At 64.6% G+C, this 57,383-nt stretch carries 50 protein-coding genes and 2 pseudogenes (1 of these 52 cut by a window edge); 26 read left to right on the forward strand and 26 right to left on the reverse strand.

Annotated elements, in window-relative coordinates:
• Nucleotides 1-65: 65 nt before the first annotated feature.
• The 8 genes and pseudogenes from soxA to AS156_RS39820 all read right to left on the reverse strand — a co-directional run bounded on the left by soxA (nt 66) and on the right by AS156_RS39820 (nt 7,610).
• Nucleotides 66-839, reverse strand: a complete 774-nt coding sequence (gene soxA / locus AS156_RS39785) for a sulfur oxidation c-type cytochrome SoxA (protein WP_066516157.1) — start codon at nt 837-839, stop codon at nt 66-68.
• Nucleotides 836-1,156 (reverse strand): thiosulfate oxidation carrier complex protein SoxZ, encoded by a 321-nt coding sequence (gene soxZ / locus AS156_RS39790; RefSeq protein WP_066516166.1) that lies wholly within the window; start codon nt 1,154-1,156, stop codon nt 836-838. The genes soxA and soxZ overlap by 4 nt, the downstream gene beginning before the upstream one ends.
• Nucleotides 1,156-1,635, reverse strand: a complete 480-nt coding sequence (locus AS156_RS39795) for a SoxY-related AACIE arm protein (protein ID WP_066516277.1) — start codon at nt 1,633-1,635, stop codon at nt 1,156-1,158. The genes soxZ and AS156_RS39795 overlap by 1 nt, the downstream gene beginning before the upstream one ends.
• A 9-nt stretch (nt 1,636-1,644) precedes the next feature.
• Nucleotides 1,645-2,058: a sulfur oxidation c-type cytochrome SoxX gene (gene soxX, locus AS156_RS39800; protein WP_066516280.1), complete on the reverse strand. Its 414-nt coding sequence runs from the start codon at nt 2,056-2,058 to the stop codon at nt 1,645-1,647.
• 28 nt (nt 2,059-2,086) lie between these two features.
• The gene (locus AS156_RS39805; RefSeq protein WP_066516168.1) at nt 2,087-3,358 is read right to left on the reverse strand and encodes an FCSD flavin-binding domain-containing protein; all 1,272 of its coding nucleotides are present in this window, start codon (nt 3,356-3,358) and stop codon (nt 2,087-2,089) included.
• Between the two features lie 56 nt (nt 3,359-3,414).
• Nucleotides 3,415-5,600: pseudogene (locus tag AS156_RS39810) on the reverse strand (xanthine dehydrogenase family protein molybdopterin-binding subunit).
• 7 nt (nt 5,601-5,607) lie between these two features.
• Nucleotides 5,608-6,057, reverse strand: a complete 450-nt coding sequence (locus AS156_RS39815; RefSeq protein ID WP_066516170.1) for a (2Fe-2S)-binding protein — start codon at nt 6,055-6,057, stop codon at nt 5,608-5,610.
• A gap of 152 nt (nt 6,058-6,209) precedes the next feature.
• Complete coding sequence (locus tag AS156_RS39820) at nt 6,210-7,610, reverse strand: MFS transporter (protein WP_066516172.1); 1,401 nt, start codon at nt 7,608-7,610, stop codon at nt 6,210-6,212.
• A 280-nt stretch (nt 7,611-7,890) separates the two neighbouring features.
• Between AS156_RS39820 and AS156_RS43660 the strand changes: the two are divergent.
• The 4 genes and pseudogenes from AS156_RS43660 to AS156_RS39840 form a co-directional block, all read left to right on the forward strand.
• Nucleotides 7,891-8,049 (forward strand): annotated as a pseudogene (locus tag AS156_RS43660) (darcynin family protein); the annotation flags it as partial.
• A 200-nt stretch (nt 8,050-8,249) separates the two neighbouring features.
• Entirely contained in the window at nt 8,250-10,022 is a 1,773-nt protein-coding gene (locus tag AS156_RS39830) for an ABC transporter permease (RefSeq protein WP_245313272.1), read from the forward strand.
• Nucleotides 10,023-10,049: 27 nt separating this feature from the next.
• A complete protein-coding gene (locus tag AS156_RS39835; protein WP_245313273.1) occupies nt 10,050-11,075 on the forward strand; it encodes an ABC transporter substrate-binding protein in 1,026 nt (341 codons plus the stop codon).
• A gap of 15 nt (nt 11,076-11,090) precedes the next feature.
• On the forward strand, nt 11,091-12,194 hold the full coding sequence (locus AS156_RS39840) for an ABC transporter ATP-binding protein (protein WP_066516178.1): 1,104 nt from the start codon (nt 11,091-11,093) through the stop codon (nt 12,192-12,194).
• 33 nt (nt 12,195-12,227) lie between these two features.
• On the opposite strand, the gene AS156_RS39845 is transcribed toward AS156_RS39840, so the two are convergent.
• From AS156_RS39845 to AS156_RS39870, 6 genes are all read right to left on the reverse strand, one after another.
• Entirely contained in the window at nt 12,228-13,013 is a 786-nt protein-coding gene (locus AS156_RS39845; RefSeq protein ID WP_066516180.1) for an ABC transporter ATP-binding protein, read from the reverse strand.
• Nucleotides 13,001-14,056 carry a dihydrodipicolinate synthase family protein gene (locus tag AS156_RS39850; protein WP_066516181.1) on the reverse strand — a complete coding sequence of 352 codons (1,056 nt, stop codon included), beginning with the start codon at nt 14,054-14,056 and terminating at the stop codon, nt 13,001-13,003. Before AS156_RS39850 ends, AS156_RS39845 begins: the two co-directional genes overlap by 13 nt.
• 8 nt (nt 14,057-14,064) lie before the next feature.
• Nucleotides 14,065-14,892 (reverse strand): GNAT family N-acetyltransferase, encoded by an 828-nt coding sequence (locus AS156_RS39855; protein WP_066516182.1) that lies wholly within the window; start codon nt 14,890-14,892, stop codon nt 14,065-14,067.
• Entirely contained in the window at nt 14,879-15,916 is a 1,038-nt protein-coding gene (locus tag AS156_RS39860) for an NAD-dependent epimerase/dehydratase family protein (RefSeq protein ID WP_066516183.1), read from the reverse strand. The genes AS156_RS39855 and AS156_RS39860 overlap by 14 nt, the downstream gene beginning before the upstream one ends.
• Nucleotides 15,917-15,931: 15 nt before the next feature.
• Entirely contained in the window at nt 15,932-16,702 is a 771-nt protein-coding gene (locus AS156_RS39865) for an ABC transporter permease (RefSeq protein ID WP_066516185.1), read from the reverse strand.
• Between the two features lie 336 nt (nt 16,703-17,038).
• The gene (locus AS156_RS39870; protein ID WP_066516186.1) at nt 17,039-17,686 is read right to left on the reverse strand and encodes a TetR/AcrR family transcriptional regulator; all 648 of its coding nucleotides are present in this window, start codon (nt 17,684-17,686) and stop codon (nt 17,039-17,041) included.
• Between the two features lie 100 nt (nt 17,687-17,786).
• Here AS156_RS39870 and AS156_RS39875 point away from each other — a divergent pair, with 100 nt between their 5' ends.
• On the forward strand, nt 17,787-18,791 hold the full coding sequence (locus AS156_RS39875; RefSeq protein ID WP_066516285.1) for an ABC transporter substrate-binding protein: 1,005 nt from the start codon (nt 17,787-17,789) through the stop codon (nt 18,789-18,791).
• Between the two features lie 6 nt (nt 18,792-18,797).
• On the opposite strand, the gene oxlT is transcribed toward AS156_RS39875, so the two are convergent.
• Both oxlT and AS156_RS39885 read right to left on the reverse strand, forming a co-directional pair.
• The gene (gene oxlT, locus AS156_RS39880; protein WP_066516191.1) at nt 18,798-20,108 is read right to left on the reverse strand and encodes an oxalate/formate MFS antiporter; all 1,311 of its coding nucleotides are present in this window, start codon (nt 20,106-20,108) and stop codon (nt 18,798-18,800) included.
• 65 nt (nt 20,109-20,173) lie between these two features.
• Nucleotides 20,174-20,962 carry an IclR family transcriptional regulator gene (locus tag AS156_RS39885; RefSeq protein WP_066516194.1) on the reverse strand — a complete coding sequence of 263 codons (789 nt, stop codon included), beginning with the start codon at nt 20,960-20,962 and terminating at the stop codon, nt 20,174-20,176.
• Nucleotides 20,963-21,093: 131 nt separating this feature from the next.
• Here AS156_RS39885 and AS156_RS39890 point away from each other — a divergent pair, with 131 nt between their 5' ends.
• Nucleotides 21,094-22,914 carry a flavin-containing monooxygenase gene (locus AS156_RS39890; protein WP_082747991.1) on the forward strand — a complete coding sequence of 607 codons (1,821 nt, stop codon included), beginning with the start codon at nt 21,094-21,096 and terminating at the stop codon, nt 22,912-22,914.
• A gap of 43 nt (nt 22,915-22,957) precedes the next feature.
• Nucleotides 22,958-24,901 (forward strand): alkyl/aryl-sulfatase, encoded by a 1,944-nt coding sequence (locus AS156_RS39895; RefSeq protein ID WP_201456192.1) that lies wholly within the window; start codon nt 22,958-22,960, stop codon nt 24,899-24,901.
• 75 nt (nt 24,902-24,976) lie between these two features.
• Here AS156_RS39895 and AS156_RS39900 read toward each other — a convergent pair whose 3' ends face one another.
• Nucleotides 24,977-26,044, reverse strand: coding sequence for a glycosyltransferase family 4 protein (locus AS156_RS39900; RefSeq protein ID WP_066516199.1), 1,068 nt, complete (start codon nt 26,042-26,044; stop codon nt 24,977-24,979).
• A gap of 317 nt (nt 26,045-26,361) precedes the next feature.
• Here AS156_RS39900 and AS156_RS39905 point away from each other — a divergent pair, with 317 nt between their 5' ends.
• The 4 genes from AS156_RS39905 to AS156_RS39920 all read left to right on the forward strand — a co-directional run bounded on the left by AS156_RS39905 (nt 26,362) and on the right by AS156_RS39920 (nt 32,384).
• Nucleotides 26,362-28,125 carry an ABC transporter ATP-binding protein gene (locus AS156_RS39905; protein ID WP_066516201.1) on the forward strand — a complete coding sequence of 588 codons (1,764 nt, stop codon included), beginning with the start codon at nt 26,362-26,364 and terminating at the stop codon, nt 28,123-28,125.
• 69 nt (nt 28,126-28,194) lie between these two features.
• Nucleotides 28,195-30,396: an amylo-alpha-1,6-glucosidase gene (locus tag AS156_RS39910; RefSeq protein WP_066516203.1), complete on the forward strand. Its 2,202-nt coding sequence runs from the start codon at nt 28,195-28,197 to the stop codon at nt 30,394-30,396.
• Nucleotides 30,397-30,550: 154 nt separating this feature from the next.
• The gene (locus tag AS156_RS39915; protein WP_066516206.1) at nt 30,551-31,057 is read left to right on the forward strand and encodes a PRC-barrel domain-containing protein; all 507 of its coding nucleotides are present in this window, start codon (nt 30,551-30,553) and stop codon (nt 31,055-31,057) included.
• Between the two features lie 88 nt (nt 31,058-31,145).
• Nucleotides 31,146-32,384: an MFS transporter gene (locus AS156_RS39920; RefSeq protein ID WP_066516209.1), complete on the forward strand. Its 1,239-nt coding sequence runs from the start codon at nt 31,146-31,148 to the stop codon at nt 32,382-32,384.
• 74 nt (nt 32,385-32,458) lie between these two features.
• Here the strand turns inward: AS156_RS39920 and AS156_RS39925 are convergent, their stop codons facing one another.
• Both AS156_RS39925 and glgA read right to left on the reverse strand, forming a co-directional pair.
• Nucleotides 32,459-33,208, reverse strand: a complete 750-nt coding sequence (locus AS156_RS39925; RefSeq protein ID WP_066516210.1) for a hypothetical protein — start codon at nt 33,206-33,208, stop codon at nt 32,459-32,461.
• Nucleotides 33,209-33,486: 278 nt separating this feature from the next.
• Nucleotides 33,487-34,914, reverse strand: a complete 1,428-nt coding sequence (glgA, locus tag AS156_RS39930) for a glycogen synthase GlgA (protein WP_066516290.1) — start codon at nt 34,912-34,914, stop codon at nt 33,487-33,489.
• Between the two features lie 273 nt (nt 34,915-35,187).
• Here glgA and AS156_RS39935 point away from each other — a divergent pair, with 273 nt between their 5' ends.
• From AS156_RS39935 to AS156_RS39970, 8 genes are all read left to right on the forward strand, one after another.
• Entirely contained in the window at nt 35,188-36,399 is a 1,212-nt protein-coding gene (locus AS156_RS39935; protein WP_245313275.1) for a CaiB/BaiF CoA transferase family protein, read from the forward strand.
• A gap of 117 nt (nt 36,400-36,516) precedes the next feature.
• Entirely contained in the window at nt 36,517-38,058 is a 1,542-nt protein-coding gene (locus tag AS156_RS39940) for an ABC transporter substrate-binding protein (RefSeq protein WP_066516212.1), read from the forward strand.
• 6 nt (nt 38,059-38,064) lie between these two features.
• Nucleotides 38,065-39,015 carry an ABC transporter permease gene (locus tag AS156_RS39945; protein ID WP_066516213.1) on the forward strand — a complete coding sequence of 317 codons (951 nt, stop codon included), beginning with the start codon at nt 38,065-38,067 and terminating at the stop codon, nt 39,013-39,015.
• Complete coding sequence (locus AS156_RS39950; protein WP_066516216.1) at nt 39,002-39,874, forward strand: ABC transporter permease; 873 nt, start codon at nt 39,002-39,004, stop codon at nt 39,872-39,874. The genes AS156_RS39945 and AS156_RS39950 overlap by 14 nt, the downstream gene beginning before the upstream one ends.
• On the forward strand, nt 39,871-40,854 hold the full coding sequence (locus tag AS156_RS39955) for an ABC transporter ATP-binding protein (RefSeq protein ID WP_066516217.1): 984 nt from the start codon (nt 39,871-39,873) through the stop codon (nt 40,852-40,854). Before AS156_RS39950 ends, AS156_RS39955 begins: the two co-directional genes overlap by 4 nt.
• On the forward strand, nt 40,851-41,819 hold the full coding sequence (locus tag AS156_RS39960) for an ABC transporter ATP-binding protein (protein ID WP_066516219.1): 969 nt from the start codon (nt 40,851-40,853) through the stop codon (nt 41,817-41,819). The genes AS156_RS39955 and AS156_RS39960 overlap by 4 nt, the downstream gene beginning before the upstream one ends.
• 120 nt (nt 41,820-41,939) lie before the next feature.
• The gene (locus tag AS156_RS39965) at nt 41,940-43,010 is read left to right on the forward strand and encodes an alcohol dehydrogenase (protein WP_066516220.1); all 1,071 of its coding nucleotides are present in this window, start codon (nt 41,940-41,942) and stop codon (nt 43,008-43,010) included.
• 127 nt (nt 43,011-43,137) lie between these two features.
• Complete coding sequence (locus AS156_RS39970) at nt 43,138-44,220, forward strand: isocitrate/isopropylmalate dehydrogenase family protein (protein ID WP_066516222.1); 1,083 nt, start codon at nt 43,138-43,140, stop codon at nt 44,218-44,220.
• Nucleotides 44,221-44,254: 34 nt separating this feature from the next.
• Here AS156_RS39970 and AS156_RS41625 read toward each other — a convergent pair whose 3' ends face one another.
• The 3 genes from AS156_RS41625 to AS156_RS39985 all read right to left on the reverse strand — a co-directional run bounded on the left by AS156_RS41625 (nt 44,255) and on the right by AS156_RS39985 (nt 47,018).
• Nucleotides 44,255-44,629: a hypothetical protein gene (locus tag AS156_RS41625; protein ID WP_347336664.1), complete on the reverse strand. Its 375-nt coding sequence runs from the start codon at nt 44,627-44,629 to the stop codon at nt 44,255-44,257.
• A 226-nt stretch (nt 44,630-44,855) separates the two neighbouring features.
• Complete coding sequence (locus tag AS156_RS39980) at nt 44,856-46,187, reverse strand: L,D-transpeptidase family protein (protein ID WP_066516230.1); 1,332 nt, start codon at nt 46,185-46,187, stop codon at nt 44,856-44,858.
• Nucleotides 46,188-46,622: 435 nt separating this feature from the next.
• Nucleotides 46,623-47,018 (reverse strand): helix-turn-helix domain-containing protein, encoded by a 396-nt coding sequence (locus AS156_RS39985; RefSeq protein ID WP_094194089.1) that lies wholly within the window; start codon nt 47,016-47,018, stop codon nt 46,623-46,625.
• A 556-nt stretch (nt 47,019-47,574) separates the two neighbouring features.
• On the opposite strand from AS156_RS39985, the gene AS156_RS39990 reads away from it, so the two are divergent.
• Nucleotides 47,575-47,901 (forward strand): hypothetical protein, encoded by a 327-nt coding sequence (locus tag AS156_RS39990; protein WP_136626658.1) that lies wholly within the window; start codon nt 47,575-47,577, stop codon nt 47,899-47,901.
• A gap of 98 nt (nt 47,902-47,999) precedes the next feature.
• On the opposite strand, the gene AS156_RS39995 is transcribed toward AS156_RS39990, so the two are convergent.
• Both AS156_RS39995 and AS156_RS40000 read right to left on the reverse strand, forming a co-directional pair.
• A complete protein-coding gene (locus AS156_RS39995) occupies nt 48,000-49,319 on the reverse strand; it encodes a dicarboxylate/amino acid:cation symporter (RefSeq protein ID WP_066516232.1) in 1,320 nt (439 codons plus the stop codon).
• 215 nt (nt 49,320-49,534) lie between these two features.
• A complete protein-coding gene (locus tag AS156_RS40000) occupies nt 49,535-50,809 on the reverse strand; it encodes a serine hydrolase domain-containing protein (protein ID WP_066516235.1) in 1,275 nt (424 codons plus the stop codon).
• Between the two features lie 145 nt (nt 50,810-50,954).
• Here AS156_RS40000 and AS156_RS40005 point away from each other — a divergent pair, with 145 nt between their 5' ends.
• The 4 genes from AS156_RS40005 to AS156_RS40020 all read left to right on the forward strand — a co-directional run bounded on the left by AS156_RS40005 (nt 50,955) and on the right by AS156_RS40020 (nt 53,977).
• Nucleotides 50,955-51,869, forward strand: a complete 915-nt coding sequence (locus AS156_RS40005; protein WP_066516237.1) for an intradiol ring-cleavage dioxygenase — start codon at nt 50,955-50,957, stop codon at nt 51,867-51,869.
• Nucleotides 51,870-52,187: 318 nt separating this feature from the next.
• Nucleotides 52,188-52,385 carry a hypothetical protein gene (locus AS156_RS40010; RefSeq protein WP_066516241.1) on the forward strand — a complete coding sequence of 66 codons (198 nt, stop codon included), beginning with the start codon at nt 52,188-52,190 and terminating at the stop codon, nt 52,383-52,385.
• A gap of 56 nt (nt 52,386-52,441) precedes the next feature.
• Nucleotides 52,442-52,855, forward strand: coding sequence for a globin family protein (locus tag AS156_RS40015; RefSeq protein WP_066516294.1), 414 nt, complete (start codon nt 52,442-52,444; stop codon nt 52,853-52,855).
• Between the two features lie 222 nt (nt 52,856-53,077).
• Nucleotides 53,078-53,977, forward strand: coding sequence for an SMP-30/gluconolactonase/LRE family protein (locus AS156_RS40020; protein ID WP_201456193.1), 900 nt, complete (start codon nt 53,078-53,080; stop codon nt 53,975-53,977).
• Here the strand turns inward: AS156_RS40020 and AS156_RS45855 are convergent.
• Complete coding sequence (locus tag AS156_RS45855; protein WP_347336665.1) at nt 53,917-54,477, reverse strand: glutamine amidotransferase-related protein; 561 nt, start codon at nt 54,475-54,477, stop codon at nt 53,917-53,919. The two genes, AS156_RS40020 and AS156_RS45855, sit on opposite strands and share 61 nt — an antisense overlap.
• Between AS156_RS45855 and AS156_RS45545 the strand changes: the two genes are divergently transcribed.
• Nucleotides 54,400-54,633, forward strand: coding sequence for a hypothetical protein (locus AS156_RS45545; RefSeq protein WP_245313279.1), 234 nt, complete (start codon nt 54,400-54,402; stop codon nt 54,631-54,633). The genes AS156_RS45855 and AS156_RS45545 overlap by 78 nt on opposite strands.
• Nucleotides 54,634-54,721: 88 nt before the next feature.
• Here the strand turns inward: AS156_RS45545 and AS156_RS40030 are convergent, their stop codons facing one another.
• On the reverse strand, nt 54,722-55,807 hold the full coding sequence (locus AS156_RS40030; RefSeq protein WP_066516295.1) for a substrate-binding domain-containing protein: 1,086 nt from the start codon (nt 55,805-55,807) through the stop codon (nt 54,722-54,724).
• A 117-nt stretch (nt 55,808-55,924) separates the two neighbouring features.
• Between AS156_RS40030 and AS156_RS40035 the strand changes: the two genes are divergently transcribed.
• Nucleotides 55,925-57,383 carry the 5' portion of an aldehyde dehydrogenase family protein gene (locus tag AS156_RS40035; RefSeq protein ID WP_066516296.1) on the forward strand. Its footprint extends 26 nt past the window's final position, so only the first 1,459 of its 1,485 coding nucleotides appear in the window; the start codon lies at nt 55,925-55,927; its stop codon lies beyond the right edge, outside the window.

Genomic DNA, 57,383 nt, shown 5'->3' on the forward strand with positions numbered 1-57,383 from the left:
CCCTCACCCGATTTGCTTCGCAAATCGACCTCTCCCCATTGGGGAGAGGTGAAGCGAGTGCGTGGCTAAGGCCTGACCGCCGGCGTCTCCATCGTCATCCCCCGCGCCCGCGTCATCAGATAGAGCTCGAGCTCCACCAGCTCGGGCGATCCGTAGTCGTAGGCCTGCGCGCGGATGCCGGTGATGCAGGCGCGCAGCCGCCGCTGCAATGACCCGAGCGACTGCCATTCCAGCCGGTAGAGCGGATAGCCGGTCGGCTGCCCTTGCGTGATCGGGGAGCCGGCAAGCTTCCTGTCCCAGTTATCGTTGTGGCAATTGGCGCAGCCGAGATTGAGTTGGCCTTGCCGCTGCATGAACAGCGCGTGTCCCCGTTCGATGAACGGCGCGAGCTCCGGGTCATCGCCGGTTGCGATCGGCATGCCGCGTGATTGCTCCGCGACAAATGCCGTGAGCGCGAGCAGCTCGTGGCTTTCATAGGCGAACGGCGTCGCCTGCTGATGATTGCTGCGGCAGAGATTGATCCGTTGTTCCAGGTCGATCGGTTTGCCGAGCGCCCTCGCGAAGGCCGGATAGCGGGCCGCAACGCCTTTCATGCTGGTGCGCGCATCGTCGTGGCAGTCGGCGCAGGCCTTGTCCGCGGTGCCCGCCTTGCGCTTCCACAACGCTTCACCATCCAGCACCCAGAGCATGCCGGGATTGGCGGTGTCGTCGTCCTGCATCGCCTTGCTGTCCGGGCCCATGAAGCTGGTGCCGGAGCGGCGGTCGGACTGCGGGATGTCGGCAGCAAGCGCCGCGCCGGTGATCACGACCAGGATCGCAATGCAGCCCGCAATCCTCATTCGACCGTGATCGAAGCCGATGCGGTCTCCGAAAATCCCTTGTCGCCGATCCACTCGAAGTCAAGCTTTCCGCTCTCGGTCGCCGTCGTGAAGAAGGTGATGAACGGATTGGCGGCAATCGCCGGAAAGAAGTCGGCGCGGAAGATCTCCGCGCCGTTGTAGCGGCAGGCGAAGCTCGTGATGATGTCGCGCGGCACCACGCTGCCGGAGGCGGTGTGGCGATAGCCGGTCTCCATGATATGCGACATCAGCGTCTTGATCTCGATGACGTCGCCGCGCTTGGCCCTCTTCGGCACATTGATCAGCGCTGACGGCATCAGATCGCCTCCTCGGTGCAGGCGGCGAGCGTCACCACGACATCTGATGTCGCCGACCAGAAGGTGTCGTCGGAAAGTCGTGCGATCGCCGTGACCTTCTGGCTGTCGGCGAGGCGAATGCGCGTCGACACCTGGGCGCGTCCGGCGCGTGGCCCGAGATAGAAATTGCCGATATTCGGCTGCGGGTTCTTCTCGTTGAAGACGTGGATGCTTTTCACGTATTCGTTCGCGGTCATCGGGCTCGTCACGCTGACCGTCATCGGCACCGTGTTGCCGTTCTCGACCAGCGGTGGAATGTCGAGCTTGACCTTGCCGATCCGCACGTTGGCTTCGCCGACCACGTTGCGGATCGCCGTCGCCAGCATCGCGGGCGTCGCGTCGGCTGGCCGCACGGTCACGATCGGGATCAAGCCCGCGGCGGCGGCGCTGCCGGCGAGGCCCAGAAATGTGCGGCGTGTGGCGTGGTCGGAATTCGGCATCATCCTTCCCTAGTTCCGCAGCGTCGCCAGATAGGCGACGATATCCTCGATCTGTTCCGCCGACAGGATCGGCTTGCCGCGCCACGAGGCGCCAACGCGCGCGAGGCCGTCGACGCGATAATACGACGGCATGATCGTCGACGCATTGAGGCGCGAGGCGTCCACCAGCCGGAGCCGCAACTGTCCCTCGGACCAGCGGCTGCCGCTGCCGGAGAGGTTCGGCGCGAGGTCGCCCTGGAACGCCTGCTCCGGAAATGGGCCGCTATGACAGAGGATACAAGTGCTCGTGCGTTCAACAATCAAGGCGCGGCCGCGCGTTGCATCACCCCTGGTTCCCGTCAATGACTGCGGCAAGGCATCGCCGGCAACCGTGTAGGGACGCAGGGCCTGCGCCGCGGCCGGACCCAGCACCGTGAGCAGCACCGGCGCGCACAACGCTATGAACGCTGCCCTAGCCAAAGGTGTCCACCGTGAGGGTCTTGAACCAGTCCGCCGCCTGCTCGGCCTCGAGCTGGCGCACGTCAGGCGGCGCGTCAAGCGGGCTCGTCGTCACGTCCGTCTCGGCATATTGGTCGTCCTTCGGTTGATAAATGCCCTTCAACGAAAACCCGTAGCCCGGCGCAACGATGTTGTAGCAAGCGCCATCGAGACGCGGCGGGTCGAGGGGCCTGCCGGCCAACGTGTTTACGATCGCCGCCGCACAGGCTTTACCCTGCGCGCTCGCGGCCGAGGCCGATTTCGGAATCCCGCCCGCGATGCAGGCATCGCCGATGACATGGACATTGGGCACGAGTTTCGAGGCAAAGGTGACGGGATCGATCGGGCACCAGCCGGTGCGGTCAGCGGCACCCGCGATCTCGGCGATGCGGCCGGCCCGCTGCGGCGGGATCACGTTGGCGACGGCAGCCGTGTAGTTGCCGAAGTCGGTGACGATCTCATTCGTTGCCGGATTGACCGATGTCACCCGCCCGCCTTGCGACAGCCCGATCCGTTCGATCATGCCGGGATAGAGCTCTTTCCAGGCATTCTCAAACAGCTTCTGCTGCGAGTAATTGTCCTTGGCATCGAGGACCAGGATTTTCGAACGCGGCTTCTTCGTCTTCAGGTAATGTGCGATGAGGCTGGCGCGCTCGTAAGGCGCCGGCGGGCAGCGCAGCGGTGCCGCTGGAACGGCAATCACAATGAGGCCGCCGTCGTCCACCGCCTCGATCTGCCGGCGCAGCAGCAGCGTCTGTTCACCGGCCTTCCAGGCATGCGGCATCCTCTCCGCCGCCGCTTCGTCATAGCCGGGCAGGGCGTCGAAGCGCATGTCAATGCCGGGGGCCAGCACAAGCCGATCATAGGACAGCGTCGTGCCGTCCGCGAAGCCGATGGTGCGGGCCAGTACGTCGATCTTCGCGGCGGCCTGTGCGGCAATCGTAATGCCTTCGGCCGCAATCTTGTCGTAGGTGAATTGCTGCAGGGAGAGTTCGCGCAAGCCAGCAATCACCTCGTTGCTGAACGGGCAGGCGGTGAAGGTCTTGCTCGGCTCGATCAGCGTGACCTGAAGCCCGACGTCGAGCCGCCGCAGCGCCCGTGCGCAGGCCGCGCCGCCAAAGCCGCCGCCGATCACCGCGACGCGCGGCGCGGCTTGCGCGAATGCCGGGCACGCCAGCGCTGCCGCCGCTGCGACAGCGGCGGCGCGGACGAGATCCCTGCGCGTCTGATGACGCGTGACGGCCATACACGATAATCCGGAAAGGGAGCGGCGGCCGCTTCAAGCCGCCGCTCGTCGTTTCATCAGGCGAAGGTGATGTTCTGGCCGCGCAGCGGGAAGGTACGAACCCGTTTTCCCGTCGCCGCGAAATAGGCGTTCAGCACCGCCGGCGCCGCAACGCCGATGGTCGGCTCGCCGACGCCACCCCAGAACCCGCCGCTCGGCACCATCACCGCCTCCACCTTGGGCATTTCGTTGATGCGCATCGAGTTGTAGTTGTCGAAATTGGACTGTTCGATGCGGCCATCCTTCACGGTGCAGCCGCCATAGAACAGCGCGCTCAGGCCGTAGACGAAGGAGCCCGCGATCTGCCGTTCGACTTGCGCGGGGTTGACGATGTAGCCGGGATCGGTGGAGGCGACGATGCGATGCACCTTGATCTTGCTGCTGTCGGTCACCGAAATCTCGGCAGCGCCGGCGACGTAGCTGCCATAGCCCATCACCTGCGCGATGCCGCGATAGACACCCTGCGGCGCCGGCGTGCCCCAGCCGATCTTCTCGGCCACGGCGTTGAGCACAGCAAGGTGCTTGGGGTGCTTGCCCATCAGCTTGCGGCGGAATTCGAGCGGGTCCTGGCCTGCGGCCTGGGCCAGCTCGTCCATGAAGCATTCCAGGTAGATCGCGTTGTGATTGACGTTGACGCCGCGCCAGAAGCCCGGCGGGACGTGCGGATTGCGCATCGCATGCTCGATCAGCAGGTTCGGTACCGAATAGCCGATCGCGGCCTCGCCCGATTGCGCGACGCCCTGGAATGCAGCCGGGTCCATGCCGTTCTGCAGCGCTTCGGGGCGCACCGAGAACAGGATCGATTGACCCGACAGCCGGTAGTGCAGCGCGACCAGGTTGTTGTCGGCATCGAACGCGCCGGTCAGCTTGCACTGCGTGATCGGGTGGTACTTGCCGTGCTGCATGTCCTCTTCGCGCGACCACAGCAGCTTGACCGGCGTGCCGGGCATCTGCTTGGCGATCGCGACCGCCTGGCGGACATAGTCGGTCATGCCGCGCCGGCCGAAGCCGCCGCCGAGCATCAGCTTGTGCACGTCGCATTTCTCGGCCGGCAGGCCGGAGACCTCCAGCACCGCCGCGAAGGCGGCCTCGCCGTTCTGCGTCCCGCACCACACCTCGCACTTGTCTGATGTGTAGAGCGCGGTGGCGTTCATCGGCTCCATCGTGGCGTGGTTTTGATATGGATAGCTGTAAACGGCCTCGATCTTCTTGGCGGCGCCTGCGATTGCCGCTTTGGCGTCGCCGTTCTTGTTGCCGACATAGGCGGGCTGGGCATCATCCAGCCCTTCGGCAAGCCACTTGGCGATCGATTCGCTGGAGACTTTCGCGTTGTCGCCCTCGTCCCAGACGATCGGCAGCGCGTCGAGCGCGGTCTTGGCGTGCCACCACGTGTCGGCAACGACGGCGATCGCGCTATCGCCGACCTGCACCACCTTCTTGACGCCCTTCATACTGGCGATCTTGGCTTGGTCGAAGCTCTTCACCTTGCCGCCGAACACCGGGCAATCCTTGATCGCGGCGTTCAGCATGCCCGGCAGCTTGACATCAATGCCGTAGACCATCGCGCCGGTGGTCTTGTCGACGGTGTCGAGCCGCTTCAGGCCCTTACCCGCGATGGTCCAATCCTTCGGGTCCTTCAGCTTGACGTCGGTGGGCGGCTCGAGCTTGGCGGCCGCTTCCGCGACCTTGCCGTAGGTGGTGGTCTTGCCCGACGCCGTGTGCGTGATGATGCTGTTGGACGCCTTGCATTCCGAGGCCGGCACTTCCACTCGTTGGCCGCGGCCTGGATCAGCATCATGCGCGCCGTGGCGCCGCCTTTGCGGACATAGTCCTGAGAGGAGCGGATGCCGCGGCTGCCGCCGGTGGAGAAATCGCCCCAGGCGCGCTTGCGGGCGACGCTCTGGCCGGGGGTCGGATATTCGGTCGTGACCTTCGACCAGTCGCAGTCGAGTTCTTCGGCAACGAGCTGGGCGAGGCCGGTGAGCGTGCCCTGGCCCATCTCGGAGCGGGCAATGCGGATCACCACCGTGTCGTCGGGCCGGATCACGACCCAGGCGTTCACTTCAGGCGCGCCGTCGGCTGCGCGCACCACGGACGGTCCACCGAACTGAAGATCGAGGCCGAGCGCGAGGCCGGCGCCAGCGGTTGCGGTGCCGATGACGAAGGCGCGTCGATTGAGCTTTGGCATGACATGCTGGTTCATGGCTGCCTCACGCGCTCGCGGCAGCATGGATCGCCTCGCGCACCTGCTGGAAGGTGCCGCACCGGCAGATATTCGTGATGGCCCCGTCGATGTCTTCATCGGTCGGCTTCGGGTTCTCCTTCAACAAAGCTGCTACAGCCATGATCATGCCGCTCTGGCAATAGCCGCATTGCGGGACGTCGTTGGCGACCCAGGCCTGCTGCACCTTGTGCAGCGCGCCGTTGGCGCCGAGGCCTTCGATGGTGATGATGTCCTTGCCCGCGGCTTCACTGACCGTCACGCCGCAGGAGCGCATCGCGACGCCGTCGATATGCACGGTGCAGGCACCGCATTGTGCAATGCCGCAGCCGTATTTGGTCCCCGTCAGTCCGACATTCTCCCTGATCGCCCAGAGCAGCGGTGTGTCGTCCTCGACGTCCACATTGATCGTCTTGCCGTTGATTTTGAGGTTTGCCATCGCGTTCCCCTGATTGGTCCAATCCACCGATTGAACTTCGCGGCGATGGTGGCTGTGATCCTGGAACGGTTCAAATCAAGAAAATGCGTTTTCAGCACGGGAAGATAGTTGATGGCGCGGTGTTGAGCCGCACCCTCCGATTCACATGGCTGTCATGCCTTTTTCGGTGAAGCGACGGCCAGCCGCAGGAAGCTCATGACGCTGCCGACCGCCGCAAATGCGGCGCCGAGCGCAAGCGCGAGCGTTGCGCCTTCGCGATCGGCTATCGCGAAGCACAGGGCTGCCAACGCGGCGCCCGTGGTCTGCCCGATCAGCCGAGCAGTTGCGACGATGCCGCTGGCGCTGCCGCTGCGGTGCGTCGGGGCGCTGGACATGATCGCCTTCATGTTCGGCGTCTGGAAGAAACCGAAGCCGAGGCCGCAGACCATCGTGCGCCAGACGATGTTGGCGATGCTGGGCTCGGCCGGCAGCGTCGCCAGCAGCACCATGCCAATGCCGAGCAACACCATGCCGATGCCGCCGAGAATGCCGGCCGGATAGCGGTCCGACAGCCGTCCACCGATCGGTGCCATGAAGGCGACCACCAGCGGCCAAGGCGTCATGAAGAAGCCGGTCTCGACCTGGGATCGGTGCAGTATGTCCTCGAAGTAGAACGGCAAGGATACGAAGGCGAGGCCCTGCACAGCAAATGAGCAGATCGCGGTGGCGGCGGAGAGGGCAAAGACCGGTCGCCGGAACAGGTCGATCGGCAGCATCGGCGCGGGGTGATCGACGTGGCGCCGGGTGAGGATCCAGCCGAACGCCAATGCGCCGACAAGCTCGACGATGACAAGCGCGGGCGTCGCCTTGTGCGCAGCGCTGCCGATGCCGATGATGAAGAGGCCAAGGCAGGCGCTGGCGAGCGCCGCACCGAGAAAATCAAAAGCATGGGTGGCGCGCGGCGTCGACGGCAGCGTCTTCAGGCCGATCAACAGGGCGATCACGCCGAACGGAATGTTGACGGCGAACAGCCAGGGCCATTGTCCGAATGCGAGGATACCCGATGCGATCGTCGGTCCGAGCGTAAAGGCGGTGGCGACGACGAGCGCGTTGTGGCCGAAGCCCCGGCCGTGCATCCGGCTCGGATAGACGAAGCGCACCAGCGCGGTGTTCACGCTCATCAAGCCGCTGGCGCCGAGGCCCTGCAGCGTTCGCGCGACGAGAAGGCTCGGCAGCGACCAGGCCAAGGCGCAGCCGAGTGACGCCACGGTGAACAGCAGCAGGCCGCAGAGATAGATGCGCTGGTGGCCGACGATTTCGCCGAGTGCGCCGAGCGGCAGCAGCGTTGCCACCAATGCAATCTGGTAAACGTTGACGACCCAGACCACCTCGGCGGGGCTGACATGCAGATCAGTGGCGATCGCCGGCAGCGCGATGTTGGCGATCGCCGTATCGAGCGAGGCCATCGCCAGTGCCGTGAAGATCGCGGCCACCGCCCAGCGCCGGCGTTCCCAGGGCAATCCATCGGTCGTGGGCGCCGAGGGGGCGCCGGCGGTCGGGGTCTTTTCAAGCATGTCCTGGATGTCTCCGAGGTTGCCATGTACTACGCCGGCATCCCGTTCCCCAGCCGTACCGCTGCATGATGCGTATGCGATGCAGCCTTGCCGGCAGTGCTCATGCGTCCCGCCGCGGCCCGTGCAGATATCCCTCGATCGTACGCAGGACCCGGCAGCTGGCCGCGGGACGCGACAGGTCCTTCTGGAGCGCATGATCCATCGTCGCGCGAGCGATCGCGATCAGGTCTTCGATCGTGTCGTTCTGGACGGGCGCGCTGTTCGCTGATTCGAGCCGGAAGCCTTCTCGACGAAGGCCGCCGACGTGATGATCTGCGAAACCCGTGACCTCTCGGCCTGGGCATGGTTTTGCGATCACCTTCGCGACACCCGGTTCTGGGACCACTACTTCGAAGTGCTCGACATCCTGCCGGCACTCGAAGGCAACTATCTGGCCTAGCATGACGCAAGCCGGCCCGGACGGTTCCGGGCCGGTGCGTCGCTGGGTCTGCCGCGATCGCGCTTCATCCTGTTTCCGCCGGTGCGTCATTGAATCGCGCGGAGGCGACTTTCGGATAGCTTGCGTCATCTGAGCGATCGACTACCCTTGGCATACAAGCTCGCCGCGCCAACCAAATGCGGCTGCAGAGGGGAAGCGCATTGCACGGACAGGCGGACCGGCGCAGCGAAATCACGCGTGGCGCCGGCGAGGGAGCCGGTCGCCGTGTGTTCCCCCGGCTCTGGGTCGCGGCGTTGCTCGCGCTGCTGACCTTCCTGGTCATCTATCCCGTCTTCATGCTGCTGCTTGGCGCGCTCACCGACACCAATCCGGTGGTGGACGGCATCCGTCTCAGCCTCAGCCATCTGTCGATCGCCAACTTCCTCACCGTGCTCGCCAATCCGAATGTCGGCGAAGCGCTGCTCAATACGCTGATCGCCTGCGGCGGCGGCACGGCGGTCGCCGTCGCGATCGGGTTGCTGTTTTCCTGGATCGTCGTTCGCACCAATACGCCGTTCAAGGGCTTCATCGCCGCGGCCAGCATTCTACCGCTGTTCGCCCCACCTCTGGTGGCGGGTGTCGCCTGGGCCATTCTCGGCTCGCCGAAGACCGGGCTGATCAACACGATGTTCAAGTGGATCGGATGGGATCTCCACGTCGACCTCTATTCGATGTGGGGCCTCGTCTTCGTGTTCGGCATCTACTACGCGCCCTACGTCTACATGTTCACATCGTCTGCGCTGCGCAACATGGACCCCAGTCTGGAGGAGGCCGCGGAGATTTCCGGCGCCAGTGCGTTCGCAACCCTGTTCACCGTGACGTTCCCGCTGATCATGCCGGCGATCGTGTCGGGCATGCTGCTGTCCTTCATCGTGATGCTCGGCATCTACGGCATCCCCGCGGTGCTGGGCGCGCCGAGCAATCTCAACGTGCTCACGACCTACATCTTCAAGCTGACCAACTGGTCGCCGCCGCTCTACAACACCGCGGCGGCGGTTGCGATCCTGCTGATGGTGGTGACGGGGCTGCTGGTCTATCTGCAGCAGAAGGTGCTGAGCGGTCGCAGCTATACGACCGTGGCGGGGAAGGCGTTCCGGCCGCGCAGCCTCAACCTCGGTCCGTGGCGCTGGCTCACTTTCGCGCTCGGGGTCATCTATCTCCTCGTCGTCGTGGTGCTGCCGCTGCTGGCGCTGATCGTCGCGGCCTTCCGCAAGTTCATGTTCATCCGCGACGTCGCCAGCCTGTTCGATATGCGGCAGTACTCGCTGATGCACTTCCGGAGCATCTTCGACAATCCGCTCACGCTGAAGTCGATCTACAATGCCATAGAGGTTGGCATCATCACGGCGGTCGTCGGCGGCGCGCTGGCGTTTGCGATCGGCTACACCATCCATCGCACGCAGGTGACTGGGCGCCGCGCGATCGACCTGATCTCGACGCTGCCGGTCGCGATCCCGGGCCTCGTCGTCGGCGTCGCCTACCTCTGGGCCTGGATCGGGGTTCCCGGCGGGCTCTACGGCACGATCTGGATTCTCGCGCTCGCCTTCATCGCGCGCTTCATGCCCGACACCGTGAAGGCGCTTTCGACATCGTTCATGCAGATCCATCGCGAGCTCGAGGAGGCCGCCTGGGTCTGCGGCAGGGGCATGCTCAGCACGATCGGGACGATCGTGCTGCCGCTGGCGCGGCCGGGCGTGCTGGCGGCGATGACGCTGCTGTTCGTGCTGGCGATCCGCGAACTCGGCTCGTCGCTGTTCCTTTACACCAGCAACACCATGGTGATGTCGGTGCTGCTGCTCGACTATTACGAGGGCGGCAATGTCGGCAAGACCGCGGCCTTCAGCCTGGTGCAGATGGTGCTGCTCGGCGTCCTGATCGGCGGCGCCAACTGGCTGTCGCGGGGAGCTGCGCAGCGCAACGTGACGCGGACCTGATAGTAACGAACGAGGGGAGGACTGGCGATGGATAGACGAACCTTCACCACTATGGCCTTGGCGAGTGCGGCAGCGCTCGCGCTGCCACCGGTGGCGCGAGCCGAGGAGTTCGGCTCGCCCGACCTGATCAAGGCCGCCAAGGCCGAGGGCAAGCTCGTCTATTACACCGCGAACTTCGCCGAGATCGAGCAGCAGGTGATCAACGTGTTCAACAAGCGCTTCCCCGAGATCCAGATCGAGATGGTCCGCGCGCCGGGCGGCCAGCTCATCACCCGCGTGAAGACGGAGGCTGCCGCGGGCAAGCTGATCGCCGACGTGGTCGATCATTCCGACCGCGCGCTGATGCAGCCGCTGGAGGATCTGTTCCAGGATTACGCGCCGCCGAACGCGGCCGACTACAGCAAGGACGCACTGATCTCGCCGAAATTCTGGCCGCGCGCGACCATCGCCTGGTCGATCGCCTACAACACCGAGCTGGTGAAGGATCCGCCGAAATCCTGGATGGACCTGACCAAGCCGCAATATGACAAGATGATCGGACAGGTGTTCGCGCAGTCCGGCGGCACCACCTGGACGCGGATCATGTTCGAGCGCCAGGTGCTCGGCGAGGACTACTGGGCGAAGCAGGCCGCCACGCATCCGGTGCTGTATCCCTCCGGCGCGCCGACGGCGGATGCACTGGTGCGCGGCGAGATCGCGATAGCGCCGCTGCTCTACAATGTGATCTACCAGAAGAAGAAGGACGGCGCGCCGATCGAGATCTTCTTCCCGCCCGAGGGCGCGCCGGTCAATCCCTATGCGACCGGCATTCCGAAGACGGCGGCGCATCCGAATGCGGCGAAGCTGTTTCTGAACTGGTGCCTGTCGAAGGAAGGACAGACCTTCATGATCAAGGAGCTCGGCAACCTCACCTCGCTGAAGGAGCCGCCGGCGTTCCCTGAAGGGTTCGATCCCAAGGTGGTCAAGCTCTGGTATCCGAACTTCGAGCAGTATGTGAAGCTGCATGCGGCGTGGGTGGCGGACTGGGACAAGACGTTCGGCTATCGGCAATAGGCGACAGGTGCAGCGATGACGGCGACGCTCGAGGTCACCGAACTCAGGAAGCAGTTCGCGATCGGCCGCCCGGCCATCGACGGCGTGAGCTTCATGGTGCCGGCCGGCGAGATCGTGGTGCTGCTCGGCCCGTCCGGCTGCGGCAAAACCACGACCTTGCGCTGCGTCGCCGGGCTCGAGCATCCGACCGGCGGCGAGATCAGCATCTCCGGTCGTGTGGTGTCGTCGCCGGGGCGTGGCATCCTGGTGCCGCCGCGATCGCGCGACCTCGGCATGGTGTTCCAGTCTTATGCGGTGTGGCCGCATATGACCGTGCGGCAGAACGTGGTCTATCCGTTGAAGCATCGGCCCATCGGCCGTGCCGAGGCGAACCGCATGGTCGAGGAGGCGCTCGCGCTGGTCGGCCTGTCCGAATATGCCGATCGCCCGGTGGTCGCGCTCTCGGGCGGGCAGATGCAGCGGGTGGCGCTGGCGCGCAGCATCGTCTACCGGCCGCAACTGCTGCTGCTCGACGAGCCTTTGTCGAATCTCGACGCCAAGCTGCGCCTGCGGCTGCGTGATGATCTGCGCGTCATCCTCAAGCAGACCGGCATGACCGCGCTCTACGTCACCCACGATCAGGCCGAGGCGGTCGTGCTCGGCGACCGCATCGGTGTGATGCGCGACGGCAGGCTGCTGCAGATGGATAAGCCGGACACCATCTACAATCGTCCGGCCGATCTGTTCGTCGCCAACTTCACCGGCGCCACCAACGAGCTCGCGGGCACGCTGGTCGCATGCAACGGCGGCTACGGCGTGGTCGATTTCGGCGACGGCCGGCAGGGCGAGGTGGCGCTGCTTCATGCGCTTGGACCGGACGACAAGGTGCGTGTGGCACTGCGGCCGGAGAACATCGCCATCGGCCGCCCGGACGGCGCCAACACGTTCGCGGCCAAGGTGCTCGACCGCCGCTATCAGGGCACCCAGACCGCCTACAGCATCGAGCTGTTCGGCAAGCGGCTGGAGGCGATCGAGCTCGGAACCGCCGCGCGGCATCAGGTCGGCGTCGAGGCGCCGGTCTCGCTGCCGCGCGAATGCCTGTGGGCCTATCGCGACCGCGGGCCGTTGTCGCATGATTAGCGCTGGCCTGGCGATTTCCGACAGTCGACCATCCTAGTTGTGCGCACCTAACCCCAGGCTCGCATAGATCCGCCGCGCATAGGCGCCGAAGGCATCCGTCGTCTTGATCGGCAAGTCGCGCGGCAGCGGCAGCTCGATCGGAAAATACTCGGACATGCGGGCCGGACCCGCCGTCAGCACGGCGCAGTGCGAGGCCAGGAACACGGCTTCCTGGATGCTGTGGGTGACGAAGATGATGGTCTTGCCGCTCTCGCGCCAGATCCGGAGCATCTCCAGATTCATCTGCTCGCGGGTCAGCGCGTCCAGCGCGCCGAACGGTTCATCCATCAGGATCAGCTTCGGATCGTGGACGAAGGCGCGTGCGATCGCGGTGCGTTGCTGCATGCCGCCGGAAAGTTGCTGTGGATATTTGCTCTCATAGCCGGCGAGGCCGACCATGTTGAGCAGGTCGCGGGCGCGCTCGCGCGCCGCCTTCATCGGGAGACCTACGATCTCCGCCGGCAGCAGCACATTGTCGAGGATGGTGCGCCACTTCAGCAGCAGCGCCTGCTGGAACACCATGCCGATATCGCGCGCCGGATCGAACGGTGTCTTGGCATTGCCGATTCTGATGGTGCCGCCGTCGGCGGCGTGCAGGCCGGCCAGGATCTTCAGCACGGTGGTCTTGCCGCAGCCGGACGGCCCGACCAGCGACACCAGCTCGCCTTCCTGCACGTCCATGGTGACGTCGGACACCGCGAGGAATTCGGTGCCCTTCGACCGGTAGACCTTCCGGACGTTGCGCAGGCTGATGAAGGGCTCCGCCGTCATGCCAGCCATTTCTGCAGGTTCTCGGCGACGAAAGCGTCGTCGGAGAGGTCGGCATGCTCGCGGCAGACGCGGTCGATCTCGGCCATCTGGCCGGGGCTCAGGCCTTCGTTCGGATCGAGACACCAGATGTCCTGCATCAGCCCCTGGCGCCGCAGGATTTCGTGGCAGCCGGCGATGCAGCCGTGGAAATTGTTGGCGACGTCGAAGAAGGCGCTGTTGCAATCGGTGACGCGGGCGTCGAGCGCCAGCAGGTCCGCCGGAACGGTCTCTTTGTGGCGCGCCGCCTTGCAGGCGTCGAACTGCCTGATCGCGCTCGCGGTCCACACCGACCAATGGCCGAGCAGCCCGCCCTTGAAATAAGTCCGCGTGGTGACGCCCCCGTCGCGCAGGTCGAACGGCAGCGTGAGGTCGAGCAGGATGTGGTCGTCATTGCCGGTGTAGAGCGCGACGCGATCGAACGCGCCGGCGGCCGCGACGCCGCGCAGCACGTCGAGGGTGCGATAGCGGTTGAACGGCGCGATCTTGATCGCGATCACGTTGTCGATCGTCGCGAAGCGCCGCCAGAAATCCGCACTGAGGATGACGCCGCCGACCGCCGGCTGCAAATAGAAGCCGACCAGCGGGATCTCCTGCGCGACCGTCTCGCAATGGGCGATGATCTCGTCCTCGGAAGCCGACTTCATCGCGGCGAGGCTGAGCAGGCCGGCGTGATACCCGATGCCGCGCGCGACCTTCGCTTCCGCAACCGCCTGGCTGGCCGGGCCGGCGAGGCCGGCGACCATCGCGAGCGGCCGCTTGCTCCAGGCCGCGGCGGTCTGGGCGGCGAGCTCCAGCACCGGCTTGTAGAGGCCGACATCGCGGATCGCGAATTGAGTGGTGTGAACGCCGACCGCGAGCCCGCCCGCGCCGGCGTCGATATAGTAACGCGTCAATGCGCGCTGATGCCTGACGTCGAGCTTCCGGTTCGCATCGAGCGCGAGCGGATGTGCGGGGATCACCGTGCCGTCGGCGATCAGCTTGCGGATCTCTGGCTTGATGTCGCTATGGTGCATGGCGCGTCCTATCCAAATTCCGGCCCGGCGACGGCAAAGGGCAGCTCCGTGCCCGCGTTGGTCCGAGGGCCGAACCGCATCCGCTGGAACGGCCGTTCGATGCTCCAGCCCGAGGCGGTCAGGCCCCGAATGAAGTCAAGCTGCGAGTGCACGGCGTCGATGATCAGCGGCCGTGTCTCGGATTGCGCGATGGCTGCGACCAGTGCCACGGCGCCCGCGGCGTCATCGGCAAACAGCGGTCCGATGTGGCGCGCGACGCGGCCATCGCGGACGAGTGCGCTTGCGTTGCTATCGGACACGAGGCGCGATCCGGCGCGCTCGGCGAACGTGCGTAAGAGCGCTTCGCGTTTGAAGCCGTATGCGCTGCGGTCGCGCCGCATCAGATCGTCAGCCCGTCCGGTCGGCGAAGCCTGTGTGGCGTCGCCTGTTTCGGTTGCGCTGGTCAGGCGCAACCGGCGCAGTTCGAGCGTCGGCGTGAAGCCGAGCGGGCCGTAGACCGCCGCACCCGCCGGCGTCGCATCGAGCCATGTCGTCAGGTTCCGCTTTCGCGCCGCCTCGAGGCAGGCATCCACCAGCCGTGTCGCGATGCCGCGGCGCTGCCGGCTTGCGGTGACCAGCACCATGCTGATCCAGGCGTTGCCGTCTGTGTAGGGCAACAGCGCCGCGGTCGCGATCAGACGACTTCCGTCGCGCACGCCGAACACGATGCCGTGCTCCAGGAAAAACCGCCAATCGGCCTCGTTCTGGTTCCAGTGCGCTTCCGTCGACAGCGCAAGGCCGGCCGCGGCGTCATCGACGCCGAGCTCGACGATGGCGAGGTCGTCAGTACCGGCCATCGCGCACCTCATATTTGGTTGGCTTGCCGAGGCTCGGCATCGACCGCGCCACCCAGTCGGCAGTCCACGCCACGAGCTGGTCTGTATCGACGATCGGTTCGCCGAATAGTTTCACGGCGAGCGAGGTATTGGTGAGCCAGGCGGTCGGCTCCTCCTTGCCCACGATCACGGGGGCGCGGTCGAAATGCCGGCCGAACTTGGCGGCGAGGTCGCGTACGGCAAGGATCTCGTGGCCGCTGACATTGATCGGCGATGTCGGCGTGTCGCAATGCGCGAGGCAGCGCAGCGCCTGCGACGCCGCATCGCCCTGCCAGATGAAATTGACGTGGCCGAGGCTGACGTCGATCGGTTTGCCCAGATAGACCTTGCTCGCGATGTCGTGCAATACGCCGTAGCGCATGTCGATCGCGTAATTGAGGCGGAACAGCCGGCCCGGCGTCGAGAGCTTGCGGGAGAAATATTCGAACATGCGCTCGCGCCCGACGCAGGATTGCGCATACTCGCCGGGCGGGTTCGGCGCCATGTCCTCAGGCGAACCCTTGCTGTCGACCGGAACGAAGGGATAGACGCAGCCGGTCGAGAACGCCACGATGCGCGAGCCCGCGAAGGCCTGCGCGATCAGCGCCGGCACATGCGTGTTCATCGCCCAGGTCAGCGACAGATCGCCCTCGGCGCCGAACTTGCGGCCGGCCATGAAGATGACGTTCGGGCTCTTCGGCAGCGCCTTGATCGCAGCTTCGTCGAGCAGGTCGCAATTGATGGTCTCGACGCCGCGGGCCTGCAGCCAGTTTTTCACTTCCGGATCGCTGAAGCGCGCGACGCCGATCACACGGCGGTCGGGCAGGGCGGATTTTGCGAGCCCCGCCAGCGTCGGGCCCATCTTGCCGGCGACGCCGAGGATCATGATGTCGCCCTCGACCGTGCGGAGATCGTCGATCAGCGCCTGGCTCGGCCGACACAGCAACTCGTCGAGCGCGGCGGTGTCGGGGATCGTCTCGGGCAGGGTGTCGCGGGTGAGCAGCATGGTTCGTTCCTGTTGTTATTGCAGCCTGACGTCGCGGACCACGAACAGCCGTTCGAGGCCGAGCACGAGGCCGTAAAGGGCGACGCCGAGCAGAGTGAGCAACGCCACGGCCATCACCATCGCGGGCGTATCGAGCGAAGACTGCACCTGGATCATCAGGTAGCCGAGCCCGCGCTCGGAGGCGATGAACTCGCCGACGATCGCGCCGGCGACCGCGAGGATGGCGCCGACCTTCATGCCGGAGAATACGTAAGGCAGCGAGCCCGGCAGCTGGATCTTGCGGAAGATCGTCCAGCGCGAGCCGCGCAACGATTTCACGAGATCGAGCAGGTCAGGCTCGACCTCGCTCAGGCCGCGCGCGGTGGTCAACAGGATCGGGAAGAAGCAGATCGAGAACGCGATCAGCATGTTCGGGACGATGCCGTAGCTGAACCACACGATGACTAGCGGCCCCAGCGCGACCTTCGGGATCATGTTCAGGGTCACGAACAGCGGCAGCAGCACCAGGCTGACCAGCGGTGACCATGTGAACAGCACGGCAAGCGCGACGCCGACCACGGCGCCGAGGCAGAAGCCGCCGAGGATTTCGGCCGCGGTGACCAGGAGATTCGGCAGCCAGGCATATTTGGCGGCGCCAAGCGTCGCCACGGTTTCCAGCGGCGAGGGCAGGATGAATTTCGGGACGTGGAAGGCGTCGACCGCGACCTGCCAGAGCACGATCACGGCGAGGTGCACGATCAGGATGATCGCGATCGACCATGCGGACCGTCCTCCGTCGTTGAACACCTGGTACCTCCCTGTCGTTGCCCATGCTTCCCGGGCGCCCGGGCAACCTATCTCGGGTTTCGGCAAGCTTCAACCATTTGGTTGATTAGCTCTGGGCCGCCGCAAATAGTTACTGGAGGCAAACGCGTGCCACATCCACCGCGGTCGTCCCTGCGAAAGCAGGGACCCATACTCCGCGGCGGGTGTTGTGACCGGGATTCGTGATTCCAGCGCCGTGTTAACAACTCGCATTTGTGGTTATGGGTCCCCGCGTTCGCGGGGACGACATCGAATACGTGGTGCTGTCTGGCACACACCCGCGTTTCCCGCGATACGATGTGCCCGTAGCTTAGCCCGCTACGGCCGCAGCGACTGCATCACGAGATCGACTACGTGCTTGCGCCGGGCGCGTTTCTCGGCGGGGCTGGAGAGATCCTTGCCGAAGATCGCCGACAGCGTCGGGGTGTTGGAGAAGAAGAAGTAGCTCAAGCCCGCGATCGAGATGTAGAGGTGCACCGGGTTAACGCCCTTGCGGAAAGTGCCGGCGCGGACGCCTTCGGCGAGGATCTTCGAGACCATGCTGACCAGCGGCGAATGCATCGCCTCGAGCTTGCGCGAGCCGCGCACATGGCGGGCGCCGCCGCGGTTCTCGTCGTTCAGCAGCACGATGAAGTCCGGATGGGCGGCGAGATGGTCGAACGAGGCCTCAATCAGCGTCTTGATTGCCTGCTCGGGCGGCAGGCCCTCGAGATTGAGCTTGCGTTCCTGAGCGCGGATCTCCTCATAGACCCATTCCAGAACGGCGAGGTACAGCGCGTCCTTGTCGCCGAAATAGTGATAGACGAGCTGCTTGTTGACGCCGGCGCGCGCCGCGATCTCGTCGACCCGGGCGCCCGCGAGCCCATTCTCCGCGAATTCGCGCCGCGCGGCGGTCAAGAGCTTCATCCTTGTGGCGACGGGGTCGCGGCGCTGCGGCTTCGTGTCGTCCGATCGTCTCTTGAGCATTTCCAACCAAACAGTTGACAACTCGTCTCGTCCTCTGTTGCATTGGTAGCGTCACGGACGTGCGACGACAAGGCCAGCCTTGTCGCTTGAGGAGAGGACGATGAAGGTTTGGAGAGCGGCGGCTTTGGCGATCGCGCTTGCGATGCCGGCGGCACCGTCCGTCGCGGGCGAGGCCGTCAACCTGATCCTGAACTGGACGCCGACCGCCGACCATTCGCCGATCTATTATGCCAAATCGCAAGGCTGGTACGAGAAGGCCGGCATCGATCTCACCATCGAGGTCGGTAAGGGCTCCGGCGTTTCGGCACTGAAGGTCGGCTCGGGCGGCTCGGCGTTCGGCATCGCCGACCTCGCGACCATGCTGGTGGCCAAAGGCAAGGGCGCCGATGTGGTGGCTCTGATGAGCATTTATGCCAACACCGCACAGACCTTCTACTGGCTGAAGAGCTACGGCGTGAACGGGCCGAAGGATTTTCCCGGCCACAAGATCGGCAACCCGCCCGGCGACGCCTCGCGCGTGATGTGGCCGGCCTTCGCCAAGGCCGCCGGCGTCGCGCCTGATTCCGTGACCTTCGTGAATGTCGGCCCGACCGCGAAGATCGCAGCGCTGAAGAGCCACACCGTCGATATCATCAGCGACTTCTACAACGAGCATGATTTGAAGGTGATCGAGTTCGGCAGCGACCTCGGCTTCATCAACTGGAAGGACATCGGGCTCAACCCCTACGGCAACTCGCTCGTCGTCAACGGCGCCTATCTGGCGAAGAACCCGAAACTGGTGCAGGACTTCGTGCGCATCACCCAGAAGGCCTATGCCGCCTGCGTTGCCGACGTCGCACCGTGTCTCAAGGCGCTGCTCGACCAGGCCTCCGGTCTCGACAAGGAGAACCAGGAGAGGCAGTGGGAGCGCATCAAACATCTGATGACCGACGAGTTCACCACGACCAAGGCGCTCGGCTGGATCGACGGCGAGCGGATGAAGAAGGACTACGAGCTGGTCCAGACCTATCTCGGCATGGAGAAGCCGTTCGACGTCAACACCGCGTTCACGACCAAAATGCTGGACGAGAGCATCAAGATGGATGCGAGCAAGGTCAAGAAGTGAGTCCTGTCAGGTCGGTTGCGTCCTGGCAGCCCATGCGGGCTCTTCGTCCGAGCGCGTCACCAGCTTGTGCCGCATCGGCTTGAGGACAAGGATGGCCATCAGCGCGGCGATGATGTTGAAGAGCGAGGCGATAATAAAGGCGCCCTTCCATCCGCCGGTCTCCACCACCAACACGTTGGCGAGCGGCACAAGCAGTGACGCGGTTCCCTTCGCGGTGTACAGCAGGCCCGCATTGGTCGTGGCGTATTTGACGCCAAAGCAATCCGTGCAGGCGGCGGGAAATAGACTGTAGATCTCACCCCAGGCGAAAAAGACGATCCCGCTCAGAAGCACAAATCCCACTGGGTTTTGCCCATACACGTACAGGGCCCATATGCCGATGCCCTCCAACAGGAAGGCGATGAACATGGTGTTCTCCCGACCGATAAAATCGGAGACCCAGCCGAAGAACGGCCGCGTGAGTCCATTGAGGACCCGATCGATCGTCAATGCAAACGTCAGCGCCGGCAGGGTGATCCCGATCAACGTGACGGGCGTCGTGTCGAGATGAAAATCCTTGGCGATGGGCTTGAGCTGCGCCGTTGCCATCAATCCTCCCGCCGCCATCAGCATAAACATCAGATACATGACCCAGAAGGTCGGCTCTCTGAGCACCTGCAACGGCTGATATTGAAGGCGACCTTGCTGCACGAGCGTCGATGCTTCCGGTGCTTGTCCGCGCTGCGGCGCAAACAGCAACAAAGACAGTACAACCACGATGGCGCCCTGGCCGATGCCGAAGGTCAAGAACGTACTTTGGTAGCCGTGCGTTGAAATCATCCTTTGAATCGGAATGATGGTCAGCGCCGAGCCGATGCCGAACCCGGCGGCGGTCAGTCCGGCTGCGAGCCCGCGGCGGTCCGGAAACCATTTGAGCGCGTTGCCGATGCAGGTGCCGTAGACGGCTCCTGCCCCGAGACCGCCGATGATCTGGGCTATGTAGAACATCGAAAGCGAGGTTGCGAAGGAGTTGAGAACCCAGGCGAGCCCGGTGAGCCATCCGCCCGCGAGGACGACGATCCGCGGCCCGAAGCGATCGACGAGGTAACCCTCGGCGGGTACCAGCCAGGTTTCAAAGAGCACGAACAGCGTGAACGCCACCTGGATCGACGCCAGGCTCCAGCCGAATTTCTGGCTGATGGGAATCGTGAACAGTGTCCAGCCATATTGGAGGTTGGCGATCATCACCATGCAGATGATGCCGATTACGAGCTGGCTCAGGCGGGTTGCTTCGGAAGCTCGCTCCGCGGGCTGATCGGTTTGCGAGGTTACGGTCATCGGGGTCACTCCTCGCCCCGCGGATTAACGCCCGGAATGTTGCTCAAGTTCCGCCGGTGCGCGGTCTACCCTTCCTCCACCAGCGCGCGGATGCTGCGGGCGAGGCCGAGGATGCGCGGGCCGCATTCGCGCTCGATCTGCTCGGCACTGAAGCGGAATGAGGGCATGCCGCAATTGACCGACAGGCACTCGCCGGTCGGCGTGCGATAGAGCGGCGCGGCGACGCCGAAGATCTCGCGCCGCCATTCGCCGAGCGAGACGGCGAAGCCGCGCTCCCGGCACAGTTCGATGTCGGGCAACGTCCGCGTCTGGACGTAGTCGAGCTCCTCGGGGCGCTCGGCCTTCACCCGCGCCACATAGCCGTCGAGCTCGTCGGCGGTGAACAACGACAGCAGCGCGCGTCCGACCGCGGTCGGCGCCAGCGAAGAGACAAAGCCGACATCGGGGACATGCGGCGCGGCATCCGTGGTGCGCAGCGTCTCGACATAAATGAAGTCGAGCCCGAACGGCATCGCGATCGAGACCGTGCCGCCGGCATAGGTCGCGAAATCGCGCATCAGCGGGCGCGCGAGCTGGCGCACTTTCAGGGACGCGAGGACCGGATAGGCGGCGGCGAGCATCCCGAGCCCGAGCACGAAGCGTCCCTTGGCGTCGCGCCTGAGATAGCCGAGCTGCTCCAGTGTGTAGGTCAGCCGCGACACCGTCGGCCGCGACAGGCCGGTGTGCACGGCAAGTTCGGCGTTCGACAGCGGGCTGCTGTGACGGCGGAAGGCGGCCAGCACGTCGAGCCCATGCGCCAGGGTGGTCGCAAAGGAGGGATCCGTCTGAATTTCGGCCGGGAAGGGCACTGTCATGCAAAATAATGGTCTCGGATGCTGTGTTTTGTCAATATATCGAAATGAATTTGCCAATCGTGTCGATATGAGGTTATCTGCCGCCGACCGGCCATAAGAAGCCACCGATTTCCCGAGCGAGGCGCCCTCTGATGACGATGACGGATCAACCCCAGGACCTGAAGCCTTACGGCGTCGACAAGGAGCGGCTGCGCCGGAAATATCGGGAGGAGCGCAACAAGCGGCTGCGCGCCGACGGCAACGATCAGTATCTGCAGATCAAGGGGCAGCTCGCGCACTATCTCGACGACCCCTACACGCCCGTTAAAGAGCGCGCGCCGAAGACCGACCACGTCACCTTCGCCTTCATCGGCGGTGGCTTTGCCGGGCTCGCCACCGCGGCGCGGCTGACCGAGGCCGGTGTGAGGGATGTCGGTATCGTCGAAAAGGGCGGCGATTTCGGCGGGACCTGGTACTGGAACCGCTATCCCGGTGCGCAATGTGACACCGCATCGATGGTCTACATGCCGCTGCTCGAAGAGACCGGCCATATGCCGTCGGAGAAATATGCGCATGCTCCGGAAATTCTCGCGCATTGCCAGCGGATCGGAAAACATTTCGGCCTCTACGACAACGCGCTGTTTCACACCGAGGTCGTGAGCCTCGACTGGGACGAGGCAAACTCGCGCTGGATGATCCGCACCACGAGGGGCGATGCCTTCACCGCGCAATATGTCGGCATCGGCACCGGGCCGCTGCATGTGCCGAAGCTTCCCGGCATTCCCGGCATCGAGAATTTCAACGGACACTCGTTCCACACCAGTCGCTGGGACTACGACTACACCGGCGGCAGCCCTTCGGGCGCGCCGATGGTGAAGCTGGCCGACAAACGCGTCGGCATCATCGGCACCGGTGCGACCTCCGTGCAGTGCGTGCCGCACCTCGCGCGCGCCTGCAAGGAGCTCTACGTGTTCCAGCGCACGCCGTCGTCGGTCGACGTGCGCGGCAATGCGCCGATCGATCCCGAGTGGTTCGCCGGGATTGCCACACCCGGTTGGCAGCAGCGCTGGCTCGAGAACTTCACCGCCAACCAGGCCGGCGGCTCGGCGGAAGAGGATCTGGTGCAGGATGGCTGGACCGATCTGTCGAAGCGGATCCGCGCCAAGATCGTGATGCTGCCGCGCGAGCAACGCACCGTGGAGAATATGCGGGCCGCGTTCGAGGACTCCGACTTCGAGAAGATGGAGGAGATCCGCAACCGGGTCGACAGCATCGTCCGCGATCGCGACACCGCCAAGAACCTCAAGGCGTGGTACGGCCAGCTCTGCAAGCGGCCGTGCTTCCATGATTCCTTTCTTCAGGCGTTCAACACGCCGGGCACGCATCTGGTCGATACCGACGGCAAGGGCGTCGAACGCATTACCGAGAAGGGCATCGTCGTCGCGGGCAGGGAATATGAGCTCGACTGCATCATCTATGCCTCCGGTTTCGAGGTCGGCACCGAGTACAAGCGCCGTGCCGGCTTCGACCTGACCGGCCGCGACGGCGTCAAGCTGTCGGACTATTGGGGCCAGGGCATGCGTACCAAGCATGGCATCCACGTCCACGGCTTCCCCAATGTATTCTTCGTGCAGCCGACGCAGGGCGCCAACCTCATCTCCAACGTGCCGCATAACCTGACGGACACGGCGCGGACCATCGCGTTGATGGTCGGTCACGCGCAGGAGAAGGGCTTCAAGACCATCGAGGTCCGCAAGGATGCCGAGGATCGCTGGGTCGAGCTGCTGCTCACCGGCGTTGGCCGGATGATCGGTGGACCCGATTGCACGCCCGGCTACTACAACAATGAGGGACACGAGCCCGGTCCGGCCGCCAAGCTCAATGTCGGCCATCCGGCCGGCGCGTCGGTCTACTTCAAATATATCGACGAATGGCGCCGCAGCGGCCAGTTCGAAGGTCTGCAGTTTCGTTGAGCGAAGCGCGACCGCAATCTGATCTCCAGTTACGAGGGAGTGTATGAGTATGACCCAGGCAACCGACGCAACCCCGCAAAGCCCCAAAGCCGCATCCCCATCCGTGATCGCGCAGCACGCGGCGACGCTGAAGGCGTTGCCGTTCTCCGACACGCGCGATTTCGACGATGCCGCGCGCGGCTTCCTCGGCACCATCGAGAACGCGAAGGTCACCAACGCGCAAGGCCGCGTGGTCTGGAGCCTCGAGCCCTACGGCTTCCTCTCCGCGGAGGCCGCGCCGCCGACCGTCGATCCCAGCCTGTGGCGGCAGTCGCGGCTCAACATGCATCACGGCCTGTTCGAGGTGGTGCCTGGCGTCTACCAGGTGCGCGGGCTCGACATCGCCAACATGACGCTGATCGAGGGCGACAAGGGCGTGATCGTGGTCGACACGCTCACCTCGATCGAGGGCGCGCGCGCCGCGATGGAGCTCTACTTCCAGCACCGCGGCAAGCGGCCGGTCGCGGCCATGATCTTTACCCACACCCATACCGACCATTGGGGCGGGGCGCGCGGCGTGGTCGATGACGACATGCTGGCGGCCGGTGTGCCGATCATCGCGCCGAACCTGTTCATGGAGCACGCGGTCTCCGAGAACATCATCGCGGGGCCGGCGATGCTGCGCCGCGCACAATATCAGTTCGGGCCGTTCCTCGCCAAGGGCGTGCACGGCCACGTCGATTGCGGCCTCGGAAAGACCATGGCCGCCGGCGGAGTGGCGCTGTTGCGCCCGACCGACCTGATCATCACAACCGGCGAGAAGCGGATCATCGACGGCGTCGAGTTCGAATTCCAGATGGCGCCGAACAGCGAGGCGCCGGCGGAGATGCATTTCTTCATCCCGCGCTACAAGCTTCTCAACCTCGCGGAGAACTGCACGCATAATTTCCACAATCTGCTGCCGTTCCGCGGCGCCGATGTCCGCGATGCGCTGGCCTGGTCGAAATATCTCGGCGAGGCGCTGCAGATGTGGGGCGGCAAGGCCCAGGCGATGTGCGGCCAGCATCACTGGCCGGTGTGGGGGCGGGATCGGATCGACACCATGATCCGCCAGCAGCGCGACCTCTACAAATACGCGCACGACCAGACCATCCGCCTGATGAACCACGGGCTCAACGCCGCCGAGATCGCCGAGACGATCCGCCTGCCGCAGAGCCTCGGGGGCGCCTGGCACGGCCGCGGCTATTACGGCCACATCAGGCACAATGTGAAGGCGATCTATCAGAAATATCTCGGCTGGTACGACGCCAATCCGGTCAACCTCGATGCGCTGCCGCCCGTCGAGTCGGGCAAGAAATACGTCGAGTATATGGGCGGCGCGGACGCGATCCTGAAACGCGCTGCGGCAGACTTCGCCAAGGGCGAATTCCGCTTCGTCGCGCAGGCGGTCAGCCACCTCGTGTTTGCCGAGCCGGACAATCAGGCGGCGCGCGCGATGCTCGCCGATACGTTCGAGCAGCTCGGCTATGCCGCGGAAAGCTCGACATGGCGCAACGCCTATCTGTTCGGCGCCCAGGAGTTGCGGCAGGGCATGCCGAAAACGCCGCCGCGCTCGCCGATGCCGCGCGAGACGCTGGCTGCGCTGCGCACCGAGCAGCTGTTCGACGTGCTCGGCGTCCGTCTCAACGGCCCGAAGGCCGACGGCAAGCGCATCGTGCTGAACTGGAGCTTCACCGACACCGGCGAGACCTTCGTCCTCAATTTGGAGAATTCGGCGCTCACTTACATCAAGGGCATGCAGACGCCTGACGCCCACGCCGGCTTCACGCTGGCGCGCGGCACGCTCGACGAGGTCATCGCCAAGCTGACCACGTTCCCGGAGGCGGTCGGCGCCGGCAAGGTCAAGGTTGCCGGCGATCCGAAGCAACTCGGTGAGCTGATGGCGCTGATGGACGAGTTCCCGCGGATGTTCGAGATCGTCGAGCCGAAGCGATCAGTGGTGGCGTGACAATCGAACGACCCGGCGGACCGGCGTGGACGTGCCGGCCGGCTCGCCGGATCATTCGATCGGCCGCTGCAACTGCTATTCGGCGCTCGACACCAGCTTGAAGCGCGGCTTGGCTTCCATCAGGCTACGATAGGTGGCGAGATAGTCCAGCGCCATGCGACGTGCCGTGAAGCGGGTCTCGAACCGCTTGCGGATCGCATTGCGGTCGAGCGTGGCAAGACGGTTGACGGAGGAGATGGCGCTGATTTCGTCCTCGACGATGAAGCCGGTGACGCCGTCTTCGATGATCTCGGGCACCGAGCCGCGATTATAGGCGATCACGGGCGCGCCGCAGGCCATCGCCTCGATCATCACGAGACCGAACGGCTCCGGCCAGTCGATCGGAACCAGAAGCCCGATCGCGCCGCTCAGGAATTCCGGCTTCTCGCGATCGCTGATCTCGCCGATGAAATCCACCAATGGATTCTCCTTGATCAGCGGCTTGATCAGCTCGTCGTAATATTCCTGGTCGGCGCGGTCGACCTTTGCCGCGATCTTCAGCGGAATGCCGCAGCGGGTCGCGATCTTGATCGCGCGATCGACGCCCTTCTCCGGCGCGATGCGCCCGAGCACGGCGAGATAGGATGGCTTGACCGGCTGCGGCGTCAGCAGGTTCTCCGGCAGTCCGTGATGAATCGTGCGGACCCAATGCGCCTGCGGCACCGGCCGCCGTTGCGCATTCGAGATTGAGATCACCGGGATCTTCGGGAACGTATTGAAGACCGGCTGGTGCTCGGGAAGGTCGAGCCGCCCGTGCAACGTGGTGACGACCGGCGTCGGCTGCCGTGCGAACAGCGACCACGGGTAATAGTCGAGATGGAAGTGAAGGAAGTCGAACTCGTCCTCGTCGGCCTTCTGCCGGACGCGTTCGAGCATCACCATGTGCAGCGCATTGGGATCGCGGACGGAGCCGTCGAGGCGCAACGCCCGGGGCCAGGTCGCATCGAGCTTCGCCGACGTCTTGGAGTCTCCGCTGGCGAACAGGGTGACGTCATGGCCGAGAGCCACAAGTTCTTCGGTCAACCAATGCACGACCCGTTCGGTCCCGCCGTACAGTCTGGGGGGAACTGCCTCCGTCAGCGGGGCCACCTGCGCGATGCGCATTTCTCCATCTCCTGTTTGTAATGTGGATGAACAAGACCCTCAGCCCTCTTTGATGGCACTGGCATGCCGAAGACGGGAACGTTCTCGCACGTGCGAGGTTCCTTAGATGTGGGAGATCTGCCGCTTCTTTCTTCCATCACACTGTGGTCTTGCTGATGCCATCACGCTCCAACACGTTTTTGCCGATGCCAACGTTGCAAAATTGTTGCGCAGTGATGGCTGCAACGAGGAATCCACCCGCCGCACTTCACGTCACCGTGCACGAGAGTTTCGATTAAAAATTTCTCGTTCACCCTCAACAGGTTTTGCAGGACGTCATGGACCATCTTTCAGGATATGCGCACCGCCCCTTTCCGTTCGTGTTGCGCTATCTGCGCCAGCGGCTCGCTTCGCATGTTGTAATTTTGTCGGCGGTCGTTGCGGCGGTTGCCTGTTCGGTGGGCACGCAATACGGCGTGAAGAGTCTCGTCGATGCATTGTCGGCAGGACCTTCCTACGCAGGAGGCGTATGGCTGGCATTCGCTCTGCTCATGTCGCTGATCGCCGCCGACAATTTCCTGTGGCGAATTGCAAGTTGGACAGCAAGCTTCACCTTTGTCGGCGTCACCGGCGATCTTCGTCGAGACATGTTCCGCCATCTCACCGGTCACGCGCCGAGCTACTTCTCGGACCGCCTGCCGGGCATGCTGACCAGCCGGATCACTGCCACGTCGAACGCGGTGTTCACCGTCGAGAACATGTTCGTATGGAACGTGTTGCCGCCATGCATCGCGACCTTCTCGGCGATCGCGCTGATTGGAACCGTCAGCACGACGATGTCCGCCGTCCTGGTCGTGATATCAGGAACCATGGTGGTGGCAATGTTCCGGATGGCCGCCGCCGGCAGGCCGCTTCATGACGATTACGCCAACAAGGCCGCCGCGGTTGACGGCGAGATGGTCGACGTCATCAACAACCTGCCGCTCGTGCGGGCGTTCTGCGGCCTCGGCTACGAGCACGATCGCTTTGACGCGACCGTGAGCCGGGAACTCGTCGCACGCGGCCGGTCCTTGCGCTACCTCGAAAAGCTGCGCCTCACTCACGCGGCCGTGACCGTCGTGCTGACGATCGCGATGCTGGCCTGGGCCATCAATCTCTGGCAGCAGGGCGCGGCGACGACCGGCGATGTCGTGCTGGTCTGCACGCTCGGCATCTCGATCCTCAGCGCCACCCGCGATCTCGCGGTCGCGCTGGTCGACGCCACACAGCATCTTGCCCGGCTGACCGAGGCGCTTGCGACGCTGCTGCAGCCGCACGAGCTGAAGGACCACCCGGAGGCCGAGCCGCTGGTGAAGAGCGGGGCGGCGATCGCGTTCAACAACGTCTCGTTCGGTTATCCCGGCGGCCTTCAGGTTTTCGAGCGTTTCAGCCTGCGCATCCAGCCCGGACAACGGGTCGGCCTGGTCGGCCAGTCCGGCGGCGGCAAGTCGACCCTGTTCACGCTGCTGCAACGCTTCTACGACGTGGACCGCGGCAGCATCACTGTCGACGGCCAGGATATTTCCCGCGTGACCCAGTTGAGCCTGCGCGAGGCGATCTCGGTGGTGCCGCAGGACATCTCGCTGTTCCATCGCTCGATCCTGGAAAATATCCGCTACGGCCGGCCTAACGCCACCGACGACGAGGTATTGCGAGCAGCGATCGCGGCGCGTTGCGACTTCATCGAAACCTTGCCGGAGGGCATGAACACCATTGTCGGCGATCGCGGTGTCAAGGTCTCCGGCGGCCAGCGGCAGCGGATCGCGATCGCGCGCGCTTTCCTGAAGGATGCGCCGATTCTTCTGCTCGACGAGGCCACCGCCGCGCTCGACGCGGATTCCGAGGAAGCGGTGCGCGAGGCATTGTCGCGGCTGATGCGCGGGCGTACGGTCGTGGCGATTGCGCATCGCCTCGCGACGCTGCGCAATTTCGACCGGGTGGTCGTGCTGCAGGGAGGCCGCATCATCGAGGACGGTCCGCCCGACATCCTCGTCAAGGGAAGGGGCCCCTATCGCGACCTGGTCGCGCGGGAGATGGGTCGTCTCTCCACCAGCGCGGCCTGACCCCGCGTCATCACCCGTTCTTGCGTTCCGGTGCGTTTGTCGCAGCAATAAAGGTCGCCCGAGGTTCAGATGGCCGCCGACATGGTTACGCAAATCATCACCGCCCGCATCGTCGAGCAGGTTGCGGAATCGCCGTTCTACATTCCGATGACCGGGCCCGCGGCGCGGCCGCGGCGCTCGCTCAAGCACGACGACACCTTCATCGTGCTCGACAGCCATGGTGATATCGGTGCCTCGGCCGGCGGGCCGGACGGGCTGTTCAACGCCGACACCCGCTATCTCGCGCGGCTGGAAATGGTGCTGGAAGACGTGCAGCCGCTGCTGCTCGGCTCCAACATGCGCGACGACAATTCGGCGCTGACGGTCGACCTCACCAATTCCGACGTCTATCGTAACGGCCGCATCTCGCTGCAGAAGGACACGCTGCACATCGTGCGCTCGATCTTCCTGTGGCGCGGCACCGCCTACCAGCGCATCGGCCTGCAGAACCACGGCGACCGTCCCGCGAGCTTCGATCTCACCTTGCTGTTCGATAATGATTTCGCCGACCTGTTCGAGGTGCGCGGCGAGCGACGGGCACGGCGCGGAACCGGCTCGAGCAAGCTATTGGGGCCGACCGACGTCGTGCTGGAATATTGCGGTCTCGACGAGCAGTCGCGGATCACGGCGCTGCATTTCGATCCGCGGCCGACGCGGCTGTCGGTGAACGCAGCGACCTATCATTTCGACCTCGCGCCGGCCCAGGTCACGTCGTTGTTCGTTGCCGTCTCCTGCAACAAGCCGATCATGCACAAGCCGGTGCCGTTCTTCCGCGGGCTCCTGGCGCACCGCCGCGAGATGCGGAAAGTGTCCGCCGGCGCGGCCTGCGTCGAGACCTCGAACAACATCTTCAACGAGGTGCTGTGCCAGGCGATGGCCGACCTCAACATGCTGATGACCGAGACGCCGCAGGGCCGTTATCCCTACGCCGGCATCCCCTGGTATTCGACGACGTTCGGCCGCGACGGGCTGGTCACCGCGTTGCAGATGCTGTGGATCGATCCGCGCATCGCGCAGGGCGTCCTGAAGCGGCTCGCCTTCTTTCAGGCGAAGGCGGTCGATCCGCTGGCCGATGCGGCACCGGGCAAGATCCTGCACGAGATGCGCGGCGGCGAGATGGCGGCGCTGCGCGAGGTGCCGTTCGCGCAATATTACGGCAGCGTCGATTCGACGCCGCTGTTCGTGCTGCTCGCCGGGCTCTATCTCGAGCGCACCGGCGACGTGGAGACGCTGCGCGAATTGTGGCCGGCGGTCGAGGCCGGATTGCAATGGATCGACGGCCCGGGCGACCCCGACCAGGACGGCTTCATCGAATACCAGCGCGCTACCGAGCAGGGCCTGCAAAATCAAGGCTGGAAGGATTCGTTCGACGCCATCTTCCACGCCGATGGAAGGCTCGCCGAGGGAAACATCGCGCTGTCGGAGGTGCAGGGCTATGTGTTTGCCGGCAAGCGCCTCGCCGCGCTTGCCGCGCGCCGGCTCGGCCTGCCGGAGAAGGCGGCGAAGCTCGAGGCCGAGGCCGAACGGCTGCGCGCGCGCTTCGAGGACGCCTTCTGGTGCGAGGAACTCGGCACCTATGCGCTCGCGCTCGATGGCGCCAAGCAGCAGTGCAAGGTGCGCACGTCCAATGCCGGGCAGCTGCTGTTTTCCGGCATCGTGCAGGAGGACCGCGCCCGATTGGTAGCAGCCGACCTGATGAGCCAGAAATTCTTCTCGGGCTGGGGCATCCGCACCGTCGCGGTCGGCGAAGCGCGCTACAATCCGATGTCCTATCATGACGGCTCGATCTGGCCGCACGACAACGCGCTGATCGCGCTCGGCTTTGCGCGCTACGGCCTGAAGCATTCGCTGGCGCATCTGTTCCACGGCCTGTTCGACGCGGCGAGCTACATGGAACTGCGGCGGCTGCCGGAACTGTTCTGCGGGTTCCGCCGCGAGCGCCGGCGCGGCCCGGTGCTCTATCCGGTCGCCTGCGCGCCGCAGGCCTGGGCCAGCGCGACGCCCTTCACCCTGCTGGAGGCGGCGCTCGGACTTGAATTTGACACGGCGCGCGGCGAGATTCGTCTGCGCGATCCGTGCCTGCCGGAATTCCTCAATGAGGTGGTGCTGCGCGACCTCCGGCTCGGCGCCTCCAGCGTCGATTTGAGGCTGCGCCGCCATGACGACGAAGTGTCGCTGGAAGTGTTGCGCACGCGCGGGCAGATCCAGGTGTCGATCGTGCTGACGCATTGAGCGTCATAATGTGGCCGTCTCGCGTGCGACCAAAGCGCGATGAGATCGGGTTGAATTGCCATCGCGCTTTGGTTCTGTATTTGAGCATGGTCTCTTCGGAAAACCGCTTCGCACTTTTCCGGATCATGCTCTAAGAAAATCGTGGGAGAGTATCATGCGTTCGAGGGTCATCATTTCGCTTGTCGCGGTGGCATTGGTCACCTGCGCCAGCGTCCGCGCCGCCGACGATTCGCCGTCGCCGTCGCCGACACCATCACCGCCGGCGGCGGCCCAGGCCGCGCCAAAGGAGCAGGCCAAGGAACCGTCGCCGCCGCCATCGGTCACTGTGATTGGCGCCCGCGATGCACACGGCATTCTCGGTCGCGATGTCCGCAGCGCGGCCAATGAGGACATGGGCCGCATCGTCGACGTCATTGTCGACCGCGACGGCAAGGTTCGTGCAGCCGTGATCGATTTTGGCGGATTTCTCGGCGTCGGCAGCCGCAAGATCGTGGTCGACTGGAAGGCGCTGCGTTTTGCCGGCGTCAACAACAAGAGCGATAGTATCGTGCTGGATCTGAACAAGCAGCAGGTGAGCGCAGCGCCCGAATACAAGGAAGATACGCCGGTGATCGTGCTCGGCGCGGCCGGAAGCCTCCAACCGTGGGACTACGAGCATTAGGGGTCTGGATCTGGTCACACGTCCGAACACTTCATTCGAGACGGTTGACGACGATCGTGACAAGCGATCAGCCGGCAGCACCAGCGTTGTGCCTCCGATTCCGGATCCGCCGAAGCGCGAGGAGCCGCACACCCCTTCACGCGAAAGCCAGCGCGGCCTCGACTGGTTCATCTTCTTTCTGGCCGACGTGCAGACCGGCTTCGGTCCGTTCATTGCGGTCTATCTGACGACGCAGAAATGGACCCAGGTCGAGATCGGCTTCGTGCTCTCGATCGGCGGCATCATCGGCCTTCTTGGCCAGATGCCGGGCGGTGCGATCGTCGATGCGGCGCGATCGGAGCGGATCGTCGCGGGGTTCGCGGTTGCCACCATCGGCATGAGCGCGCTGGCCTATGCGCTCTGGCCGATCTTTCCCGTGGTCACGGTGGCCGCGACGTTCCATGCGTTGGCAAGCTGCGTGCTTGGCCCTGCGATCGCCGCCATCAGCCTTGGCCTGGTCGGACCGCGCGCGATCGGCGAGCGGCTCGGACGCAACGCGCGTTTCGCGTCCCTCGGCAACGGTTCGGCCGCGGCGCTGATGGGCATCTGCGGTTATCTGCTGTCGAGCCGCTCGGTATTCCTTGTCACCTTCATCCTCGCGATTCCGACGCTGTTGTCCTTGTCGCGAATTCGGGAGCGCGAGATCGACATCGCCCAGGCCCATGGCGCGGTGAAGCGCGAGGTCCCCGACAAGAAGGCGACCAGCGTCTGGAGCCTGGTGCGGCAGCGGCCGCTGCTGATATTCGCCGGCGGCATGATGCTGTTCCAGCTCGCCAACGCCGCGATGCTGCCGCTGATGGCGGGTGTGGTCACGGCGCGGTCGAGCCAGTGGGCGACGATGCTGATCGCTGCCTGCATCATCGTGCCTCAGGCGATTGTGGCATTGTCTTCACCGTCGGTCGGACGCAAGGCGCAGACCTGGGGCCGGCGCCCGCTGCTGCTGATCGCGTTCGGCGCGCTTGCGGTCCGCGGCCTGCTGTTCGCCACGGTGCACGATCCCTATCTGCTGGTGGTGGTCCAGGTTCTTGACGGCATCACCGCGGCCGTCTTCAGCGTGATGGTGCCGCTGGTGGTGGCCGACGTCGCCTTTGGCAGCGGCCACTTCAACCTGGCACAGGGCATCGTCGGCACGGCCGTCGGGATCGGCGCCTCGCTCAGCACGGTGCTGGCCGGCTATGTCAGCGACAAGCTCGGCAGCAGCGTTGCCTTCATGGGCCTTGCCGGCGTCGCCGCGCTCGGACTGCTCCTGATCTGGCTGATCATGCCGGAGACGCGGCGGAGCGAGTGAGCGGCAGGGCGTTTGCGCACACCCTGATGATCACGAGCGCTCGCATCGGCGATGCTGGGTAACGTCACACGAGATCAGAATCCGACGGTCTCGTTCATGTAGAACGTGTTGAGGATGGATATCCGCGCCCGGTCGGTCTTGATCGGGGGACGGCCATGCCAGCTCATTCCCGTGAGCGTATGATAGGCCTTCAGCACCACGAAGGCGTAGCCGAGGTTGGGCAGGAAGGGAATCGTCTTCACCGGCTCGAGGCAGTAGGAGTTGACGTGGAACAGCCCCTTGAGGGAGGCCTGATACAGCGTCGTGCCGAGCGGCTCCATGCTGGAATCGGTCGGACAATAAAGCTGCATCGTCACGACCTTCTTGCGCGTGTCCGGATGCGGCTTGATCTGGTAGCCGTCCCTGTCGACGTAGAGCACCGGCTTAGCGACAAGCTTGACGTCTGCGACGCTCGGAACCTTGTCGCCGCGCGCCCGGATTTCCAGTCCATCATGCAGCTTGGTGCGGATCGCCTGTTCGACCGCCTTCGAGGCTAACATGGTCGATGCGGCAGCCCACAGCGGGCGCAATCCCTCGTCGATCTTGTCGACGTTGTCACCATAAAGACGCAGCGCCATGCGGGTGCCCGTGCCCGTGATCGGATCATAGCCCTCGGTGGGAATGCTCTTGGTCAGATCCCGATAAAAGTCCGCGGGAAAGAAATTGCGAAACACGATGTGGGGGAAGGGCGCCGCAAAATAGTCGGCAGCCTCGATGCTCGCCACCGCATGCGCGGTCAGCTCATCCGCAAGGGTCACGGGCGAGGTTTTGACAAGGACGTTCATCGGGAGCCCCCTTCGGATCGCAGAACAAGGAAAACGGACAATTCCCCAAGACGGGGCAGTATCATAAGTCCAGCGGGCGCCTGATACAATTGGGCGTGTAGTTTGTGACAGGCCTCGGTTTCAGAGTGTTGCAGCGCCGTGGCTGGGCCTGGAATCTGCCGGAAGCAGGCAAGATTAAGGCAGCGCCGCCGTGCGACGACGCGAAGGCAGATCAACGCGGATTGCAAGCGCGAGCAGGACGAGCATGTTCACGGGGCGGGCCTTCTTGCCAATCGCTCTCAGGCCGCGGCCCGCGGCATCACGAGCTTCCTGTAAAGCGCGCCGTAGCAGGCGGCCGACAGGGTCCAGCTATAGGATTTTGCCATCGCGCTGTGGCGCATGGTGTTGAGACGATCCTTGGCGCGGAAGGCGTCAAAGGCGCGTCTGACGCCGCCGAGGAAGGATTCGGCCGAGGGCCGCGGAAACAGGAATCCGGTCTCGCCGTCGGTGATGGTCTCGGCGAGGCCGCCGGTCTGGTGACCGATCGGCAACGAGCCGAAGCGCTGCGCATACATCTGGCTCAGTCCGCAGGGCTCGAAGCGCGACGGCATCAGGGTGAAATCGCTGCCGGCGAAGATCCGGCGTGCCTGCGCGTCGTTGAAGCCGATCACGACGCCGATCGCATCCGGCCGGCGCCGGTGCGCGGCCACCAGCGCATCCTCAAGCGCCGGCTCGCCGCTGCCGGTGACGACGATCTGCCCGCCGTCGGCGACGATCTCGTCGGCGGCCGACAGCACGAGGTCGACGCCCTTCTGGTGCACGAGGCGGGCAACGAGACCGAAGATCGGCCCGCGCGACAGCGCAAGGCCGAACTGCCTGCGGACGTAATCGGCGTTGGCCTGCTTGCCCTTCCAGTCGCCGGCGCCGAAAGGTTTTGCGAGTTGCGCGCAGAACCGCGGATCCCAGCTCTCGTCGATGCCGTTCAGGATGCCGGTGAGCTCGTCGGCATCGGAGCGGATGCGCAGCAGACCTTCGAGGCCGCAGCCGAGTTCTTCAGTCGTGATCTCCTTCGCATAGGTCGCGCTGACCGTCGTCAGATGCGAGGCGTAGACGAGGCCGCCCTTGAGGAAGGACAGCTTGTCGTAGAATTCCAGCCCGTCGATGTGGAAGGAGCTTTCCGGTGCGCCGATGCGCCGCAGCGAGTCCTTCGGGAATAAGCCCTGATAGGCGAGGTTGTGGATCGTCAGGATCGACGGAATTCGCGCGTCGCGCCAGGCGAGGTAAGCCGGTGTGAGCGCCGCCTGCCAGTCATTGGCGTGCACGAGGTCGGCTGCCCAATTCCTGTCCAGCGTGCCTCTCGCAAGTTCGGCAGCGGCGGAGGCGAAGCGGCCGAAGCGGATGTCGTTGTCGGGCCAGTCGCGGCCGGCTTCGTCGCCGTAAGGATTGCCAGGCCGGTCGTAGAGCTGCGGGCACAACAGCACGTAGACCGGCAGCCCGTCCTTGGTCGACGCGCGGCCCAGCGTGCACGCCGGCATCTCCGCAACAGCGGGGCATTGGCCAACGATTTCAATGTGCGCGAATTGCTCGACCACGTCCCGGTAACCGGGAAGCATGATCCTGACGTCGCTCCATGGACGGAGCGCCCGGGGAAGCGCCGCGGACACGGCGGCGAGGCCACCCACACGGACGAAATCGTCCATCTCCGTCGTGACGAACAAGACCTTCAACAAGCGCCCTCGTTCCAGCCCTTACGGGGCTATGCAAGATTGGGTCCAGTTTGCCGTTGAGTAAAATGCAATACGATCCGCGGCCTGATCTGGACGAGACGCTTTCCTGTTGGCACGGCTCACGTGAGATCCTGACGTGCTTCCACGGAAGCGCATCAAGATCTCCTCTCCTTGTTAGGCGTGATCTCCCCGGAAAACCGGTTTCCACTTTTCCGGATCATGCCTTAGGGTCACGCGGCGCCAAACAATGAAGCACGCGCGGTGGAGGAAGTCTTGGACACGACAATAGCCGGCAACGATGAGGGGAATTTGACACGCAGCTTCGACGGCCTTCGCGTGCTCGATTTTTCGACCACGATCGCCGGACCTCATTGCACGCGGATGCTCGCCGACACAGGCGCGGAGGTGATCAAGATCGAGCCCGCCGAAGGCGAGACGATGCGCACCCGCCCGCCGGTGCGGAACAACTGCTCGACCGCGTTCGGCCAGCTCAATGTCGGTAAGAGGAGCCTGGTGCTCGACCTGAAGTCGCCTGAAGGCGTCGAGGCCGTGCGCCGGCTGATTGCAACCGCCGACGTGCTCGTCGAGAACTTCCGCCCCGGCGTGATGCGGCGCTTGAGGCTCGACTACGCCTCCGTGCACCACATCAATCCGAAGCTGATCTTCTGCTCGATCTCCGGCTACGGTCAGACCGGCCCCTCGGCGGAGTTGCCGGCCTATGCGCCGGTGATCCATGCCGCCTCGGGCTATGAGATGGCGCATGTCGCGCATCAGCCGGGCCGCAGCCGGCCGGACTACTGTGGCATCTACCACGCCGACGTGCTGACCGGCGTCTACGCCTTCGGCGCGATCTCGGCGGCGCTCTATCAGCGCAGCGCAAGCGGCAAGGGACAGCACATCGACGTCTCGATGATGGAATCGATGCTGACCCTGACCTTGAACGAAGTGCAGGCGGCGCAATTCGACGTGAAGCCGCCGCAGCGGCCGATGTTCGGCCCGATCGAGACCACCGACGGCTACGTCATGGTGGCGATCGCCAGCGAAAAGACGTTCCAGAACCTGATGCAGGTGATCGGCCGCCCCGAATGGGTGTCCGATCCGCGCTTTGCTAGATATTCCGATCGCCGGGACAACTGGGCGAGCCTGATGGACGGCGTCGAGGCGTGGTCACGCGCGATCGGCACGCAAGCCTGTCTCGCCGCGCTCAACGAGTACGGTGTGCCGTCGTCGGCCTATCGCACCGTGCGCGAAGCGCTGGCCGATCCGCAACTCGCGCATCGCGGCGGGCTTGCCGAGGTCGAGGACGGCGGCGGCACCTTCAGGGTGCTCAACCTGCCGTTCCGCATGTCAGGCGCCAAGGTCGCCGCCGCCAGGCGGATGTCGACGCTCGGCGAGCACACGCTGTCCTACCTGAAGGAGATAGGCCTCTCCGAGGAGCAGATCGCAGATTTCGTTGGTCAACGACCGAAAACCGCGCAAGGTTAACCTGCGGCTTTTCATCCTTGTTACGGACTTGCCGCGCGCGGCGATTCCGGACAATCTGCCGCCCGTCACACGACGATCCGGAACACCGGACGTCGCGCACCTCGGGAGGGAGCTGAGATGAGGCCGGTCAACCGCGCGTACGCGCTTGCGCGTTTATTTCTTGTGGCGGGAATAGCTTCGGCTGCGTTCGCTGCGCCCGCCAGCGCGCAGAAGCAGGGCGGCACGCTCACGGTTGGCCAGGAGCTCGACATTCCAGGCTTCGACCCGCTCAAGGTCGGCGTCTACGACACGTCGGCCAATACCGCTGCGGCCGCGATCTTCGATACACTCATGACGCTCGATGACAAGGGCCAGCCGAAGCCGAAGCTTGCCGTGTCGTGGGTGCATTCCGACGATTTCAAGACCTGGACCATCAAGCTGCGGCCCGGCGTCAAATTCCACGACGGTACGCCGTTCAATGCGCAGGCGGTGAAGGAGAACTTCGATCGCCAGAAGGATCCGGCCAACAAGTGCCGCTGCGCCTTCTACATTACCAGCATCAATAGCGTGGACGTGATCGATGACCTCACGGTGCGCTACAATTTCAGCGATCCGGCGGTGAATTTCCCGGCGACGCAGTCGATCCAGAGCTCCAACAACGTGATGCAGTCGCCGACCGCGTGGAAGACCAAGGGCGACGACTACAATCGCAACCCGGTCGGCACCGGCCCTTACATCCTGAAATCCTGGACCGCGGGCGACCGCATGGTGCTGGAGAAGAACCCGGACTATTGGGACAAGGGCAAGCCCTATCTCGACCGCATCATCCTGAAGCCGCTGCCGGATGCGCAGTCGCGCTTTGCCTCGCTGCAATCGGGCGAGGCCGACATAATCTGGGATGACGAATACGACGCCGACAACATCGTCAAGGCGCAGAAGGATTCGAGCCTGGCCGTGCACTCCTATGCCGGTTCCGGCGCGCAGGTCTACGCCTTCAATACCAAGGCGGCGCCGTTCGACGACGTGCGCGTGCGGCAGGCGCTGGTGATGGCGCTCGACCGCAAGAAGATATCGCAGGCGATCGCCAACGGTCTGGCGCGGCCGGCCACCAACCCTTACGGCGACGGCTCATGGGTCAAGTGCAAGGACGACGGCGCGCTGCCTGAAGACGCGGCGAAGGCCAAGGCATTGATCAAGGACTACGGCAAGCCGGTCGACTTCAAGATGATCGTGACCGCGACGCCGCGCGGCCGCACCATCGGCCAGGTGCTGCAGCAGATCTGGAAGCGGGTCGGCGCCAACATGGAGATCGAGCAAGTCGATCAGGCCACCATCGTGCCGCGCGCCTTCATGCGCCAGTTCCAGCTCACGCCGTGGCGTATCGTCGATCTCGCCGATCCCGATCCGCAGATGTACGCCAATTTCCACACCGGCAGCCCGGTGGCGTTGGCGAACTACTCCGATCCGGAGCTGGACCGGCTGCTGGAGCATGCGCGAACCACAGCCGATGTCGCCAAGCGCACCGAGGATTATTGCGCGATCAGCCGTCTGATCAACAAGGAGGCGATCTGGTTCTGGACCTTCCAGAACACCTACTACGCCATATCGAGCGCGAAAGTGAAAGGCGTGCCAAAGATGTTCAATGGAGTGCTCGACGTTTCCGACGCCTGGAAGGAATAGCGCTTCATGCTGTTCTTCGTCGCGCGGAGGCTCCTGTACCTGGTACCGGTGCTGATCGCGGTCTCGATCCTGACCTTCGTGATCGCGTCGCTGCTGCCGGGTGACCTCGCTTACGTGATCCTCGGCGACCAGGCGACACCCGAGAACATCGCGGCGCTACGTCACGACATGGGGCTCGATCAGCCGATCTGGCTGCGCTATGTCGGCTGGCTCTGGCACATCCTGCAGGGTGATTTCGGACGCTCCTTCCGCACCGGGCAGACCGTGCTGCAGGCGGTCAGCGAGCGCGTCCCGGTCTCGTTCGAGCTGATGATCCTCGCCGAGCTGATCGGGCTTGCGATCGGCGTGCCGCTCGCGATCGCCTGCGCCGCGAAGGCCGGCAGCGCGTTCGACCGCTTCATAACCGGAACGGCCTTCGGCATGCTGTCGGTGCCGACCTTCCTATCGGCGATCCTCCTGATCTACCTGTTCGCGGTCGAGCTGCGGTTGTTGCCGGCGACCGGCTATGTGCCGTTCACCGAGGATCCGGTCGCCAATCTGCGCTTCATGGTGCTGCCGGCGCTGACGCTTGGGCTTGCGGAATGGCCGGGCATCATGCGCGTGCTGCGCTCGGACATGATCGCGGCGCTGCAGGAGGATTACATCGCGCTCGCCAAGGCAAAGGGCCTGAAGCCGTCGCGCATCCTGTTCGTGCATGCGCTGAAGCCGTCGTCGCTGACGCTTGTCACCATCACCGGCATCAATATCGGCCGGCTGATCGGCGGTGCCGTCATCGTCGAATCGATCTTCGCGTTGCCGGGGATCGGCCGTCTGCTGGTTGGCGCGATCTATACCCGCGATCTCATCATCCTGCAGGGCGTGGTGCTGCTGGTCGCCGCTGGCTTCGTGATCATGAACTTCATCGTCGACCTGCTCTACGCCATTCTCGATCCGAGGATCCGCCATGGCCACGCTTGAGCTCGCCCTCGAAGACGAGGCCGGCGCGACGCCTGCGGGTCGCCGACGACGGCTCGGCACCCTGTTCTGGATCGCGATCGGCTGGATGGCGCTGGTGTTCGCGGTCGCGATCTTCGCCGATCTGCTGCCGCTGCCGAGCCCGACCGACATGGATATGCTGGAGCGGCGGGCGCCCATTTCGGCGGAGCATTGGCTCGGCACCGACGGCCTCGGCCGGGACGAACTGTCGCGGCTGATCTATGGCGCGCGGATCTCGCTGATCGTCGGCCTCTGTGCGCCTGTCATCGGGGTCACCATCGGCGGTGCGCTCGGCATGCTCGCGGGCTATTTCCGCGGCCGGTTCGAATCCTTCGTGGTCGGCAGCATGGACGTGCTGCTGGCGTTCCCCCCGCTGATCCTGGCGCTGGCCGTGACCGCCTATCTCGGCCAGTCGATCTTCAACCTGACCTGTATCCTCGGCGTGCTCGGCATCCCCGCGTTCATGCGGGTGGCGCGGGCCGCGACGCTGTCGCTGGCGCGTCGCGAATTCGTCATCGCAGCGCAGGCACTCGGTGCGACGCATACGCGTATCCTGTTGCGCGAATTGCTGCCGAACGTGCTGCTGCCGCTGCTCGCCTTCTTCCTGCTTGGCGTCGCCGTCACCATCGTGGTCGAAGGGTCGCTGTCCTTCCTCGGCCTCGGGGTGCCGCCGCCGATATCGAGCTGGGGCAGCATGATCGGGGAGGGCCGTGAAAGCCTCGATGTGGCGCCACAGCTCGCCTTCATTCCGGCAATTGCGATGTTCCTGACCGTGCTCTCGTTCAACCTGATCGGCGACACCATCCGCGCGCTGACCGACCCCAGGCAGGGTGCGCTGTGAGCGGCGTGTTGCTCTCGGTCGAGGATGCGGTGGTCGACCTGCCGACGCCGCGCGGCAATCTGCGCGCGGTCGACCATGTCGATCTCGCCGTCGATGCCGGCAAGACGCTCGGCATCGTCGGCGAATCCGGCTGCGGCAAGACGATGCTCTCGCGCACCATCCTGCAGCTTCTGCCGAAGAAGGCGAAGCTGTCGGGACGGGTGATGTTCGACGGGCAGGATCTCCTGAAGCTGTCGCCGGAGAAGTTGCGCAAGCTGCGCGGCCGCTCGCTCGCGGTCGTGTTCCAGGACCCGATGACCTCGCTCAATCCGGTGCTGACCATCGGCACCCAGCTGATCGAGACCATCCAGGAACATCTCGAACTGGGGCTGGCGCAGGCGAGGCAGCGCAGCATCGAGCTGCTGGCGGCCGTCGGCATTCCGGCGCCCGAGCAGCGCCTGGCGCAATATCCGCACCAGCTCTCCGGGGGCATGCGCCAGCGCGTCGCCATTGCGGTCGCGCTGTCCTGCGAGCCGCAGCTCCTGATCGCCGACGAGCCGACCACCGCGCTCGACGTCACGATCCAGGCGCAGATCCTGGATCTCCTGGCACGCGAGCAGCAGCGCCGCCACATGGCGATGATCATCATCACCCACGATCTCGGCGTGGTTGCCGGTCGCACCGACGAGGTCGCGGTGATGTATGCGGGACGCGTGGTCGAGCGCGCGCCGACGCCGTTGTTGTTCAAGCAGATGCGGATGCCCTACACCGAGGCGCTGCTCGCCGCGCTGCCGAAGCTCGACGCCGCGCCGCATACGCCGCTGCCGGCAATCTCGGGACGACCGCCGGACCAGACCCGTCCGCTCAAGGGCTGCTCGTTCTCGCCGCGCTGCCGCTATGCCGCCGGCCGCTGCAACACGGAGAAACCGTCGCTCAGGGCCGAGGCACCGCAGCATTTCTACGCCTGCTTCCACCCGATCGCAGCGGGTGTCGACGCATGATGCAACAGGTCTCATCCGATCCGCTGCTCAAGGTTGAAAACCTCGTCGTCGAGTATTCGGTCGGCGGCAAGACCATCCATGCGGTGTCCGACGTCAGCCTGGAGATCGCCCGTGGCGAGACGCTGGGCCTAGTCGGCGAATCCGGCTGCGGCAAATCCACGCTCGGCCGCGCCGTGCTGCAATTGCGCCAGGCGGTCTCCGGCACGGTGCTGTTCGACGGCCACGACCTCGCCGCCATGCAGGGCGACAGCTTGCGCAAGATGCGCCGCCGCGTGCAATTGATCTTCCAGGACCCGATCGCCTCGCTCAATCCGCGGCGGCGTATCGGCGATATCGTGGCCGAGCCGCTGGTGATCTCCGGCGTCAAGGATCCGAACAAGCGCAAGCAGATCGTGTCCGATGTGCTGTCGGCGGTCGGCCTCGATCCGGCGCTGGTGAGCGGACGCCTGCCGCATGAATTCTCCGGGGGACAATGCCAGCGCATCTGCATCGCGCGTGCGCTTGTGCTCAACCCGGAATTCATCATCTGCGACGAGCCGGTCTCGGCGCTCGACGTCTCGATCCGCGCGCAGATACTCAACCTGCTGGAGGAGATGAAGACGCGCTATGGCCTGACGCTGTTGTTCATCGCCCACGATCTCGCCGTCGTGAAGGCGGTCAGCGACCGCGTCGCCGTGATGTATCTCGGCCGGCTGTGCGAGGTCGGTCCGTCCGAGCAGCTGTTCGCAACACCCGCGCATCCCTATACCGCGCTCTTGATCGAGGCGATCCCGGTGCCCGATCCGGATATCCGGCCCACCCAGAGCATCCCGGTTGGCGAGCCGCCGTCGCCGATCGCTCCGCCGTCGGGCTGCCGCTTCCGCACCCGCTGCCCGCGCGCGGATGCGCGCTGTGCCAGCGAGGTGCCGGAACTGCGCATGGTTGCGCCTCGCCAGTTTGCGGCGTGCCATCACCCACTGATCTAGGGTGACGTCCCTTCGGCAACGCGCATACCGGTTCGTTCGAAATCGCGGGCTTGAGCGTTTGTCCTGAGCGCGCGGGCGTGGCAAGGTCGGCCGCAACAACGAGTTTCCGGGAGAAAAGCGATGAAGAGTTTTCAGGTTGTCGATTTCCACGCGCCTTTGCAGGAGGTTGACCGTCCGACGCCGCAGCCGGAAGGCACGCAGGTGCTGATCAAGGTCAAGGCGGCAGGCGTCTGCCACAGCGACCTGCACATCTGGGAGGGCGGCTACGATCTCGGTCACGGCCGCAAGCCGCTGTCGCTGAAGGATCGTGGCGTCTCGCTGCCGCGCACGATGGGCCACGAGACGGTCGGCGAGATCGTGGCGTTCGGGCCCGACGTCAAGGACGCCGACAAGGGCGGCCTCAAGATCGGCGACGTCGCGCTGGCCTATCCGTGGCTCGGTTGCGGCAAATGTCCGACCTGCCTCGGCGGCGACGAGAACATGTGCGCGATCAAGCCGAATGCACTCGGCGTCTATTGCGACGGCGGCTATGCCGACCATATGACGGTGCCGCATCCGAAATATCTGCTCAACCTCAAGGGGCTCGATCCGGTCACGGCGGCGCCCTATGCCTGCTCCGGCGTTACGACCTACAGCGCGCTGAAGAAGGTCGAGAAGGATTTCGACACCCCGATCGTGATCTTCGGCGCGGGCGGCCTCGGCCTGATGGCGTTGTCGCTGTTGAAGGCGATGGGCGGCAAGGGCGCCATCGTGGTCGACATTGATGCCAGGAAGCGCGAGGCGGCCGAGGCTGCCGGCGCGCTCGCGACCGTCGACGGCAAGGCGCCCGACGCGCTCGAGCAGCTGATGAAGAAGGCGGGGCAGCCGATTCGCGCCGCGATCGATCTGGTCGGCAACGCCCAGACCACGCAGCTCGGCTTCGACTGCCTGACCAAGGGCGGCAAGCTCGTGATCGTCGGCCTGTTCGGCGGCGGCGCGACCTGGGCGCTGCCGCTGATCCCGATCAAGGCCGTCACTATCCAGGGCAGCTATGTCGGAAATCTGCGCGAGACGCAGGAGCTGCTCGATCTGGTGCGCGCGAAGAAGATCCCGGCGATCCCGGTCACGCCGATGCCGCTCGCCAAGGCCAATGATGCGCTGGTCAACCTGCAGAAGGGCCAGCTCGTCGGTCGCGCGGTGCTGACGCCGTAACTTTCTGTCATTACGAGGAGCGAAGCGACGAAGCAATCCGTATCTCCGCAAGCGGCGGCATGGATTGCTTCGCTTCGCTCGCAATGACGACAGACACCGTCTCGTCTCAGGCTCCCGGAGACTCCCCATGTCCGCCAACAACGCACTCCACATCGCCGTCCTCGGCGGCGACGGCATCGGTCCGGAGGTGATGGCTCCGGCGCTCGAGATCCTGCGCAGGATCGAGGCGACGACCGATCTGAAATTCCGCTTCACCGAGGCGCCGGCCGGCGCGAGCCATTACAAGGAAACCGGCAAGTCGATGCCGGACAGCACGATCAGACTGTGCGAGGAGGCCGACGCGATCCTGCTCGGCGCCTGCGGGCTGCCGTCGGTGCGCTATCCTGATAATACCGAGATCGCGCCGCAGATCGAACTGCGCATGATCTTCGATCTCTATGCCGGCGTGCGCCCGGCGCGGCTGATCCCGGGTGTGCGGAGCACGATCGTCGGCGCCGACGAGAAGGGCGTCGACCTCGTCGTGATCAGGGAATCCACTGAGGGCCTGTTCGCCTCGATGGGCAAGGGCGTCGTCACCGACAGCGAGGCGCGCGAGACCATGGTGATCACGCGCCGGACCTCGGAACGGCTGTTCGACTTCTCGTTCCGGCTCGCCGAACGCCGCAAGGCGCGCGGCAAGGCCAATGGCGGGCTGACCTGCGTCGACAAGGCGAACGTGTTCAAGGCGTTCGCATTCTTCCGCGAGATCTTCGACGAGTCCGCGAAGCGCCACCCCAACGTCAAGGCCGACCACCTCTATATCGACGCAGCCGCGGCCATGCTGGTGAAACGTCCGTGGGATTTCGACGTGATGGTCACGGAAAACATGTTCGGCGACATCCTGTCCGATCTCACCGCCGGCCTGATCGGCGGCATGGGCATGGCGCCGTCGGCCGATATCGGCGATCGCTACGCCGTGTTCCAGCCGTGCCACGGCACCGCGCCCGACATCATGGGGCAGGGCAAGGCCAATCCGACCGCGATGATCCTCTCGGTTGCGATGATGCTGGACTGGCTCGCCGACAAGCATGGTCTCGAGAGTGCTGCGGAAGCCGGCGAGCGCATCGAACGTGCGGTCGACAAGGTCTATGCCGAGGGCATCAAGCCGTTCGAGTTCGGCGGCAGCAATGGCACCGCCGATGTCGCGAAGGCAGTGCTGGCGGCGCTATAGAAGGAAGAGGGGGCCGAAGCCCCCTCGTCGACGGCTAGCGGCGATGCCCGCCGTGGTGTCCGCCGCCGTGATGTCCACCATGATGCCCGCCGTGGCGATGTCCGCCGTGATAGCGCGGACCGGGATGATGGGGGCGGTGGTAATGCGGACGATGATGCCAGCCGTGATGACGCGGTCCGTAATAGCCGTATCCCGGGCGCCAGTGGCAGCGGCCGTAGGGATCGCAAGCATAACGCACCTGGTCGATATGAGATGATTCGCCTGCGATGCGGTTGGCCTGCGGCAGCCCGTTCGGCAACGCGGAGGCGGAGCCGGACACCAGGGCGGCGCTTCCCAAAGCGGCCAATCCAAAAATGGCAAGCTTGATATTCATTGAGTTCTCCTTCGTTGAAGCTTTGAAAACGTCCATGCGGCTGCTCGGTTGCTGCGACAAAAAGACGAGCCTGTGCATTTGGTTTACGAGGGCAGGTTCAACGCGGAGATTGCGGAGTTCTGAGGTCGCGCTGCATTGCGGGCGACAATTGGCCGCGCGACAGAATGGCGACACGCGAACGGCTCGACGCGTGTTCGGTTCTGAATAGATCAGAACCGAAGCTCCAGACTCTTATCTTGAGCCGTTATCTTCGCGCGAACGCTTACTGCGCGAGATGCGCGGTCAGCGGATGGTCTGCGGCCTTGTTGAAGAAGGCGGCTTCCTCGGCGGTGGCTTCGAGGAGCTGCTGATCCTGGTCGTAGACGTCGTTGCGGAATTGGATGGTGCGGTCCTTCGTCATCCACGCCGTGAGGTAGATCCAGGCCACCGGGACCTTCTTCAGCATGCGGATCTCCTGGCGCTGTCCGGCGGCGATCGCCGCATCGATGGCGGGGCGGGTCCATTGCGGCTGGTCCTTGAGCAGCCATGCTGCGAGGTCGCGGACATTGTCGACACGCGAGCAGCCATGCGAGTTGAAGCGGTAGTCGTCGCTGAACAGGCTGCGCTGGTTGGTGTCGTGCATGTACACCGAATAGGAGTTAGGCATGTCTATCTTGACCGCGCCGAGCGCGTTCCAGGTGCCGCTCTGCTGGCGCACGGTGACGTTCGGCTCATGGCCGGCCGACCAATCCACCGAATGCGGATCGATCAGGTTGTCATGGGCGTCGAGCACGTCCATGTGCATGCGTGACAGATAGGTCGGATCCTTGCGCATATGCGCCGCGATCTCCGTCCTGACGATCGATGACGGCACCGTCCAGGTCGGGTTGACGATCACGCTCGTGATTTCGGACGTCAGCGTCGGCGAAGGCTTCTCGGTCTTGCCGACGATCACGCGATAGCGCCGCACCACCTTGTCGTCCTCGACGGCCTCGGCGAAGGTGGCCGGAATGTTGACGACGACGTAGCGCTGCCCGAACTGGAAATCCATCTGGGCAAGCCGCTCCTGCGACGCCTCGAGCTGCTTAATCCGCTTCTGGACGGGAACGTTGAGCGCAGCGAGCGTCCGTGGCGTCACCGAGCCCGTCGCCGCGAGACCGTGGCGGCCCTGGAAGTGCTTCACCGCTTCGGCGAGCGCCTCGTCATAGGCGCCGGTCGCCTTGTCGGCGGCGAGGTCGCCGGTGACTATCAGGCGCTTGCGCAAAAGATCGTCGTTGGCGCCCTTGACCCCCAACGCAAATTTCGCATCCGCTGAGATCGTCGGCCATCCGCCGCGGGCGGCGAGTTCGGAATAGCTCTGCACCGCCTCGCGAAGGCGTTGCGCGCTGCCCTGGTCGTAGGTCGGCTCGCGAGAGACCGCTAGCGCGGCAGCCGACCGCGCCTCCGCTGTCGGGGCCGATGCGGCCGGCTTGGCCTGGCTTGGCTGCGCGGTGGTCGGCACGGGCGCAGCATGATGAGTCGGCACCGCGGTCGAGCCCGGCGGGCCGGCAGTTTGGGCGAACGCCGGCAGAGTCGTCAGCATCGTGGCGATCGTGACGAAAGTCACTCTCAGCATATCGCGTGTCTCCGGAATGCGGCGCCAGCGTCGAAATGAGGAAGCACGGCCCCGGCCGGATGAACGGGGCGGCGCGTTCGTACGGATGCGATGGTCTATCGCAAGACCGTTGCGTCTTGATTAAGTTTTGGTTGCCGCTGCGTCCTGCGCAGGGAGAAGGCGATGCCGATCACCCTCAACCGGATCGGACCGGTCGCGCCGGCCGTCCGGGATGTCGATCGAGCCGAAGCGTTCTATCGGGACGTGCTGCGCGATAGCGATATCGCCGAAGGCACAAGAGCGGGCACAAGAAAAAAGCGCTGCCCGTCGCATGGCAGCGCTTCGATGGTCTCCCAGCCCAGCCTGCGGATCACCTGTTGCGGCGGCCGTTGCCGGCCGAACCGCTCAGGCTGGTCGATCGCGTCCGCGGCGCCGCGATCCGACGTGGAGTGCCGCTCAGTCTTCGTTGGCGGCGATCGATTCCATCAGCGACACCAGCTGACGCTGAACGGTCTGGTCCTTGATCTTGCTGTAGGCGCGCAGCAACCGGAGGCTGAACGCGCTGTCGAGGAACAGCAGGCTCTCGACTTCGCGGGCCTTGTTGTCACCGTCGTAGAAGAAGGTGACCGGCACATCGAGCGCGCTCGCGATCTGTTGAAGGCGGGCAGCGCCGACGCGGTTGACGCCCTTTTCGTACTTCTGGACCTGCTGAAAGCTGACGCCGAGCTTGTCGCCGAGTTCGGCTTGCGAAATCTTTTGCTCCACACGGCGCAGGCGAATCCGCTTGCCCAACTCGATGTCGGGTTTGCCGGCACTGCGCTGCTTCATCTTCTTTGCTGCTGATCTGTTCATTCTGGTGACCCGTCCTTCAATCGGGAAGCCCTGGCCCGGAGTAGGTCAGGGATTCGTCCATGATGTACCGCGTTAAGTTCGTGTGGATCGTCAGTTCGTCGTAAGAACTACGAAAATCCAAGAAGACCGCGGGATGGTATCCAAACGCATTCGCGCGTTGGAAGCACCCTATTACCGACGCGGCCGACTACCTGAAGTCGATCGCGCCAAGGTGTCTGTCGACACCCCGCCCTCTACATTTGGCAAAATATTGACCGAACCACAACTAGCGCGAGTTTGATCGACACAGATTTTGCGCGCATGCTTACTGAGGGCACAGACCACGTTGCCCGTATTTCTACGGGCGCAACTATTGTACGGGCATCGAAGACAGGATGCAACCCCTGCTGGTACAGCCGGAGGTTACAGATCCTGCTGTGATTGCTCGGACCGTGCGGGGTTCCAGCAAAAAGTTTGACGTAAGTGTAAGTCAGGCTTTCGGAATGTTGCTGGACAATTGCCCAAAAGTTCTTGATCATCTGGAACAGATGAACGCCTACCACAAGCCGGCGAATTCTTGCGGAAAGGCAATGAAGCGAAAGAGGCAGCGTCTCAACGCAACCTCATGGCTTCGGGAGTGGACGATATGCCGGTGGCAAATACGGAAGAACGGTTGCTAGCGCTGCTTGGGACCCTGGAAGAGTGCCAGGCGTTTCTGGTCGACAGGGCGAACGCGGAAACCGCGCGCTTGTTGTCGCTGGCCATCCTTGAGCTTCGGATGGAACTGCACAAGGTCACCGATTCCGAGCTGAAAGCCCTCTGCGACATGATGGCGTCGGAGGAACTGTTGCAGGAGCCGACGTCGGCTAGGCGGTTTCCGCCGTACCTGAAGCTCGTCAAGTAGACCTTCCAGACCTTCCTCCGATCGTCGGCGCGCAAGATCGCCATCTGCGCGCCTTGGTTATGCGCCCCGGAGGGGCGCCGATATGCAGGCCGCGTGCCTCAGCCCGCCGTCACATCCACCGTCTCGGTGCCGTCGAGCACGCGGCGGGCCTTGTCACGGTCAAGGTCGCCTTCCCAGGCCGCAACCACGACGGTCGCCACACAATTGCCGATCAGGTTGCCGACCGCGCGCGCCATACCGATGAACCAGTCGACGGAAAGTACCAGCACGAGGCCGATCGCGGGAATGCTCGGCACCGCGTTGAGCGTTGCCGACAGGATGACGATCGCCGAGCCCGGCACGCCATGTGCGCCTTTCGAAGTGATCAGCGATACGCCGAGCACCAGCAGGAGATCGCCGAATGACAGCGGCGTGTTGGTCGCCTGCGCGATGAACACGACAGCCAGCGTAAGGTAGATCGAGAAGGCGTCAAGGTTGAAGGAATAGCCGGTCGGGATCACGAGGCCGACCACGGAATCCTTGACGCCGAGCCGTTCCAGCTTGCGCATGGCCTGCGGCAGCACCGCGTCGGAGGATGCGGTCGCAAGCACGATCATCAATTCCTCGCGCAGGTAGGAGAGGAATTTGAGTATGTTTACGCCGACGAGCGCCATCACCGCGCCGAGCACGCCGAGCACGAAGATCGCGACCGCGACATAGAACAGCGCGACCAGCGACAGCAGCTGCTTCAGCGAGCCGACGCCGTATTTGCCGACGGTGTAGGCGACCGCGCCGAGCACGCCGATCGGCGCAAACCGCACGATCAGGCCCATGGCGCGGAACAGCACCGTCGAGACCGCATCGATGAAGGAGGAGATCCTCTCGCCCTTTTCGCCGCCGACCAGAGCCAGGCTGACGCCGAAGATGATGGCGAAGAACAGCACCTGCAGCACGTCGTTGCGCGACAGCGCATCGAAGGAGGTGGTCGGAATGATGTTGAGCAGGAAGCTGCCGATGCCTTCGCCCTTCAGCTTCTGCGCATTGCCGGCATAGCCGCCGAGTGCCTTGGGATCCAGCGTTGACGTGTCGATGTTCATGCCGTGGCCGGGCCCAAACAGATAGGCCAGCAGCAGGCCGACCACGAGCGCGATCGTCGTCATCGCCTCGAAATAGACCAGCGCCTTGACGCCGACGCGCCCGACCTTCTTCAGGTCGCCGGCGCCCGCGATTCCGTGCACCACCACGCAGAACACGATCGGCGCCACGATCATCGAGATCAGCTTCAGGAAGGCGTCGCTGAAGATCTTCAGCCCGATCGCGAAATCGGGAGCGGCCATGCCGATGATGATGCCGAGCACGAGCGCGGCCAGCACCTGAACGAACAACGATGAGTAAAGCGGCTTGCGCGTCTCGGCGACTGCGGCTGCGATGGTCGACATGACTTCCCCCCTTGATCTCGGCCGGCCCGAACCCGCTCCATCTTAGCAACTTGCGTGCCAGAATGTCGCATGATCTGGCCGCGGCCGACCTCTCAGGCGCGGCGGCGGGCCGGATCGCAGGTGCGGACCCTGAGCGGCGGCTGACGCCGCAGGTCAGCCGCCGCGGGATTCGAGCGCGGCGGTCACGGGGGCACGCGCCGCGGAAGAGCGTGGTCTTAGAGATTGCTTTCGGTGATCGCCGCGTAGACCATCGTGCGCACCTCGCGCCGCAGCGGGTAGGCGCTCGACGGCAGCACCTGCGTCATGAAGATGGTGATCAGCTCTTCGGCCGGATCGATGAAGAACGAGGTGGTCGCTGCGCCGCCCCAGTTGATTTCGCCGGGGCTTCCGGCAATCATTGTCTGGGCCGGGTTCATCGTGACGGCAAAACCGAGACCGAAGCCAATGCCGTTATAGGCCGCCTCGCTGAACATCGAGCGTGACATCGCCGGCAGGTCGACGCCGCCGGGCAGGTGGTTCGAGGCCATCAGCTTCAGCGTCTTCGGGCCGAGCAGGCGGACGCCGCCGAGCTCGCCGCCATTGATCACGGCCCGGCAGAAGGTGAGGTAGTCGGCCGAAGTCGAGCACAGCCCGCCGCCGCCGGAGATCAGCGATGGCGGCGACAGGAACGAACTCGTGGCGGGGTCGTCCTGCAGCGTCAGCGTGCCCTTGCGCTCGGCGGCGAGCGGGTTGAAGCCGCCCTGCGGGTCGGCCGAATAGCAGGCGGCCAGGCGATGCGCCTTCTCGGCCGGCACGAAGAAGTCGGTGTCGTTCATGCCGAGCGGCTTGAAGATGCGCTCCTTGAGGAATTGCTCGAACGGCATCCCTGAAATCTTGCCGATAAGATAGCCGAGCACGTCGGTGGAGACGGAGTAATTCCAGGCCTCGCCCGGCGAGAACTCCAGCGGGATCTTCGCCAGGTCCGCGATCATGCCGTCGAGCGTGCCGGCCTTGATGACCTCGCCGATCTTCTTCTCGCGATAGGCCGCATCCACATTGGAGCGCTGCTGGAAGCCGTAAGTCAGGCCCGAGGTGTGGCGCAGCAGGTCGACGATCAGCATCGGCCGCGACGGCGGGCGGGTGAGGAAAGCCGGTGCCGTGCCGGCGACGAAGACGCCGAGGTTCTTCCATTCCGGAATATATTTGGCGACCGGCTCGTCGATCGCAACGCGGCCTTCCTCGACCAGCATCATGAAAGCGACCGAGGTGATCGGCTTGGTCATCGAATAGATGCGGAAGATGGTATCGTCCTTGACCGGCACCTTGCGCTCGAGATCGGCAAAACCCTGGACCGTGGAATGGACGACCTTGCCGCGGCGGTAGATCAGGAGCTGCGTGCCGGGAAAGCGGCCGGACTCGATGTAGCGGGTCTTCAGATGCGCTTCGAGGCGGTTGAGCGCGGCGGTCGACATTCCTGCGGATTCGGGGGAGGCGAGGGTAGGGACTGACATCAGGCTCTTCTCCGGCTGGCGAGGCAGCCTTGATAGCCGAAAAGTGTCCCCGGCACCAATCGGCCGCCGCTTACCCGCGCACGCCCGGTGGTGTACGCTTGCGCCTGCAATCGCGCCCTCGAGGGGACCAAAGGGAAACGCCGAGATGACCCAGTTCAACGACACCGAGCTCACTGCCGCCGTCATCCGCAGCTTCGACGAGACGCCCAATCCGCGGGTCAAGTTCCTGCTGCAGGAACTGGTCAAGTCGCTGCACGACTATGTGCGCAAGACCGATCTCACCTTCGAGGAGTGGGACTACGCGATCGATTTCCTCACCCGCACCGGTCACAAGTGCACCGACATCCGTCAGGAGTTCATCCTGCTGTCCGACGTGCTCGGCGTATCGATGCTGGTCGATGCGGTCAACCACCGCGATCGCGACGGCGCCACCGAGACCACGGTGCTCGGCCCGTTCTATGTCGGCGAGCACAGGGAGACGCCGCATGGCACCGACATCTCCGCGAGCCTGCCCGGCGAGCGGATGTTCGTGAAAAGCCGTGTCACCGACCTCAAGGGCAAGCCGCTGGCCAACGTACCGGTCGATGTCTGGCACGCGGATGACGACGGCTATTATGATTCACAGAAGCCAAGCTACGCCACCGAAGGCCCGTCGTCGCGTGCGCGCTTCATCACCGATGCCGACGGCCGTTTCCATTTCCGCACCATCCTGCCGTGCAGCTATCCGATCCCGACCGACGGCCCGGTCGGGCAGATGATCACGCAGACCAACCGTCACCCGATGCGGCCCGCGCATGTGCACTTCCTGGTCAACGCGAAGGGCTACGAGCCGCTGATCACGCATGTCTTCATCGAAGGCGACAAGTACATCGACTCCGACGTCGTGTTCGGCGTGAAGGACGAGCTGATCGCCAAGGTCGAGAAGCGCACCGACGCGGTGATGCCGGACGGCAAACCGTCGGATGGTCCGTGGCACCTGATGACCTACGAATTCCACGTCAAGCCGGGCGGTGGCCTCGCGCCCGCGCCGCTCGGCACCAAGGTCACAGAAGACGCCTGATCGATCGGTTGCATGCTTAATTCTTGTGCGTCGCATAAGGGATTGAGCGAATCGCAAAATTTGAAAGCGGGCCGCGCGCGGTGGCGGCCTGCGACATAGTTCGTATCTCATTCTCCGTCCCGGCGTTTCTGCACTGCAGCGATTTGGCACGCGGCTTGAATAGTTAGCTGTCGACGCCATCGACGCCGTCCCTTGAGACCACTCATCCGAATTGTGCCGCCGTAACCGGGCCACCCCGGAACGCGCCCGCACGCGTGAGCGCGGCAGCACCAGACGGACGGCCATCCTCAGCACAGACGCAGAGGGACGAGACTGCCCATGACCAAGCGCAACGACCGAAGTTCAGGCCGCGCCGGCGCGTTTGCGCAAGGGGCAGGTTTGGAAGTGAAGGGCGCCAAGCTCGGCTTGATCGCGTTGACTGATGCACCGCCGCTGCTTGCTTGCAGCTATCTCAAGTGCCGGCAGCGCGTGCTCGAATTCCTTTACGAGCGCCACCGCTTCGTTGAAGCCGCGTAACCCCTTCACCCCACCGCAATGGCGCGGCGCGGGAAGCAGCGTGCATGGAGGCACACATGACACCCGACCAGGTCAAGCTCGTCCAGGAGTCTTTTGCGAAGGTGGCACCGATCTCGGAGCAGGCCGCGATGATCTTCTATGAGCGGCTGTTCGAGGTTGCCCCGGCGGTGAAGGCGATGTTTCCGGCTGACATGACCGAGCAGCGCAAGAAGCTGATGGCGACGCTCGCCGTCGTCGTCAACGGCTTGAGCAATATGTCGTCCGTGCTTCCCGCCGCGAGCGCGCTCGCCAAGCGCCATGTCGGCTATGGGGCGAAGCCCGAGCACTATCCCGTGGTCGGCGGCGCGCTGCTGTGGACGTTGGAGAAGGGGCTGGGCGAAGCCTGGAGGCCCGACGTCGCCGCCGCCTACGGCACGCTGTCTGGCTACATGATCTCGGAGGCGTACGGCGGCGCGCAGGCGGCGGAATAGGGTTTTGCTTTGAGCTCCGCTAGTGATCAGCGGAGCACCAAGATCCGTCCGCGTCATTGCGAGCCAACGGGTCGCGCGAATGCGCGCCCGATGACAGGCTCCGCGAAGCAATCCATACCTCCACATGCTGAGAGGTGGATTGCTTCGTCGCTATCGCTCCTCGCAATGACGCCTGGAACGCTCTATGGTCCACCCCGTTCTGCCAACGGGTGAACCAAGAAAATGATGTATCTGGAAACACCGCCAAAACTGATCCCGACCGAGATCTTCTCTGCCGTCCCATCCGAGTTCCGTCGCAAGGTGTCGACCGAATGGGCCGATGCGAACCGGCCGGGCGCAATGACCGACTGTTTCATCGAGGGACCGTCGTTCGACGCATCGGGCAATCTCTACATCGTCGACATCCCGTTCGGGCGCATCTTCCGGATCGCGCCGGACAAGACCTGGTCGCAGGTCGCGGAATATGACGGCTGGCCCAACGGGCTGAAGATCGACTCCAAGGGCCGCATCCTGATCGCCGATTACCGCCATGGCCTGATGGAGCTCGACGCCAAAGCGGGCAAGGTCGCGCCGCTGCTGCGCTCGCGCAATTCGGAATCGTTCCGCGGCTGCAACGACCTGCACATCGCGTCGAACGGCGATATCTATTTCACCGACCAGGGCCAGACCGGCCTGCACGATCCGACCGGCCGCGTCTATCGCTTGCGGACCGATGGGCAGCTCGATTGCCTGATCGACACCGGCATCAGCCCGAACGGCCTGGTGCTCGACCCGCACGAGGCGGTGCTGTTCGTCGCGATGACGCGCGACAACGCGGTCTGGCGCGCGCCGTTCATGAAGGACGGCAGCGTCTCCAAGGTCGGGCGCTTCTGCTCGCTGTTCGGCCCGAGCGGACCCGACGGCATGACGATGGATCGCGCAGGACGGCTGTTCGTCGCGCATGCCTCGCTCGGCCACGTCTTCGTGTTCGCGCCCAACGGCGAATGCATCGCGCGGATCAAGTCCTGCGCCGGACCAAGCTGCACCAATGTCGCGATCGGCGGCACGAAGGGCGACCGGCTCTACATCACGGAGTCGGTGACGGGATCGGTGCTGGTGGCCGACATTAGCGGGCTCGGCTGATGATCATGCACCCGCGCCGGAACGAAGCACGCTGTCGGCCGGCGCGATGGTGAGAAGCCAGTCGCTGAACACCTGCTCGGCTTGCGCCGCGACGGGCCTGGCAAGCGCCTGCGTTGCCGCGCGCAGTTCGGGGATCGAGACCTTCGCTGCCGCCAGCTCGACGGCGTGGCCGACATACCATTCCTCGAGCTGCCGTGGATCGGCCTCGAGATGGAATTGCAGCGCCAGTGCGCTGCGGCCCCAGGCGAAGGCCTGGTTCTCGTAATTGGCGTTCGAGGCCAGCCGCACGGCATCGCCGTCAGCTCGATCGGTCCCCAGCCGATCTCCTTGACGCCCCCGGGGAACACGCGGCCGCCGAGGGCCTGTGCCATCAACTGCGCTCCGAGGCAGATGCCGAGCGTCGGCTTTTCGCGGCGCAGCCGGTGCTCCAGCAGCGCGATCTCGGTGGTGAGGAACGGATATTTGTCCGTCTCATACACCCCGATCGGGCCGCCCAGCACGATCAGGAGATCGGCATCCCTGATCGCGCGATCAGTGAGGTCGCCGACCGGTGCATCGCAGAACGACACGCTCCAGCCCGCGCGTTCCATGATCGGGGCGAGCAGCCCCAGATCCTCGAACGCCACATGGCGAATGGCAATGGCGGAGCGGCGTGATCGCATTTGATACGTCCAGTCTTTTCGTTATATAGTATGGAATATAGCGCCGGATCCGGACGAGTCCAGCCGCCGGGATCGTACCGGATCAGTGACCGGAATGCATCTTCTCGAGAAACTCCTTCACGCCGCTGACGGCGCCGGTCTTCGATGCCACATAGCCGGGCAGGGCGCCTACGGCCTTGTGAAACCCGCCGCTCTTCATGATGTCGAGCACGCGCCGCATCGGCTCGGTCTCCAGGAAGGCACGTTTGCAGACGAAGAAATAATCCTCCGTGAGCAGCCGGATGAAATCGAGGCCGAACTGCCGCGCCGCCGCCTCGACGCCGAAGCTCGCATCCGCCATGCCGCTCGCGACATAGGCGGCAACCGCGGCATGGGTGAATTCCATGTGCTGCGCGCCGTTGATCCTGCCTTGCGGGATCCGGTGCAGCGCCAGCAACTGGTCGAACAGCAGCCGCGTGCCGGAATCGTGATCGCGGTTGACGAAGCGGGCCTTGCGGTCGACCAGATCCTTCAGCGTGGTGATCTTCAGCGGGTTGCCGCGCTTGACCATCAAGCCCATCTCTCGCGTGACGAAATTGATCACGCGGTCCTCGCGCGGATCGAGCCATTCCCGGCAGGCCTTGATGCCCTGCGCGCGCAGTTCACCGCGCGGCAGGTGGACGCCGGAGAGATCGCAGGCGCCCTGCGCCAGCGAGACCAGCGAATTCTGGTTGGAGACATAGCGCAGATCGACGCCCATGCCGCTCTCGCGATCGAGGAATTCGCGCAGCTTGGAGACCGCGAAACCGTGGCTGGCATGGACGCGGATCACCGACGGCCGCTGCTGCAGGAACGGCTTGATCTCGGTGACCAGTTCCTGCGCGAGGTTCTCGAGCTGCAGGCCGAGCCGCGCCTGCATGCGTTCGCCGGCCCACACCAGTTTCTCGCCGAATGGCGTCAGCTTCGAGCCCCTGCCGCGCTGCGTCTCCACCAGCGGCACGCCGAAGAATTCGGACCATTGCTCGATCAGGTTCCAGACATGGCGATACGACAGATGCGCGTCGCTCGCCGCGCTGGTGATCTTCCCGGTCTTCCTGATCTCGTTGAGGATGCCGAGCATGACGACCACGGTCTGCGGGCTGTTCTCTTTCCGAAATCGCCAGACGGTCTCGATCTCAATCTGCAGCATCTTGGTTTCCATTTATGAAGTTAACTTCATATATTGGCATGCCAATAGGTACAAGATATCATATTTACTGCCGACCGCAGCTTCTTACGTTCAAGGATAACGTCAGGAGGCAATATGATGTCAGTTGCATATGAATATGGATACGATGCGCGCCGGGCCCCGACTGTCCGGGACGAGCTGCTGCTGATCGACGGCGCCCGCGTCCGCTCGCTGTCCGGCCGTTCCTTCAAGTCTCTCAACCCGGCGACCGAGCAGGTGATCGCGACGATCGCTGAAGGCAATGAGGCGGACGTCGATCGCGCGGTCGCCGCCGCCCGCCGCGCCTTCGAAGGGCCGTGGCGCTCCATGCGCGCCGCCGAGCGCGGTCACATTCTCCTGAAGTGGGCTGAGCTGCTGAAGCGGCACGCCGACGAGATCACGGCGCTCGAGAGCCTCGATGCCGGCAAGCCGATGTCGGCGGTGCGGCGGCAGGATTTTCCGGCGGCGATCGATACGCTGATCTATTACGCCGGATGGGCCGACAAGATCGGCGGCGAGGTGGTGTCCGCGCGCGACGACGCGCTGACCTACACGGTGCGCGAGCCGGTCGGCGTGGTTGCGGCGATCGTGCCGTGGAATTTCCCGCTGATGATCGGGATGTGGAAGCTCGCGCCCGCGCTTGCCTGCGGTTGCACGGTGGTGATGAAGCCCGCCGAGCTGACGTCGCTGTCGGCGCTGCGGATCGGCGAGCTTGCGCTTGAGGCGGGCCTGCCGAAGGGCGTGCTCAACATCGTGACCGGCCCCGGCCGCACTGTCGGTGAAGCGCTGGTCAATCATCCCGACGTCGACAAGGTGACGTTCACCGGCTCGCCCGGCGTCGGCCGCGGCATCGTGAAGGGCGCCGCGAGCAACTTCAAACGCGTCTCGCTCGAGCTCGGCGGCAAGTCCGCCAACGTGATCTTCGACGATGCCGATCTCGAAGCCGCAGCCAAGGCCGCGGCCGCCGGCATCTTCTTCAATGCCGGGCAGGTCTGCTCGGCCGGCTCGCGCGTGCTGGTGCAGGAGAAGGCCTATGACGAGGTGGTGGAACGCCTCGTCGCCCGCGCCGAGGCCCTTCGCATCGGCGATCCGGCGGACCGCGCGACGGCGCTGGGGCCGGTGATCTCGGAGAAGCAGATGCGCTCGATCCTCGACTATGTCGACATCGGCAGACAAGAGGGCGCGCGGCTTGCGACAGGGGGACAGCGCGTCGGCGACCGTGGCTATTTCATCAGCCCGGCCGTGTTCGCAGATGTCGAGCACGAGATGCGTATCTCGCAGGAGGAGATCTTCGGTCCCGTCGTGAGCGTGATCAAGTTCAAGGACGAGGCCGATGCGCTGCGGATCGCCAACGGCACCGCCTACAGCCTCGCCGCCGGCGTCTGGAGCGCCGACATCGGCCGCGTGCAGCGTTTTGCCAGGAAGGCGCGCGCCGGCACGGTGTGGATCAACACCTATGGCTACACCGATGTGCGGCTGCCATGGGGCGGCGAGCGCGACTCCGGCCTCGGCCGCGAGCACGGCACCGCGGCGATCGACAATTTCACCGAGCCCAAGG

The organism is Bradyrhizobium macuxiense (assembly GCF_001542415.1).
Lineage (GTDB): Bacteria > Pseudomonadota > Alphaproteobacteria > Rhizobiales > Xanthobacteraceae > Bradyrhizobium > Bradyrhizobium macuxiense.

What these genes read in the sequence shown, in the direction of transcription:
- soxA (WP_066516157.1), bottom strand. Translation starts at nt 839, where the DNA reads ATGAGGATTGCGGGCTGCATTGCGATCCTGGTCGTGATCACCGGCGCG.
- soxZ (WP_066516166.1), bottom strand. Translation starts at nt 1,156, where the DNA reads ATGCCGTCAGCGCTGATCAATGTGCCGAAGAGGGCCAAGCGCGGCGAC.
- AS156_RS39795 (WP_066516277.1), bottom strand. Translation starts at nt 1,635, where the DNA reads ATGCCGAATTCCGACCACGCCACACGCCGCACATTTCTGGGCCTCGCC.
- AS156_RS39805 (WP_066516168.1), bottom strand. Translation starts at nt 3,358, where the DNA reads ATGGCCGTCACGCGTCATCAGACGCGCAGGGATCTCGTCCGCGCCGCC.
- AS156_RS39815 (WP_066516170.1), bottom strand. Translation starts at nt 6,057, where the DNA reads ATGGCAAACCTCAAAATCAACGGCAAGACGATCAATGTGGACGTCGAG.
- AS156_RS39820 (WP_066516172.1), bottom strand. Translation starts at nt 7,610, where the DNA reads ATGCTTGAAAAGACCCCGACCGCCGGCGCCCCCTCGGCGCCCACGACC.
- AS156_RS39835 (WP_245313273.1), top strand. Translation starts at nt 10,050, where the DNA reads ATGGATAGACGAACCTTCACCACTATGGCCTTGGCGAGTGCGGCAGCG.
- AS156_RS39840 (WP_066516178.1), top strand. Translation starts at nt 11,091, where the DNA reads ATGACGGCGACGCTCGAGGTCACCGAACTCAGGAAGCAGTTCGCGATC.
- AS156_RS39845 (WP_066516180.1), bottom strand. Translation starts at nt 13,013, where the DNA reads ATGGCTGGCATGACGGCGGAGCCCTTCATCAGCCTGCGCAACGTCCGG.
- AS156_RS39850 (WP_066516181.1), bottom strand. Translation starts at nt 14,056, where the DNA reads ATGCACCATAGCGACATCAAGCCAGAGATCCGCAAGCTGATCGCCGAC.
- AS156_RS39855 (WP_066516182.1), bottom strand. Translation starts at nt 14,892, where the DNA reads ATGGCCGGTACTGACGACCTCGCCATCGTCGAGCTCGGCGTCGATGAC.
- AS156_RS39860 (WP_066516183.1), bottom strand. Translation starts at nt 15,916, where the DNA reads ATGCTGCTCACCCGCGACACCCTGCCCGAGACGATCCCCGACACCGCC.
- AS156_RS39870 (WP_066516186.1), bottom strand. Translation starts at nt 17,686, where the DNA reads ATGCTCAAGAGACGATCGGACGACACGAAGCCGCAGCGCCGCGACCCC.
- AS156_RS39875 (WP_066516285.1), top strand. Translation starts at nt 17,787, where the DNA reads ATGAAGGTTTGGAGAGCGGCGGCTTTGGCGATCGCGCTTGCGATGCCG.
- oxlT (WP_066516191.1), bottom strand. Translation starts at nt 20,108, where the DNA reads ATGACCGTAACCTCGCAAACCGATCAGCCCGCGGAGCGAGCTTCCGAA.
- AS156_RS39885 (WP_066516194.1), bottom strand. Translation starts at nt 20,962, where the DNA reads ATGACAGTGCCCTTCCCGGCCGAAATTCAGACGGATCCCTCCTTTGCG.
- AS156_RS39890 (WP_082747991.1), top strand. Translation starts at nt 21,094, where the DNA reads ATGACGATGACGGATCAACCCCAGGACCTGAAGCCTTACGGCGTCGAC.
- AS156_RS39895 (WP_201456192.1), top strand. Translation starts at nt 22,958, where the DNA reads ATGAGTATGACCCAGGCAACCGACGCAACCCCGCAAAGCCCCAAAGCC.
- AS156_RS39900 (WP_066516199.1), bottom strand. Translation starts at nt 26,044, where the DNA reads ATGCGCATCGCGCAGGTGGCCCCGCTGACGGAGGCAGTTCCCCCCAGA.
- AS156_RS39905 (WP_066516201.1), top strand. Translation starts at nt 26,362, where the DNA reads ATGGACCATCTTTCAGGATATGCGCACCGCCCCTTTCCGTTCGTGTTG.
- AS156_RS39910 (WP_066516203.1), top strand. Translation starts at nt 28,195, where the DNA reads ATGGCCGCCGACATGGTTACGCAAATCATCACCGCCCGCATCGTCGAG.
- AS156_RS39915 (WP_066516206.1), top strand. Translation starts at nt 30,551, where the DNA reads ATGCGTTCGAGGGTCATCATTTCGCTTGTCGCGGTGGCATTGGTCACC.
- AS156_RS39925 (WP_066516210.1), bottom strand. Translation starts at nt 33,208, where the DNA reads ATGAACGTCCTTGTCAAAACCTCGCCCGTGACCCTTGCGGATGAGCTG.
- AS156_RS39940 (WP_066516212.1), top strand. Translation starts at nt 36,517, where the DNA reads ATGAGGCCGGTCAACCGCGCGTACGCGCTTGCGCGTTTATTTCTTGTG.
- AS156_RS39945 (WP_066516213.1), top strand. Translation starts at nt 38,065, where the DNA reads ATGCTGTTCTTCGTCGCGCGGAGGCTCCTGTACCTGGTACCGGTGCTG.
- AS156_RS39950 (WP_066516216.1), top strand. Translation starts at nt 39,002, where the DNA reads ATGGCCACGCTTGAGCTCGCCCTCGAAGACGAGGCCGGCGCGACGCCT.
- AS156_RS39960 (WP_066516219.1), top strand. Translation starts at nt 40,851, where the DNA reads ATGATGCAACAGGTCTCATCCGATCCGCTGCTCAAGGTTGAAAACCTC.
- AS156_RS39965 (WP_066516220.1), top strand. Translation starts at nt 41,940, where the DNA reads ATGAAGAGTTTTCAGGTTGTCGATTTCCACGCGCCTTTGCAGGAGGTT.
- AS156_RS39970 (WP_066516222.1), top strand. Translation starts at nt 43,138, where the DNA reads ATGTCCGCCAACAACGCACTCCACATCGCCGTCCTCGGCGGCGACGGC.
- AS156_RS41625 (WP_347336664.1), bottom strand. Translation starts at nt 44,629, where the DNA reads ATGGACGTTTTCAAAGCTTCAACGAAGGAGAACTCAATGAATATCAAG.
- AS156_RS39980 (WP_066516230.1), bottom strand. Translation starts at nt 46,187, where the DNA reads ATGCTGAGAGTGACTTTCGTCACGATCGCCACGATGCTGACGACTCTG.
- AS156_RS39985 (WP_094194089.1), bottom strand. Translation starts at nt 47,018, where the DNA reads ATGAACAGATCAGCAGCAAAGAAGATGAAGCAGCGCAGTGCCGGCAAA.
- AS156_RS39995 (WP_066516232.1), bottom strand. Translation starts at nt 49,319, where the DNA reads ATGTCGACCATCGCAGCCGCAGTCGCCGAGACGCGCAAGCCGCTTTAC.
- AS156_RS40000 (WP_066516235.1), bottom strand. Translation starts at nt 50,809, where the DNA reads ATGTCAGTCCCTACCCTCGCCTCCCCCGAATCCGCAGGAATGTCGACC.
- AS156_RS40005 (WP_066516237.1), top strand. Translation starts at nt 50,955, where the DNA reads ATGACCCAGTTCAACGACACCGAGCTCACTGCCGCCGTCATCCGCAGC.
- AS156_RS40010 (WP_066516241.1), top strand. Translation starts at nt 52,188, where the DNA reads ATGACCAAGCGCAACGACCGAAGTTCAGGCCGCGCCGGCGCGTTTGCG.
- AS156_RS40015 (WP_066516294.1), top strand. Translation starts at nt 52,442, where the DNA reads ATGACACCCGACCAGGTCAAGCTCGTCCAGGAGTCTTTTGCGAAGGTG.
- AS156_RS40020 (WP_201456193.1), top strand. Translation starts at nt 53,078, where the DNA reads ATGATGTATCTGGAAACACCGCCAAAACTGATCCCGACCGAGATCTTC.
- AS156_RS40030 (WP_066516295.1), bottom strand. Translation starts at nt 55,807, where the DNA reads ATGCTGCAGATTGAGATCGAGACCGTCTGGCGATTTCGGAAAGAGAAC.